Origin of the sequence: Arsenicicoccus cauae (assembly GCF_043162025.1) — a bacterium.
Classification (GTDB): domain Bacteria; phylum Actinomycetota; class Actinomycetes; order Actinomycetales; family Dermatophilaceae; genus Arsenicicoccus; species Arsenicicoccus cauae.
In genome coordinates, this window is sequence record NZ_CP171001.1 from 1,292,157 (window position 1) to 1,344,755 (window position 52,599).

A 52,599-nucleotide genomic window follows, 5' to 3' on the forward strand; every position below is an offset into this window, starting at 1 on the left:
GTGCGGCCGCGGGGCGTCACGAGCCCCAGGTCCTCGTAGTGCCGGATGGACCGCAGGCTCAGCCCCGTCAGGTCGGCGACGTCCCCGATGTGCAGAGGGCGGTCGGGGACGGGCCCGGACACGGGCGAGGTCAGCATCGAGGACTCCGGGGGCCTGGTGGGCAGGGTGGCTGGCTAGGCATCCTAGCCCGGTCAGGCCCAGACCCCCGACGATCCCCGGCGATGGCTGTCGACCAGGTGGGTGTCGATGATGCCGAGGGCCTCCATCAGGGCGTGCATCGTCGTCGGCCCCACGAATCGGAACCCGCGCGCCTTCAGCGCCCGCGACAGCGCCACCGACTCCGGGGACGTGGTCGGGATCTCGGCGAGGGTCCTCGGCGCGGGGGTCGCGGCGGGGCGGTGGGACCAGACGAGCTCGGGCAGCCCGCCCTCGCGGCGCAGGGCCACGGTCGCGCGGGCGTTGGTGATGGTCGCCTCGATCTTGCGGCGGTTGCGGACGATGCCGGCGTCGCCCATCAGCCGCTCGACGTCGCGCTCGCCGTAGGCCGCGACGACGTCGGGGTCGAAGTCCGCGAAGGCGGCGCGGAAGGCCGGTCGCTTGCGCAGGATCGTCGCCCAGGACAGGCCGGACTGCAAGGCCTCCAGGCTCAGCCGCTCGTAGACCCCGCGCTCGTCGCGGACCGGCATCCCCCACTCGGTGTCGTAGTAGTCGCGCAGGAGAGGGTCGGTCGCCGCCCACGGTGGGCGCGCCAGGCCGTCCTCGCCGATCACGATCTCGCTCAACGACTCTCCTCAGGTGCCGGTATGCCGATCCGCCGGCGTGACCGCGGCGGACTCCATTGCCAGCAGCCACCGCTTGGCCGCGGCTCCACCACGATAGGCGCCGGTCGTGCCGTCGCTGCGGACGACGCGGTGGCAGGGCACGAGGATGGGGACGGGGTTGGTGGCGCAGGCCGTCCCGACGGCCCGCACCGCGCGCGGGTTGCCGCAGGAGGTGGCGACGGCGGCGTAGGACTCCGTCCTCCCGTAAGGGATCTCGCGCAGGTGGTCCAGGACCTGTCGCCGAAATCCCTGGGCCAGCACCAGGTCCGTGGCCACGCGGATCTCGTCCCGGCGTCCGGCGAAGAACTCGTCGAGCTCGCGCGCAACGTCGTCGAGGGTGGATCCCGCGGGCAGGACACGGGGCGACAGGCGGCGGGCCAGGTCGGCGACGACCTCGTCGAACCCCTCGTGGGAGAACGCGACCCGGACCACCCCTCGGGGGGTGGCAGCCACGAGCAGGGGCCCGAGAGGTGAGTCCACGCTCCGGTGCCGCAGGTCGAGCTCGCCTGCGGCGAGGGCGCGTTCGGCGAGGCGGGCGCGCAGCGCAGCCAGGTGCGACGGGTCGACGTGGTCGAGGGCGGCGAGGTCAGTCATGCGGGTCCTCCTCGGCGAGCAGGGGATACGTGCGGCGGAGCGCAGCGATGCCGTCGGCGCAGGCCCGGCGCGCGGCGGCCGGTGTGCTGCCGAGGATCGCCGCGACCTCGGCGTGCGGCAGCCCGGCCAGGTGGTGGTAGGCGACGGCCTGCCGCTGTCGGTCGGTGAGCCCGGCCAGCGCGCGCCACAGGTCGGGGTCGTGGTCGTGCGGGTCGCCCTGGCGTGCAGGACGGTCTGGGAGGTGATCGGTCGGTGTGCTGCGAGCGTCCTTGCGCACCAGGTCGATGGCCTTGCGGTGCGCGATCGTGACCAGCCACGCCTCGACATTGGCGTCCGCGTCCAGCCGTGGCCAGGCGCGCAAGGCCGCGAGGAAGGTCTCGGACCAGGCGTCCTCGGCATCGACGGGCCCCACCACGGCGCGGCACACCCGCAGGACGGTGGCCCCGTGCGCGGTGACCACGTCCTCGAAGGGCTCGGTGCGCGGCATACGAGATCCGTTGCTGCTCAAAAGAGGCGACCGGTCACGTCGGCCGCCGGCTCCTCGTGCGCGAGGAGCCAGCGCTTGCGTTCCAGGCCCCCTGCGTAGCCGGTCAGGGAGCCGTCGGACCCGATGACGCGGTGGCAGGGGACGACGACGGAGATCGGGTTGGCGCCGTTGGCGTTGCCGACCGCCTGGGCCGCGCCCGGCTGGCCGAGGGCCCGCGCGAGCTGTCCGTAGGACCGCGTCTCGCCATACGGGATCTCGCGCAGCTGGGCCCACACGCGGTGCTGGAAGGCATCGCCTGGCGGCGCCAGCGGCAGGTCGAAGGTCGTGCGCCGGCCCGCGAAGTACTCGCCCAGCTGGGCGCTCACGCGCGCCAGCAGCGGGTCGTCGTCGACGCGAGCACCGTGGTCGGTGACGGCAGGCCGGCGTCCGTGCGCCTCGAAGTAGACCGCGATCAGCGCGTCCCCGTCGGCGACCGCGGTCAGCGGCCCGACGGGGCTGTCGATGATCGTGTGGCGACGCATCCTGCTCCTCGGGACTCGTGTGTCGCGCGGCTTCGTGCCCCGCCTCACACCGTAGACGCCGCAGCCTGCCGATGTGTGAGGTCCGGGTGCTAGACCGGCGCCAGGGGGTGTTGGGGCGGGTCGGGGAGGACGACCTCGATCGCCCGGCCGGTGCGCACGTCACCACCCCGCTCGATCACCGCCATCACTCCAGCCTGGCACAGGCCTACCGATAGGTCTGGGCGATGCCGTGCCAGGCCAGCTCGGCGAGCTGGTGCGTGAGCTCGGCCCGTGTCATCCGGGCGGCGGGGTCGGCGGCGAGCCAGTCGTCGGCGCACGCCTGCACCGAGCCGACGAGGGCCACAGCCCACACGTGGGCGATCGCCGGGGTGGTCGTGTCGTCGAGCAGACCGGCGATGGTGGCCGCCACCTGGCTGGTGATGCCGGGCACCGGGTCGTCGTCCAGGGGGCCCTCGACCAGCGGACGTCGTATGACGAAGCGGTACAGCTCGGGGTCGCGCTCCACCAGGCGCAGGTAGGCGTCGATGACGGACTCCAGCACCTCGCGCGGCGAGGCGTCGGCGTCGAGTGACGAGCGAACCCGGCCCACGATCTGCCCCTCTACCCGTTGCGCCACCGCTCGGTACAGGCCCGTCCGATCGTCGAAGTGCCGGTAGATCACGGTCTTGCTGGTCCCCGCCTGGGCCGCGACGTCGTCGAGACCGACCCCGGCGCCGTGCCTGCGGATGGCGCGGACGGTGTGGTCCACGAGCTCGACCCGACGCTGGCGACGGTGCTCGTCCCAGCGCGAGGCGCGCCCGTCGACTCGTCCGTCGGCGCGCCCGGCGTCGTCGTCCGAGGCGGGAGTGGCGCTCGTCATACGCCAGAAGTTATCAGGTGATCAAGGTATCGGATACTCAGGGTATCGGTTAGATTGGCGGGAGCGTCCGACCCGTCTCGCACAGGAGCACCCATGACGACCACCCGTCGCGTCGCCGTCCTCGGCGGCAATCGCATCCCCTTCGCCCGGTCCAACGGCGCCTACGCCAAGGCCTCCAACCAGGACATGCTCACCGCCGCGCTCGACGGGCTGGTCGCCCGCTACGGCCTCGCGGGGCAGCGGCTCGGCGAGGTCGCCGCCGGGGCCGTGATCAAGCACTCGCGCGACTTCAACCTCACCCGCGAGTCCGTGCTCGGCACCCGGCTGTCCGCGCAGACCCCGGCCTATGACCTGCAGCAGGCGTGCGGCACCGGCCTCGAGGCCGCGATCCTCGTCAGCAACAAGATCGCCCTCGGCCAGATCGACGTCGGCATCGCCGGTGGCGTCGACACCACCTCGGACGCCCCGATCGTCATCAGCGAGGGCCTGCGCCGCACCCTGCTCACGGCGATGCGAGCCAAGACCCCCCTGGCCCGCGCCAAGGCGGTCGCCGGCCTGCGACCCCAGCACCTCGCGCCCGTCGCCCCGCAGAACGACGAGCCACGCACCGGGCTCTCGATGGGCGAGCACATGGCCCAGACCGCCAAGCGCTGGGGCATCACCCGCGAGGCGCAGGACGAGCTGGCCGCCGCCTCGCATCGCAACCTCGCCGCCGCCTACGACCGTGGCTTCTTCGACGACCTGATGACGCCGTTCATGGGCCTCACCAGGGACAACAACCTGCGCCCCGACTCCACGGTCGACAAGCTCGCCACGCTCAAGCCCGTCTTCGGCAAGGGTGAGGGCGCCACGATGACCGCGGGCAACTCCACCCCGCTCACCGACGGCGCCTCGACCGTGCTCCTCGCGAGCGAGGAGTGGGCGCGCGAGCACCACCTCGAGCCTCTCGCCTGGTTCGTCGACGGCGAGACGGCGGCCGTCGACTACGTCCACGGCGACGAGGGCCTGCTGATGGCGCCGGCGTATGCCGTGCCCCGCCTGCTCGCGCGGAACGGCCTGAGCCTGCAGGACTTCGACTTCTACGAGATCCACGAGGCCTTCGCCTCGACGGTGCTGTCGACCCTCGCGGCGTGGGAGGACGAGGACTTCTGCCGCGAGCGGCTCGGCCTGGACGCCCCGCTCGGCTCGATCGACCGCGCCAAGCTCAACGTCAACGGCTCGTCCCTCGCGGCGGGCCACCCCTTCGCGGCCACCGGTGGCCGCATCCTCGCCAGCCTGGCCAAGATGCTGCACGAGCGGGGCTCGGGCCGCGGCCTGATCTCCATCTGCGCGGCCGGTGGCCAGGGCGTCGTCGCGATCGTGGAGGCCTGAGGTGACCGACCAGTACTCCGACTTCGTCAACACCCCCTTCGGCAAGAATGTCGCCCAGCGGCTGGGGCTGCCCGCCCCGGTGCGCCTGCGGCGCTACGAGCCGGGCCAGATCCTCTGCGAGTCACCGGTGCTCGTGGCCGGGACGGGCTCGTATGCCGCGAGCGTGCGCTCCCTGCTCACCAACGCCGCTGTCTCCGTGGTGGGCTCGCTCGACGAGCTGGGTGAGGGCCGCCTCGGTGGCATCGTGCTCGACCTGTCGGACGCGCGTCGGCCCTCCGACCTCGCGGCGCTGCCCGAGCTGGGGGCGCCGGCCGTCAAGCGGCTCGCCCGCAACGCGCGCGTCGTCGTCCTCGGCACCGACCCCACCCAGCTCACGGACCCCGTGCAGGTGGCGACCCAGCGCGCGCTCGACGGGTTCACCCGATCCCTGGGCAAGGAGCTCCGAGCGGGCGCGACGGCCAACCTCGTCCTCGGGCCGGTCCGCGAGGGCGGCACCCGCGAGGGCGTCTCGCAGCAGGCCGAGGCCAACGTCGGCGAGGCCGTGCGCTTCTTCCTCTCGGGCCGGTCGGCCTTCGTCGACGGCCAGCCGGTCCGGGTGAGCGACGCTGCGGCGCAGGCCAACCCGTCGGTCGACCGCCCCCTCGACGGCCGGGTCGCCGTCGTGACGGGCGCCGCTCGCGGGATCGGTGCGGCCATCGCCCGCACCCTGCACCGCGACGGCGCCACGGTCGTGTGCGTCGACGTGCCCGCGGCCGGCGAGGCCCTGGCGCGCGTGGCCAACGAGGTGGGCGGCACCGCGCTCCAGCTCGACGTCACCGCCGAGGACGCCGGCCGACGCATCCTCGACCACGCCCGCACGCGTCACGGCGGCCTCGACATCGTGGTGCACAACGCCGGCATCACCCGCGACAAGCTCTTCGTCAACATGGACGAGTCCCGTTGGGACAGCGTCATGGCCGTCAACCTCGCCTCGATCGTGCAGATGAACGAGACCCTCCTCGGCCCCGACGGTCTCGGCGAGGGCGGCCGCCTGGTGTGCCTGTCCAGCCAGTCGGGCTTCGCGGGCAACCGCGGCCAGACCAACTACTCGGCCACCAAGGCCGCGATCATCGGGCTCGTGGGCGCCCTCGCCCCGCAGCTCGCGGAGCGCGGCATCACCATCAACGGCGTCGCCCCCGGCCTGATCGAGACCGAGATGACCGGCAAGATGCCGTTCGCCACGCGTGAGGCGGCCCGGCGACTGTCCTCCCTGCAGCAGGGCGGTCTGCCGGTCGACGTCGCCGACACGATCGCCTGGCTCGTCCAGCCGGCCTCGGCGGGGGTCAACGGCCAGGTCATCCGGGTGTGCGGGCAGAACATGATCGGGGCGTGAGCGCAGGATGACGACCGACCAGCCCGCGCTCCCCAGCCGGGAGCTCGGCGAGATCCGCGAGATCCGCGAGTCCCCGTCACTGGTGGGCTCGCTTGTGCGCGGCGCCCTTACCGCCAAGGGCCGGGGCGGTGACCTGACCACCCGGCGCCTGCTGCGCCGCGGCGTGCAGGTCGACCGGGGTCACCTCGCGGACTACCAGCGCCTCGTCGGGGCGCCGGGAGGCGACGTCCTGCCGCACGCCTACCCGCACCTGCTGGGCTTCCCGCTCGCGGCCAAGATCATGTCCGACCGGGACTTCCCGCTACCCATGCCCGGTCTCGTGCACGTCGAGAACGCCACGACCGTGCACCGCACCCTGACCGCCGGTGAGGACTACGACGTCACCGTGTGGGCCGAGGCGCTGCGCCCTCACCCCAAGGGGCGACTCATCGACCTGGTCACGCTCCTGCAGGTCGACGGCGAGGCGGTGTGGGAGGAGACCAGCACCTATCTGCAGCGGGGTCGCGGCGACGACGGCGCCCCGCGCGGCGCGGACGCGCCCGGCATACCGGCGGGTGAGCCGTGCGCCCGGTGGCGGCTGGCCGACGACCTGGGCCGCCGCTATGCCTCCGTCTCGGGGGACGTCAACCCGATCCACCTGCACCCGCTGACCGCGCGGGCCATGGGGTTCCCGCGGGCCATCGCCCACGGCATGTGGACCGGCGCACGGACCCTCGCCGCACTGGGCCCCGCGAGCGCCGGCCCGAGCCGGTCGCACGTGTGGTTCCGCAAGCCCGTGCTGCTGCCCACCACCGTCGACCTCGTGGTGGACCGCTCCGGCGACGTCCAGGTCGCCGCGATGCGCTCGAGCAAGAGGCCCGAGACCGTCCACCTGGTCGCCACCCTCGAGGCCTGACCGGCGTCGCCCGGGGCCCCGCCCGGGCGCGTCAACGACCGCTGATGCGGGAGTACGGGATCCGCTTGATGTCCAGCACCTCGCCGACCGTGCCCCACTCGTCCCGGCCGAGCCGGGCGAGCGGCTTGAGGTCGCGGATCCGGGCGTGCGGGCCGTCGGGGCGGCTGAGGTCGAGGACGTCCTCGTCGACGGCGACGTGCTGCACCGCGCCGATCACCACTGTCGAGTCGCCGAGGGTGAGGGCGGCGTGCAGACGGCACTCGATGGCCACCGGGCTGGCGGCCAGCCGGGGCACGGCGACGGTGACGCTGGGCTCCCGCTCGAGCTGGAGCGCGTCGAGCTCGCTCACCTGTGGCGGGTAGTCCGTGCCCGACGCGTTGCCCACCTCGACGTGCCGCTCCCCGAGCAGGTGCACGACGAACTCTCCTGTCTCCCGGACGTTTCGCAGGGTGTCCTTGACCCCCACCGAGGTGAACTGGACCATTGGCGGGTCCACGCACGCCACGGTGTAGAACGAGTGCGGTGCGAGGTTGTCCACCCCCGCGGCGGACCGTGAGGTGACCCAGGCGATGGGCCGCGGGACGATCACCGACGTCAGCAGGCGATAGAGGGCCGGGTTGTCCGGGGCGTTCTCTCCGTGGACCGGGAAGTCGTGACGCATGCCGCCACCCTAGCTAGAGTCCCCGCCATGGAGACCCTCGACCACGACGGCGGACCGGTCGTCACCTCGACGCCCGAGCTCGTCCGTCGGCTGGCGGAGGCCATCGACGGCCCCACACGCCGCAAGGCGCGCGCCTTCGAGATCGTGCTCGTCGGGCTGACTGTCGTCGCGGCGGTGGTCGTGGCGTTGTCTGGCGGATCGATCTCGTGGTGGCTGGCCCTCGCGCCCGCCATCCTGGCGCTGGTCCTCGTGGGGGCCGACGTCGGTCGGCGCCGACGGGTCACCTCGGCCCTCGGTCGCCAGGAGCGCTTCGCCCTGCGGTATGACGCCCCCGCCCGCCTCGTGCGCTTCCCGCTCTCGGGGACGGAGCACCCGCTCGACCGTTTCCGTCGGGCGCGGGTCACCGACGACGGCGTGCTCGTCCTGGAGCGCCGCGACAACACCCGCACCCCGCTGCCCGTCGACGCGATCCCCGCCGACCAGCGCGACTCGCTCCTCGCCGACCTCGACGGCTGACGCCGCGCCGTCCCGAGCCGCGGGGTGTGATATTTCTGCTGGGGGACGCGGGGTGTGCGCGTGTGGGGTCGCTGGGTGTGACTTTTCTGCTGGGGGAGCGCGGGGTGTGCGCGTGTGGGGTCGCTGGGTGTGACATTTCTGCTGGGGGAGCGCGGGATGTGCGCGCGGGTCGGGTCAGGCGTCGCCGAGGTGCTTGAGGGCCTCGCGGACCGACAGGGGCGACAGGCGGGTGCGCCGGGTCGCGACATACGTCCGCACCCAGGTGGGGTCGACGCGGGCGTGCTGGCGCAACGCCCAACCGATCGCCTTGCGGATGAAGAACTCGCGGTCGCCGAGGTTGGCGTCCAGGCAGTCCTGCAGGAGCGCGACGTCGGTGCGGCTCTTGCTGTCGAGCTGGCCGATGATCGAGGCTCGGCGCAGCCACAAGTCGTCCGACCTCGACCAGTCGCGCAGCTGCGACGCGAATCCCGGCTCCGCGCGCAGGATCTCGCCGACGACCGGCGTGGTCGCGTCGACGACGTCCCACCACGCGCCGGTCGTGATCAGGTGCTCGAGCAGAGGTGCCAGCGCCGTGTCCCGCCAGTCGCGGTGGGCCCGGTGCCGGAGCAGCTCGATCGCGGTGTAGCGCTCCTCGCGGTGGGTCGCCTCGTCCCACAGCCGGCGGATGGTGGCCTCCCACTCCTCGCGGGTGGCCAGGCGGTGCGCCGCGAGGATCGGGCGGGTCACGAGCCGTCGCTGCGGTGTCGTCAGCCCGTGGAACGGCATGGCCGACCGCATGTAGCGCTGCTGCCCGGCGGCCCGCTCCGGGTCGGCGTGCGCGGCCAGGGCCGCCCGGACCTGCGCGACCAGGGTGTCGGCGTCGCTCACGCCGTCAGCGTAGCGATGCGTGACCGACCGCGGGTGCCGCGGCTCAGTGCGGGCCGCCGGGCCGCCACTGGTCGGGGTCGGGCACGCCCGCCGAGATGATCGAGCCGTCCGTGCGCAGGTCCCCGATCACCGGGTGCGAACCCTGCAGGCTGGCGCGGCGCTCGCCCTGCCCGTCGAGCGGGACGGTGACGGGTGAGCCGGCGGTCACGGCATACGAGACCCCACGGACCGACAGGTCGACCCGGGTGCCCTCCTCGACCTCGAAGGCGATCGACTCCTGCCGCACGGTGACGCGGATCCTGGTGCCGCGCAACCGGATCGGGAAGGTCAGCTGGGGCCAGGCGTCGGGCATGCGGGGGTCGAAGGACAGGGTGCCGTGGTAGTCGCGCATCCCCGCGAAGCCGTGGACCAGGGCGTTCCAGACGCCGCCCGCGGAGGCGATGTGCACGCCGTCGGAGGTGTTGCGGTGCAGGTCGGCGAGGTCGACGAAGAGCCCGGAGTAGAAGTACTTGAGCGCCATGTCGGCGTAGCCCACCTCGGCGGCGATGATCGACTGGACCACGGCCGACAGGGTGGAGTCGCCCGTCGTGATCGGGTCGTAGTAGTCGAAGTCGCGGCGCTTCTCCTCGAGGGAGAAGCGGTCGCCCTGCAGGAACAGCGCGAGCACCACGTCGGCCTGCTTGAGCACCTGGAAGCGGTAGATCACGAGCGGGTGGTAGTGCAGCAGCAGCGGTCGTTTCGTGGGGTCGGTGCGGGACAGGTCCCAGACCTCGCGGTCGATGAAGTGGTCGTCCTGCGGGTGGATGCCCAGCTCTTCGTCGTAGGGGATCTCCATGTGCTCGGCGCACGCGTCCCACTCGACGACCTCCTCGTCCTCGAGCCGCAGGCGTCGCACGAGCCGGGCGTAGCCGGAGGGGTCGGTCTCCCGCAGCTCGCGGACCGCGCGGGCGGCGCGCTCGAGGTTGTCGCGGGCCATGACATTGGTGAACAGGTTGTTGTTGACGACGGTGGTGTACTCGTCCGGGCCGGTGACCCCGTGGATCTGGAAGGTCCGGTCGCCGTTCTCGCGCCAGAAGCCCAGGTCGGCCCACATGCGCGCGGTCTCGACCAGCACGTCGATGCCGTCGCGGGCCATGAAGCCCACGTCGCCCGTGACGTCGTGGAACTTGCTGAACGCGAAGGCCACGTCGGCGTCGATGTGGTACTGCGCGGTGCCCGCGGCGTAGTAGGCCGAGGCCTCCTCGCCGTTGATCGTGCGCCAGGGAAAGAGGGCGCCGCGCTGCGACAGGTCGCGGGCGCGCTCACGGGCCTTCGGCAGCATCTGCACCCGGGCCCGCAGGGCATTGCGGGCCACCTCGGGGGAGGTGTAGGTGAGGAACGGGACGACGTAGACCTCGGTGTCCCAGAAGTAGTGCCCCTCGTAGCCGGAGCCGGTGACGCCCTTGGCCGCGATGCCCAGCTGGTCCGCGCGCGCCGACGCCTGGGCGAGCTGGAACAGGCTCCAGCGGATCGCCTGCTGCAGCGCGGGGTGGCCCTCGAGCTCGACGTCGGTGTTGGCCCAGTAGCGGTCCATCCACTCCCGTTGCTGCTCGACGTAGAAGTCGACGCCGTGCTCGCGGACGCGGTCCAGGGTGCGCCGGCACCGGTCGACGAGCTCGCGCACGGGGACGCCGCGCGACGTGTGATAGCTGACGGCCTTGGTGATCGTGACGGTCTGGCCCTGCTTGGCGTCGATGCGATAGATCTTGCGGCCGCGGTCCTGGTCGCTGTCGATGAGCTCCTCGTATGCCGCCTCTGTCTCGATGGTGTGGTCAGCGCCGACGGCGAGGGTCATGCCGGACTGCGCGGTGCGGTAGCCGAGGATCATGCGGCGGTCGCTGTGCCAGTGCGACTGCGGCTCGAGCACCCGCTGGCTGAAGGCCGCAGCCTTGCGGGGGTCGTGGCCCTCGCCCATGGCGGCCGCGCGCACGTGGTACTCGTCCTTGCCGTCCTGCCGGTTGATGATCTGGCTGGACACGACGATCGGGGCGTCGCCCTCGAGCAGGGTCACCTCGAGGGTCATCAGGGCGAGGTGACGCTCGGTGAAGCTCACCATCCGGGTCGAGCAGATCCGCACCCGCTTGCCGGACGCGGTCCGCACCTCGACGTCGCGGGTCTGCCTGCCGGACCGGAAGTCCAGGGCGCGCTCGTAGTGCACGAGGTCGGCGACGGACAGCAGGAGCGGCTCGTCGTCGATGTAGAGCTTCATCAGCTTGGAGTCGGGGACGTTGACGATGGTCTGCCCGACCTTGGCGAAGCCGAAGGCCTGCTCGGCGTGCCGGATGTCCCAGGTCTCGTGGAAGCCGTTGATGAAGGTGCCGTGCGTGTGCGCCTCGCGCCCCTCGGGCGGGTTGCCGCGCATGCCGAGGTAGCCGTTGCCCACGGCGAACAGCGTCTCGGTGGTGCCGAGGTCGTCGCCGGAGTACTCGGTCTCGACGAATCGCCACGGCTCGACGGGGAAGCGGGTGCGGTCCAGCGGGTCGGCCGTCAGGTGCAGCGGCGTCACGGCACCAGCTCCGCGAGGTCCGAGACCACGACGTCGGCCCCGGACGCGGTGAGGCGGTCCACGCCGGCGCCACGGTCGACGCCCACGACCAGCCCGAAGCCGCCCGCACGCCCCGCCGCGACGCCGGACTCGGCGTCCTCGAGGACGACCGCGCGCTCGCGGGGCACGCCGAGGCGCTCCGCGGCGTCGAGGAAGGTGTCGGGGGCGGGCTTGCCGGCGAGGCGGTCCTGCCGCGCGACGACGCCGTCCACGATCACGGGGAAGCGGTCGACCAGCCCGGCCGAGGTCAGCACGGGGCGGGCGTTCTGGGAGGAGGAGACGACCGCGACCTTGGTGCCGATGGCGGCGAGGTGGTCGAGCAGCTGCACCGAGCCGGCATACGGCTCGACGCCGTCGCGCTCGAGGACGGTGCGGAAGGCGTCGTTCTTGCCGTTGCCGAGGCCGCAGACGGTCTCGGTGCCGGGCGCGTCGGTGGGCTCGCCCTCGGGGAGCATGATGCCGCGCGAGGCGAGGAAGGTCCGCACGCCGTCGTAGCGAGGCTTGCCATCGACGTAGGCGAAGTAGTCCTCGTCGGTGTAGGGCTCGGCGATCCCGCGCGAGGTGAGGTAGGCGTTGAACATCTCGCTCCACGCCCGCATGTGCACGATCGCCGTCGGGGTGATCACGCCGTCGAGGTCGAAGAGCGCAGCGTCGTATCGGGTCCAGTCCACACCACGAGGGTACCGACGTTCCCGCCGCTCTTGAACGATCCAGCCGCGATTGCCCCGCACGAGCGCCGGGGGTCGCCCAGCGTGACGAGGGGTGGGCCGGGCAGAGTGGTCCCATGACGACGACCGAGCGCACTCCCGCGCAGTCCGTGGCAGGGATCGAGATGGGCGGCACCAAGGTGGTGTGCGCCATCGGTTCGGGCCCGCAGGACCTCCGCGAGCGGACGGTGATCCCCACGACGAGCCAGGACGAGACGCTCGGCGCCGTGAGCGACTGGCTGCAGGCGCGGCTCGACGAGGGGGAGGACCTGGCCGCGCTCGGGGTCGCGTCGTTCGGGCCGGTGTGCCTGGACGAGGCCGACCCGGCCTACGGCCGGATCACGACCACCCCCAAGCCGGGCTGGCGTGACACCGACGTGGTGGGTCGCCTGCGGGAGAGGTTCGGGCTGCCGGTGGGGTGGGACACCGACGTCAACGGCGCTGCGCTCGCCGAGCAGCGCTGGGGTGCGGGGCAGGGGGTCGGGTCGGTCGTCTACCTCACCGTCGGCACCGGGATCGGCGGCGGCGCGGTCCTCGACGGCCGACCGGTGCACGGCCTGCTCCACCCTGAGATGGGGCACGTCCTCGTCGAGCGTCACTCGGACGACGCCTACGACGGCCGCTGCCCCTACCACGGGCGGTGCGCGGAGGGTATGGCGAGCGGCCCGGCCTTCGCGGACCGCTACGGGACGCGCCTGGAGCTGCTGGACCCCGCCCGCCAGGCCGAGGCGGCGCGGCTCGCGGGCTACTACATCGGTCAGGTGACCGCGGCGCTGGTGCTGATCCTCTCGCCGCAGCGCATCGTCGTCGGCGGCGGCGTGCCGCACCTGCCGGGAGCGCTGGAGGCGACGCGCGCCGCCATGGTGGGCAGGCTCGGCGGCTACATCAGCCGGCACGAGATCACCGGCGGTGCAGGCGATTACGTCGTCGCACCGGGTCTGGGCGACGACGCCGGCGTCCTCGGCGCCATCGCCCTCGGGCTCGACGTCAGCGGCTGACGAACGGATCCACGATGGTCACGCCGCGGAGCGTCGACCCGGTGGCGAGGTCCTCCGTCCACAGCTCCGTGCAGCCCGCCTCGGCTGCCGCCTCGACCACCATGGCATCCCAGATGTTCAGCTGATGGTCCCTGGCGGTCGTCGCTGCCCGGACCACCAGGTCGGCGTCTGTGGTCACGCAGGGGAGCTGTGCCAGCCGTGCCACGACGACCTGCGCGTCGTCGAGACCGACCGGTGGACGGAACTTCCGGGTCAGCACCGAGTGGAGCTCCAAGAGGACCTGGGTGCTGACGGTGAACCGGTGACCTGGTCGCTGCAGGAGTCGGCCTGCCGCGATCTGCTTGGAGGGTTCGCCATCGTCGTAGAGGTAGGCGAGGACGTTGGTGTCGAGGAAGATCTCAGGCACGGTGCAGCTCGTCCCTGCTCCACGACCGAGGGCCGTTGTCGGCCCCCGCTCCGGACGCGCGGACCACGCTCAGGGTGTCGGTGAAGATCTCCGCCTGGGGCACGTCCCCGGCATACCTGCGCAACATCTCGGCGAGATAGCCGTTGACCGACTCGCCCCGCTCCAGGGCTCGTATGCGGGCGCGCCGCAGGGTCTCACCGTCCACGGTCACGGTAAGGTTCGCCATTTCATCAGTGTAACGCTGCATCAGTGCTGCACGGGTTTACGGCGTCACCCAGGATGACGTGGCACGATCTGCGTCGCTGTCGTCAACCGTGCCGAGGAGTCTCGTGAGCCCCCGCCTGCTGTACCGCCGTCTCGCCCGGGCCGAGGTGGTCACCTGGACCCTGCTGATCGCCGGCATGGTCCTCAAGTACGTCACGCGCACCACCGAGCTCGGGGTGCGGGTCGGTGGGCTGGTGCACGGTGTGGTCTTCCTCGCCTACGCGCTCGTGACGGTCGTGGTGGCGATCGACCGGCGCTGGTCTCTCGGCACGACCCTGGCCGGACTGGCGTCGGCCGTGGTGCCCTACGCCACCGTGCCGTTCGAGTCGTATGCCGAACGGCGCGGCCTGCTCGCCGACCGCTGGCGCCTGGCGGCCGGCGGCGACGCCCCGCGGACGCTGCCGCAGCGGCTCGTCGCCATGGGTCTGGCCCGCCCCCTCCTGGCCGTCCTCGTCGCGGCGCTCGTCGTCGCCGTCGTCACGGCCGTGCTGCTCTGGCTGGGACCGCCGGTCCCGCAGCGCTGACGGGTGACGGGCGCCGGGTCGGGGTCGTGGTGACCCTCGTGGTCAAGCCGCTGCGGGCAGTCTTCGGGCTGCTCGAGCGGGTGCTCCTCGGCCGGCTGCTCCTGTGGCTGACCGTGCCGGCGGCCCACTGGCGCTGCAGCACCGAGGTGCGGCAGCAGCGAGGGGCGACCTCACCGCAGCTGTGAGCGGAAGGCTCGGGCGTAGGCGGTCTGGCCGTCGATGGTCGGGTGCATGGACGAGCCGTCGATCGACACCGCGCCCGTGGTCGCCGAGACGGTGCCCTTGACGGGCGTGATCCACGACGTGGTGCTGCCGCACAGCGCGTGGTCGCCGTAGGCGGGGCGCACGTCGGCCACCCGCGCCGGACGACCACGCACCGAGCGCGGCGCGTCGAGGATCACCTGGTCGAGGCGGTTGACCGTCGCGGCGAACCACGCGGCGTCGGCCTTGGAGACATAGAGCGGGACGGTCTGGGTGGGCGCCTCGCGGACGGTCAGGCCGCCGACCCGGCACTCGCTCCCGGCAAAGGTCGAGGACACCAGCTGCGGGTAGGTGCCGAGCACGACCTGGGCGTGCGGGGAGCGGGCCCTGATGTCGGCGATGATCTGGCGCAGCGGCGTGATCGGCAGGCCGCCCGGGGTGGTGGCGGTGCCGCGCCCGGCCAGGGCGTCGATGCGGGCGGCCACCGCACCGGTCAGCGCGGCGTTGGTGGAGCAGTCCGTGCGGGTGGCGCGCTGGCGGTCGCCATACAGGCACGCCGCCAGGACCGAGCCGAAGCCCACGTCGTTGCCCCCGATGGTCAAGGTGACGACGTCGGTGCGCCGGTCGACCCGGCTGAGCTGGGCGGGCTCCAGGGCGTCGACGGTGACGCGGTTGCCGTTGTGGTCGGGGGCGTAGAGGTCCTGGGTGACGGCCCCCGAGCAGGCCCCGTGGTCGACGGTCGTGGCATGCAGGGAGTCTGCCAGCTGCTGGGGATAGGCCCGCAGGGAGCGGTGGCAGCGGTTGATGGCGGTGTCCGAGCCGGGGAGGTAGGGCGTGACCGACTCGCCGGAGGAGTAGGAGTCGCCGAGGGCGACGTAGTCGCGCGGGCGCTGGGCCTGGGCGGGGGCGGCCGCGAGGAGGACGAAGGTGCCGGCGAGGGTCGAGCCGACCGCGGTCGCGGCAACGAGGGTCGCGAGCCGGGCAGGGCGGGTCGTCCGGCCGGCGGCGGGGGTGCGGTGCTGACCCATGGGTGCTCCTCGGGTGCGGTCTGGGGCGTGGTTGACGGTGACGATAGCGGGCCGTGGTCGAGGATGGGCCCTTCGACTGGGATGATGTGCGCATGGGCGATCCCCGACTGATGAGCATGCAGCAGCGCTACGAGACCTGGGCGGACCACGCGAGCGTCGTGCTGCTGGAGACGGCGGCCGTCCATCAGACCGCCATCACCCATGCCGACCTGGCCGCTCGCGTCCAGGAGCGCTCGGGCGTCCGCACCGAGGTGCCGTTCCGCAGCTGGTTGGGCAAGGTCCTCACGATCGTGGGTCGGCGCACCCGCGAGGCCGGCGAGCCCGAGCTCGTGTCCTTGGTCGTGCAGGCGGACGGGGCGGTGGGTCCGATGTACGACGCGGTCCTGGTCGCCTGCGGGGACGCGGCACCTGGACCGGGGCTGCGCGAGCAGGCCGCCGCCGAGGCGCGGCTGGAGTGCAACCGCCGCTATGCGCCCGCGGTGACCGAGGACGCCCAGCCGCTGCTGCGCCCAATCACCACGGTCGACACGTCGCCGGAGCGCGCGTCGCAGACCGCGCGGACCAACCCGGCCAGGCAGACCGCGCGGCCCTCGCGGGCCCCGCGAGTCCCCAAGGAGCCCAAGGCCTCTCGCGCCTCCCGTTCGGCCAAGGCCGAGGAGCCGGCGCCGGTGATCTGCCCGCGCTGCTTCCTGCAGCTGCCGTTGAGCGGGATCTGCCCCAACTGCGACTGACCACCCTCACACCCGGCCCCCGCTCCTCCTCCGGGGGGAGGGGATGGCGTCCCGATCTCCGCCCGACCGGCCGCGGACAGGCTCGGGGTCAACCGGGCCACCGTCGAGAGCCACCTGCGACTCCTTGGAGAACCTCTTCCTCGTGGTCCGCCTGCCGGCGTGGGGCAAGAACCTGCGCTCCCGCGTCAGCGCAAGGGCCCAAGGTGCACGTCGTCGATTCTGGTCTGGCTGCGCGGCTGCTACGGCTGACACCTGACAAGCTCACCGCCCTGGACCCGACAGCGCTGGCCGACTTCGGGCGCCCGCTTCACCGCCGGCATCATCCTCACCACAGGAACCCGCTCCTACACGTGCACCGCGCAACCACGAACGCGCAGTGACATGACGCTGACCGGTCGATAGACGTCGCAGATCACTGGAGATGGGTCCAGGTCGGGACCAGCAACCCTCAGCGCTGAGGGTCAGGGCGCCGAGCCGCCGTCACGGGGTCGCGGTCGCGGCCCCGGCTGGCGGCCCAGCCGAGCCCGACGACCGCGAGCAGGGCGATGAGGGGCCCGAAGACCCGGGCGAAGCCCGACGGCTCGTGCTCGCGCGAGATGTCATCAGTCATCCCACCACCGTAGCCGCGCCCTGGTCGCCACCGTCCTGGACGCCGCCACCGTGCGCGCCATGACCCTGATCCCCGCCGCGCCATTCTCGGTGGCGGATATGGGGTTTCCCGTCCGGGCGGACGTTCCCGTCGGCTGAGGTCGGTCAGCGGCGGCGGTTGGTGCGGGCGGTGGCTCGGGCGGTCCACGGGTCCTCGGGCCAGGGGTGCCGCGGGTAGCGGCCGCGCATCTCCGCTCGCACCTGCTGGTAGGGGCCGCTCCAGAAGGACGCCAGGTCGTCGGTGATCGCCAGCGGGCGCTGCGCCGGCGAGAGCAGGTGGAAGGTGATCGGGACCCAGCCGTCCGCCACCGTCGGCGTCGCAGCCCAGCCGAAGCACTCCTGCAGCTTGACCCGCACGGTCGGTCGGGCATCGGGGTCGTCGTGCGGGGGATAGGTGATGCGCACGTGCGAGCCGCTCGCGACGGCCAACCGCTCGGGAGCGAGCTGATCGAGCCGCGATGCCTCGGGCCAGGGCAGCAGGCGGCGCAGCGGCTCGGTCAGGTCGATGCGCCCTGCCGCGGACCCCCCTGCGAGAGCGTCGATCTCGGGACCGAGCCACTCGTCGAGCCGATCGAGCAGGGCCTCGTCGGACACGTCCGGCCAGGGGTCGCCGAGATGAGTGTGCAGCAGTGCCAGGCGATCTCGCAGCGTGCGCGCGGCGTCTGACCAGGTGAGGACCCCAAGACCCCGATCGCGCAACGCTTCTCGCACGGCGGCGTGCGCGGCCGTGCCGGAGGCGGCCACGGGGGTCGACGTCAGCTCGATAGCGCCGAGCGCCCGCACCCGACGTGCGCGGACGCGCCCCTCCACGAGCTCGGCGCGCACCTCGTCGACGAGCAGGTGGGCCGCCACGAGCTCGGCGCCCTCCTGGTCCAGGGGTGCGGCCAGCCGGATCACCGCGCCCGTCCCCGCCGCCGTCCTGCCCGTCGCCCGCGTCACGTCGGCGATCGCGAGCCACTCCTGATGTGCGAGCGGACTGCCCTGCGGCAGAGCCGCTCTCGTGCCGCCGGCCAGCAGATAGGTGTCACCCGAGCGGCGGGCGACCCACTCGGGGTGGGCCATCCCGACGACGAGCCCCTCGACCATCGCGTCGTATGCCGCCGCGCCCGCCCCCACCGCGAGGGACTCCAGGCGGCGGGACTCCCGACGCCATCGGTCGGAGGCCGGGTGCCCCGAGCGCAGCTCGCGCAGCAGGCCCGTGAGATCGCCGGTGGGAGAACGCAGGTCGTCGGCGAGCGCGGCCACCACCTCGGCGGCGCGGCGCGGGCCGACGAGCTCGGACCCGTCGAGCAGACCTCGGGCCAGCCTGGCACCCACCGGGATCCGCGCGAGCCGTCGCCCCTCCGCCGTCACGACGCCCTCGTCGTCGACCGCGCCCAGCCGCCGCAGGGTCGTCTCCGCGTCGCGGAGCGCCACGACAGGGGGAACGGTGGGCAGGCCAAGGCCCTGCCCCCGCGGCGTGCCCCAGCAGGCCAGCAAGAGAGCGCCGTCCGTGAGGTCGCTCGTGGCGATCGCGGGGGTCACGTGCTCGGGCATCCCGGCATACGTGCTCTCGTCGTAGCACCGGACCACCTCACCCGGCCCGAGGCGGGCCGCCCGCCCGGCCCGCTGGTCGGCGGAGGCACGCGAGCAGGTGACGGTGACCAGGCCCGACATGCCGCGGGCGGCGTCCCGGCGCGGCTCCCGGGCGAGGCCCGCGTCGACGACCAGGCGCACGCCCGGGACGGTGAGCGAGGACTCGGCCAAGGACGTGGACACCACGATGCGGGCAGGGTCGCCCGACCGACGGCCGCCCACGGCGCGGTCCTGCTCCCGAGGCCCGACCTGCCCGTGGAGCTCGAGGACCTCGGTCCCGTCCGGTCCCGCCAGCGCCCGCAGCCGCGTCGCGACCTGGCCGACCTCCCAGGCGCCCGGCACGAACACCAGGGCGTCGACCGACGGATCCTCAGCCACGGCGGCGCGATGAGCCTCGGCGGCCACGGTCGCCACGTGGGCGAGGAAATCACGGGACACGCCTCGGGCGTCGGTGCGAGGGCCCGCGCCCGGGCGCCACGCCACGGCGAGGGGGTGCAGTGCCGACGGGCAGTCGACGACCGGGGCAGGCGCGCCGTCGGGACCGATCAGCCGGGCGAAGGCGGCCGCGTCGACGGTGGCCGACATCGCCACCAGCAGCAGGTCCTCGCGCAGCGTACGCAGGTCGGTGAGCAGCCCCACGAGCAGGTCGGTCTCCAGGCCCCGCTCGTGCACCTCGTCCAGCAGGACCGCCCCGACCCCCTCGAGGGAGGCGTCGGCGAGCAGGCGGCGCAGCAGGATGCCGGGCGTCACGACCTCGATCAGGGCCGTCGGCTCCAGCCGACGCTCCCCGCGCACCGTCCAGCCGATCAGCTCGCCGACGCGCGAGTCCGTCAGGGCGGCAAGACGACTCGCGGCGGCCCGGGCCGCCACCCGTCGAGGCTGGACCACGACCACGCGCCCAGCACCGCTCCCGCGAGCCGCCAGCGACCGGGCCACCACGGGTGGCACCAGCGTCGTCTTGCCTGTCCCCGGGGGCGCCTGGACGACGGCGACGCCGTCGGCGAGCGCCTGCTGCAGGGCCGGCACCGAGCGGGCGAAGGGCAACCCGGCGCCGATCCGGCCGAGATCCAGGCGGTCGGCCGAGGCGCTCATGCCCCGAGGGTAGCCCCGGCTGTCAGAGTGCTCTCAGCGTGTGCAACATAAACCACGAAATATCCCGTGATCATCGGTCTCATGCTGTTCTGCGTGCGCTCGCTCATGCCGGGCCACGAGTGGAACGACCGCTGGATCAGGTGGGGCTTCTAGGGCCTGAACGGCGGTCTGCTCACCAGGGCCCTCGTCTCGCTGCTGCCCCTCGGTCTCGCGCAGGCCTGGACGTCACGCCCAGGCGCGCTCGCCTAACGGGGTGTTGGTGGCGGGAACCCGCTCGGCCTTGGGCACCGGGCCGGGCGCGGTGCCCGCCCCCCACGGCGACCCACCGAGCGACTCGCGGCCGCTGGGCTCGAGCAGACCGGCGAGGTCGGGCCCGAGCGGGACGACCTTGGTGGGGTTGATGTCGGTGTGCACCACGTAGTAGTGCTCCTTGATCTGCGGGAAGTCCGTCGTGTCGCCGAAGCCCGGCGTCTGGAACAGGTCGCGCAGGTAGGCGTGCAGCACCGGCATCTCCGACAGCTTCTGCCGGTTGCACTTGAAGTGGCCGTGGTAGACGGCGTCGAAGCGGACGAGGGTCGTGAACAGGCGCACGTCGGCCTCGGTGATGTGATCGCCCACGAGGTAGCGACGGTCCGCCAGGTAGTCCTCCAGCCAGTCGAGCGCGGCCCACAGCCGCTCGTAGGCGGCGTCGTAGGACTGCTGGTCGGCGGCGAACCCGCAGCGGTAGACGCCGTTGTTGACCTCGGTGTAGATGCGCCGCATGATCGGCTCCATCTCGTCCCGCAGGGCCTCGGGCCACAGGTCGGGGGCGCCCTCGCGGTGGTGCTCGCGCCACTCGGTCGACAGGTCGAGGGTGATCTGCGGGAAGTCGTTGGTCACCAGCTGACCGGTCGGGACGTCGACGATCGCCGGGACGGTGACGCCCTTGGGGTAGTCGGGGATGCGGGCGTCGTAGGCCTCGCGCAGCAGGTGGATCCCGAGCACCGGGTCACGGCCGTCGGGGTCGAGGTCGAAGCGCCACGACTCCTCCCCGTGGGTGGGGGAGACGAGGCCGAGGGAGATGACGTCCTCGAGCCCCAGCAGTCGGCGCACGATGACGCCGCGGTGCGCCCAGGGGCAGGCGCGCGCGGCGACCAGGCGGTAGCGGCCGGGCTCGACGGGCCAGCGCATGGCGCCGACCCGATCGCCCGTCGGAGCGCCGGCGGGGGCGTCCGCCACGATCCGGTCGTTGACGTAGGACTCGTCCCGCTCGAAGGCGCCGGCGGTGGAGGCGTTGCGTGCGTCAGGCATGGTGACACCATGCCCCACATCGAGGATCGGTAGCCAGGTCAGGGACCATGCTCACGCCACCTGAAAGGACCGCTTGGACAGGCCGGTCCAGTAGCCGTCGATGACGCCGTGCACGGGGGCGGCGGGGTCGGTTGACGCGCCGAGGGTGACGAACAACGGCGTGAAGTGCTCGACGGTCGGGTGGGCGAAACCCACACCGGGGGCGCGCCCGGCGAACCGCGCCAGCTCCTCTACGTCGCCGCGCGCGAGCGCCTCGCCGGCCCACGCGTCGAACTCCGAGGACCAGTCGGGGACGAGGTCGGGGCGGGACCACTGGATGAACGGGAGCCCGTGGGTCATGAAGCCGGACCCGATCACCAGCACTCCCTCGTCGCGCAGCGGTCGCAGGGCGGCACCGAGGCGCAGCAGCCGCTCGGGGTCTGCGGTCGGCAGGCTGAGCTGGAGCACGGGGACGTCCGCCTCGGGGTACATCGCCTTGAGGGGGACCCAGGCGCCGTGGTCGAGACCGCGGTCGGTCTGCTCGTGGACGTGCACCCCGTCGGGCATGACCTCGCGCACGCGTCGGGCGAGCCAGGCGGCGTCGGGGACGTCATACCGCAGCTGCTCGTAGAGGGGGTCGAATCCCCAGAAGTCGTAGACCAGCTCGCGCGGGTGGGGGTTCGTGATGGCGATGGCGTCGGACTCCCAGTGGGCGCTGACCACCAGGATGGCGCGGGGCCGGGGCAGGTCGTGCGCCCAGGCGTGCAGCTGGGTCATCCACCCCTGGTCGGCGAGCAGCGGGGGAGCGCCGTGAGAGAGGTAGATCGCGGGCAGGGCTCCGTCCTCCGGCGTCCAGGCGCGGTGCGGTGCTGCGGCCGCGGCGAGGCGCAGGTGGCCGGCGAGGGGGTGAGACGCCGGGACGAGCGCGTCGGCTGCGGCGGTGGTGGTGGTCATGGGTCGGGCTCCTGGCGGGAGGGCTCACAAGATAGTTGAGGATTCAACGATATCAGACGTGCGCCGCAGGGTGAAGAGGTATGGCGGCATCCCCCGCAGGTCCATCACCCCCACGAGCGTGTCCGCGTCGACGCCGCGGAAGCTGTCCACGATCGGCTGATGGTCGTAGACGAGGGATGCCGTCACGACGCCTCGGTGCTCGAGCATCCGCAGCCGGCCCCGCGGCCGACGGGTCCGCAGCGCAGGGCTGACGACGCGAAAGGCCTTGGCCGTCATACGGCCTCGCAGCAGGGGTGGCACCTGCAGGCCGACCGCTAGCGGCAGGCGACCCGGGTCCACCTCGTAGCGCCGGCCACCCTGGGTGCGGAACACCAAGGGGTGCGCGTCCTCGGGTCCGGCGAACCACTTGCCCCACCAGCCGTATGCCGTCAGCGCGCCGCCGAGCGGATGCCCCGTCGGGATCTCGGCGCCGCGCCACCATCCGCGCAGCTGCGCCACCGGCACGGGCGCCATCCGGTCGTAGGCCGCCAGCGCCGTCCCCAGGTCGGTGCCGCGCTCCAGCTGGTCGATCGACTCCATGGGACCACTGTGCCCGCCCGAGCCCGCCGGTGGTCACTGAGCCGACCTGGTGCTGCGGATCGCCCACGCCGTGAGCGCGGCGGGGAGCGCTGCAGGGAGGGAGGCGGGGAGCGCGTCGGTGTGGACGTCGGGGACGGTGACGGCGGGGGTGCTCGTGACTCCACGGTGCGCCGCGGTCCTGCCGAGGGACCGTCGCGGGTCTGTCACCGGGTCTGTGACCGGGCTGGGCGTCCGTCGGAGCCCGGCGACCGCGGGGGGTCGCCGGGCTCCTGGGATGGCGCGGCCGAGGGGGGGGACGGGCCGCGCGGGTTCGCGGGTCAGGCTGACGCGGCAGCGCTGGGGGCGGAGGTCGCCCCGGCGCCGGGTGCCTGCTGGCCCTGCTGGCCCTGCTGGCCCTCGGGGGTGCCGCCCCGGCCGCCCGGAGCGCCGGGCCCGCCGGTGCGGACCTCGACGGTCGCCAGGTCCTTGGACACCTCGACCATGACGGGCTGGCCGGCCTTGGTGCCGTGGACGTCGTAGGAGCCGTCCGGGTCCTTCTGCACGTCGCTGACCGTGACGGCAGAGTCCTTGGCCGTGACCGCGGCCTTGACCTTGGACAGCTCGTCCCCGGTCACGGCGGTGTGCTGGTGCTGGGCCTGCCCGCCGTGCCGGCCGCGCCCGCCACCGGTGTCCACGGTGACGGTCTGGTAGTCCGCCGACACATCGACGCGGACCTGCTGCCCCGTCTTGGTCCCGAGCACGTCGAAGGAGCCGTCCGGGTCCTTCTGCACCGTGGTGACGGTGATGGTGGAGTCCTTGGCCGTGACGGCGGCCTTGACCTTGGCGGTCTGGTCGGCCGTGGCCGCGGTGTGCTCGTGCGGGGCGCGCTGGCCACCCTGGCCGGGTGCGCCATAGCCCTGCTGGCCGCCTGGCGCCGACTGGGCGTAGCCGGTGGACGCCTGTGGCGACCCGCCGGTGGCGGCGTTGGCGGCAGCGGCCCCGCCGGCGATCATCAGCCCGGCAGCGGCCACCGCGGCGGCGGTGAGGGTGCGGTTGTTGGGGGACATCGTTGCTCCTGGTGGATCGTGATCAGGTCGGGTGCTGGTGCACCTGAGGGGTCCTTCACTCGCACCTCCACGGTCGCGGCCGGGGCTGTCGTGACGCTGTCAACGCCGTGGGGGTCACCTAGGAGCAGCGCGCCCTCCCTGTGCATCCTGCTCAGACGGCGTAGCCCGCGGGCGAGGCGGCGCTGGCGCCGGGGGTCGGCGCCTGGCCGGGCCCACGGTCCCGGCCGCCGTGCCCGCCGTGGCGGCCGTGTCCGCCCGGCCCGCCGGTGCGCACCTCGACGGTCGCGAGGTCCTTGGACACCTCGACCATGACGTGCTGTCCGGCCTTGGTCCCCATCGCGTCGTAGGACCCGTCGGGGTCCTTGCGCACCTGCTCGACGGTGAGGGTCGCGTCCTTGGCCTTGACGGCGGCCCTGACCTTGGCGGCCTCGTCGCCGGTCACGGTGGTGTGGTCGTGGCCGCCGTGCCTGCGGCCGTCGCCATACCCGGGCTGTGCGCCATACCCGGGCTGTGCGCCATACCCCGTGGCTGCGGGGGTGGTCGAGGTGGCTGCCTGGGCGGCGGCCGCACCCCCCGCGATCATGAGGCCGGCAGCGACGACGGCGCCGGCGGTGAGGATGCGGTTGTTGTCGGACATCGGAACTCCCTGTCGACTCCCTGTCACTGAGCTGGTCGCGACCGAGCCTGGCGTCGTGGGCTGTCGGGAATCTGTCGCGCAGGTATGAGTTGCCTAGGAATCTGCACCCTCGGCGTAGGAACGCAGGACGCGCAGCGCGCTCGCGCCGTAGCCACCGCCGAAGAGGATGGCGTGCACCAGCAGCGGGGGCAGCTGGTACCACGGCACGCGCTCGCGCCACCCGTCGGCAAGGGGGTAGGTCTCGTCGTAGGCGCGGTAGCACTCCTCCCCGAACCCGCCGAACAGCTGCATCATCGCCAGGTCGACCTCACGGTGGCCCCAGTACGCGGCCGGGTCGATCAGCCAGCTGCGACCGCCCTGGTCCACCAAGCGGTTTCTGCCCCACAGGTCGCCGTGCAGCAGCGCCGGCGGCTCGGGTGGACCGCACAGCTCCTCGGCCCTGCCGGCGAGCTGGTCGACCAGCCGCAGCGCCACGGGGTCGACGCGGCCCTCCCTCACCGCGCGCTCGGTGAGGGGACGCAGCCGTCGCTCAACGTAGAAGTCGCGCCACGAGTCGGTCGGAGTCAGGTCCACCTGCGCCGAGCCCAGGTAGCCGGCCAGCGCACCGTCGATGGCCCCGAACGTCGGGTGGGTCGCCCGGTGCAACCCGGCCAGCCCCCGGCCGAGGGACTCCTCCGTATGCCGCCCCGGCCGCCCCTCCTCGATCCACTCCAGGACCAGGCCGCTGGCGTCGGCGCGGACCACCTCGGGGATCCCGATCTGCTCGGGGGCGTGCTCGCGCAGGATCGCCAACCCGGCGGCCTCCCGCTCGAAGAGGTCCGGCGTCGGACGCTCCTTGGTCTTGAGGAAGAAGGGGCCGTCGGGGGTGTCGAGGCGGTACGCCAGGGCGATGTCGCCACCGCTGAGGGCAGTGGCGCGGCATACCTCCAGGCCGGAGACGAGCGACTCGGGCAGGTGAGGGGACATGACCTCCTTCCTACCCGCCCGGCCGCCCGCTCAGGCCAGGGAGAGAAAGAGCTTCTCCATCGCCTCGAGGTCGGCCTCGCGCTCGGGGTTGTCCGACGTCATGCACTGCTGCAGCCCGGTCGAGATCAGCGCGAAGCCCGCCCGGTCGAGCGCCTTGCTGCACGCCGACAGCTGCATGACGACGTCGCGGCAGTCCCGCTCCTCCTCGATCATGCGGATGACCGCGCTCAGCTGCCCCTGGGCGCGGCGGAGCCGCTTGAGGACGGGGTCGAGATCTTCGGCGGGGAGCTGCATCGGTCAGCGCCCCAGGAGGCGACCGAGGAGACCGCCCCGCTGGGCCGGCTGGTCCGGGTGGCCGGGGCACCACTGGCCCGCGGGGACGGAGCGGCGCACCTGGTCGACGTGCTGGCCGCAGCCGGCCCAGGTGGTCTTGCCGCAGGTCGTGCAGGTGACGGGGCGACACATGTCGGTCTCCTTCAGGGGTGGGGTGTGACGTGCTTCAATACACAGTATATACCCCCTGGGGTATGCTGGACTCATGAACATCGTGATCATCGGAGGCGTGGCCGGCGGGATGTCGGCGGCCGCGAGACTGCGCCGCCTGGACGAGTCGGCCACCATCACCGTCGTCGAGCGCAGCGGGCACGTGTCCTTCGCCAACTGTGGGCTCCCCTATCACGTCGGCGGGGTCATCCCCGAGCGCTCGGCGCTGCTCCTGCAGACGCCCGAGGCGCTGCGGGCGCGCTTCGAGCTGGACGTGCGGGTGCAGACCGAGGCGGTGCGGATCGACCGTGACCGCCGGGTCGTCGTCGTGCGCTCGCTCATGGGCGGATCGGAGAGCGAGCTGCCGTATGACGCCCTCGTGCTCGCCCCCGGCGCCCGACCCGTCCGGCCTGCGATCCCCGGCATCGAGCGCGCCCTCGCGCTGCGCAGCGTGGAGGACACCGACGCGATGGTGGCCGCCGTGGGAGGGGCACGCACCGCCGTCGTCGTGGGCGGGGGGTTCATCGGCGTCGAGACCGCCGAGAACCTCCTGCACCGCGGCCTCGCCGTGACCTTGGTCGAGGCGACCCCGCAGGTCATGGCGCCCCTCGACCCGGAGATGGGTGCCCCGGTCCACGCCGCCCTGCGCGAGGCCGGGATCGACCTGCGCCTGTCGGCCTCGGTCACCGCCATCGGCGAGCGGGACGTCGAGCTGTCCACGGGGGAGCGGGTCCCCGCCGACCTCGTGGTCGCGGCGATCGGGGTCCGTCCCGACACGGGCCTCGCGCAGGCTGCCGGCCTCGAGATCGGCGCGCGCGGCGGGATCGTCGTCGACGACCACCTGCGTACGAGCGACCCCGCGATCTACGCCGTCGGCGACGCGGTGGAGAAGGCCGACGCCCTTGACGGCTCCCTGGTGCTGGTGCCCCTCGCCAACACCGCCAACCTGCAGGGCCGGCGCGTGGCCGACCTGATCGCGGGTCGCGACGTCCGCGACCGGCCGGTCCTCGGCACCGCCATCGTCGGGGTGCTCGGGCTGCAGGTGGCGACCGTGGGGTGGAACGAGAAGCGCCTGGTCGCCGCCGGCCGCGCCCACCGGGTCATCCACACCCACCCCCTCTCGCACGCCGGTTACTACCCCGGGGCGCAGGGGCTTGCGCTCAAGCTGCTCGTGGACCCCGGCACCGACGCGATCCTCGGGGCCCAGGCCGTGGGCCGGGACGGCGCCGACAAGCGCATCGACGTGATCGCGACGGCCATGCGAGGCGGCCTGACCGCGAGCGACCTGGCCGAGCTCGAGCTGGCCTACGCCCCGCAGTTCGGGTCCGCGAAGGACCCCGTCAACATGCTCGGCTTCGTCGACGAGAACCTCGCGAGCGGCCTGACCGACAGCATCCAGTGGCACGAGGTCGAGAACGCCCAGCGGGACGGGGTGACCGTGGTGGACGTGCGCACGCCGGAGGAGTTCGCGGCGGGCGCCATACCGGGGGCCGTCAACGTCCCGGTCGACGAGGTCAGGGACCGCCTCGACGAGGTGCCCGAGGGAGACCTCGTCGTCCACTGCGCGGTGGGTGTCCGGGCACACCTGGCGACCAGGATCCTGCAGGCGTCCGGCCGGTCCGTCCGCAACCTGGACGGCGGCTACCGGACCTGGGTGGCCGGGATGGCCTCTCGGTCGTGACCGCTGGGCGGTAGAGACGCGGCCGCCCGCGATGGGCGAGCCTGCCGGGGTGGCTCCTGCGCCAGGTGGAGATCGTCGCGGTCGCCGCCTTCCTTGCGGCGACCTGCTGGACCAGGGCGTGGAGGCGGAGAGGGACCGGGTGGGGGAGATCTTCACTCGGCTGGGGTCGGTCGCGGCCGCCGGCGCCGGCCTCCTGTCGTCCGCCCTCACCGTCCTGCTGATCACGGTGTTCCACCGCCGGTGGCGTGGCCCTCGGTCTGGACGGCGTCTTCTTGGCCGTGCCCTTCGCCGGGGTGGTCGTCGCCCTGCGCCGGGGGTGGCGCCAGGGCAAGGACCGTGGCGACTCGCGCGCCGGGGGAGCGACCCGGTTGGACCCCGACGACGTGACTCCCTGACGTCACGGCCCCACCAAAGGCGTTGAGGGCGGAGGTCCGGGGTGGGAGAGTGGGCGGACGCCCAGCGAGAGGAGACGACGATGTCTGCCAAGGACAAGCCGCACCACGCCCCCGTCCCGGACGAGGTCAAGCAAAGGATGCGAGCGGCCCTCGACGCCAAGCGGTCTCACGCGGGACGGGACGTCTCGGCCGACGACAATGACCGGTCCAAGGTCTCCGGGCAGGGGCACGGTCGTGAGGCCTCTCAGCAGATGTTCCGCCGCAAGGCCGGCAGCTGATCGGCCGACCTCAGGACGTGCCGGAGCGATCAGCACCCTCGGTGGTCAGTCGTGCGACGTGGAGGGTGAGGTAGACGACCTCGTCCTGCGTGACGGACCGGCCGAGGCGCAGCTCCAGGACGGTCCGGCACCGCTGCGCGCACGCGTAGGCCTCGGGGTAGGACGACCGGATGGCCTCGCGCAGCGGGCCGGCCTCGTCGGTCAGCTGCCGGTCGCCCTTGACGCGCACGAGGAAGTAGCGCAGGTGCGTGATGAAGCGCGCTCTCGATCACCTCGAAGAGCTGCTTGATGATCCCCGTCATCGCATAGGTCTCCGACAGGTCGCCGCCCATCATCGCGGCGTTGACCAGGTGCATCGCGATGGCGACGGCCTCGTCCTGCGGGAGCGGCTCCGGGAGCCGGCCGTTGACGTGCTCGAGCACGCGGCGGGCGCGCTCGAGCTCGCGGGGATAGAGGTGCTCCACCTCGGCGCGCAGGGGCATCTCGAGCTCGATGCCCTGGTGCACCCGCTTGATGGCAAAGCTGAGGTGGTCGGCGACCGCGACGAGGGTCGTCGCGGTGACCGGCACCCCGACGAGGTCCAGGGCCTCCTCGGCCAGGGCGATGTGCTCCGGCGGTATGGCGGCGACCAGCCCGCCCAGCGTGTCGGGGTCTCGACCGTCGGTCGGCTCGAAGACGCGGACGACCTTGAGCGGGTCGACCTCCTCGCCGGCGCGCCGCTGGAAGCCGAGGCCACGTCCGGTGAGCACGACCTCGGTGCCGTCCCCCCGCCGTGCCAGGACGACGTTGTTGTTGAAGACCCTCCTGATCTGCACGGGGCACCTCCCGTCCGGGCCGACCTCATGCCACGCGTCCGACGGGGGGCTGGACGAGGAACCCGGCCTGGACGAGCGCTCGGTCCCGGGCCAGGCGCCGGGCCCTCTCGGCAGCGCACGTGTCGGGGTCCTCGTGCTCGTGCGGGCGGCTCATGAGCAGCTGCCCGAGGTAGGTCTTGATGCGCAGGGAGCCGTCCGGGCGGAGCTCGTGCTGCCAGCGCTCCGATGTCTTGAGCTGGTGGTGGTGGCGGCACAGGGCCACGAGGTTGTCGGGGCTGGTGGGCCCGGCGGGCCACGGCGTGCTGTGGTCGAGGTCGCACAGCTCGGACCGTCTGTCGCACCCGGGGACGCGGCAGGTGAGGTCACGGGCCTGCACGTCGGCCCGCATGCTCTCGGTGGGCCCGTAGGTGTGGGTGGTCCGCTCGAGCAGCGTGCCGGTGACGGGGTCGTGGACGATGCGGTGCCAGACGCTGTCGGTGCGCAGCGCGATCTCGCGGGCGAGGTCCGCGCTGAGCCAACCGTGACCGACGAGCTCGGCCGGGTCGTCGCGCAGCCCGAGCAGGGTGGTCAGGTTGACCCGGACGTCGATGCGGGCGGCGGGAGTCGGCAGGGAGGCGAGGAGTGTCGCGGTCGCGACCAGCCAGGGGTCTGGGTGCTGCGGCAGCGTCGGTGGTGGGTCGGTGCGGAGGGGCTCGTGCAGCGGCAGGTCCGCGAATGGCGAGGCGGCGTGCCTGGCGCTCTCGGCCGCATGTCGCTCCGCCCTGCGCGCTCCTCGGCCACGCACCCCCGGCCCGAAGGGTCCCAGCACCTCGCCGGTCCTCGGGTCGAGCAGCAGGCCGTCAAGGCCGATCAGCCGGCGGCGGCGAGCGTGCGTGAATGGCGCTGGCGTGCCGAGGGGCTCGGGCCGAACGAACGACCCCGCCGGGCGGAGCTCCTCGCCGCCGTCGACCGTCCCGTCGCCCGTGCCGTGGTTGACCGTGCCGTGGAGGAGCAGGGCGAAGGCGATGTCCGACCGGAGCTGGGCGAGCGTCCGGGACTCGCCGCGGCTCTTGGCCGCTCGCGCCATCGCATCGATCCGGTCCCGCGCTGCCGCGGCCTGCTCGGCCGTGCCGGTGGCGCACAGCTCGCCCGTGCCATGGCTCGTGGTGGTGGCGTGCACGTCGCGTCGGGCCAGGTGGTCGGCGCGGGCCTGGTCGTCGAGCCCCAGACGGGCCTCCTCCTTGACCACCTCCGCGCGGATGCGCTGGCGGAAGAGGCGCTGACCGACGACGGCGTCCGGCGACCGGTCGTCGGGGGCGTACCCGCGCTTGGGGCGCAGCACCCGCACGACGACCTCTGCGGCGACCTCGTCGGGCAGGCGATCGGTGTCGTCGCGCAGCGTCGTGGCGCGCTCGAGCGTGCAGGTGCCCCCGGCCATCGCCTCCACCAGCGGATCGCGCACCGCTGCCGCTCCCGACGCGAGGCGCGCCCGCCGCTGGACGGCGCCCACGCCGAGACCGGTGGCGGCGACGATCTCGTCGGTGGTCAGCCCGCGGGCGTCGGCGCGCAGCGACTCGGGCCCCGGGTGTCGTCCGTGCTCGGCCTCGGACCGACGCAGGTCGTCGACGACGGCGTCGACCAGGTCGGCGTGGGCCGTCACCGCGAGGGCCTCCAGGCAGGCGGTCGCGCGATGGACGGCCACGACCACGGCGAGCGAGCGCCGCGCCCGCTCCAGGTCCGAGCTGCCGGCGTCCCCCTCGTGACCCGCGCCACCGGCGCAGGGTGTGTCGGTGGCAAGCGCCAGGATGGGCTCGAGCGCCTCGCGGAGGTGCTCCGCGACGACCTCGGACAGGGACCTCGACACCATCGGGACCACCTCCTCGACCTCGTCCCGGGATACCTCCAGACTACCGCAGGGCCTGTCTCCAAGGGAAGGGGTCATTTACATATTTCTGCAGGTCAGAGGCTGTTTTGGGACGCCGCGAGGGCGCCACGAGCCATGCCCGCGCGCCCCCCGGCATACCGTCAGGCCAGGGAGCCGCCGTTGGTCGCGATGACCTCGCGATACCACCCGAAGGACTTCTTGCGGTGGCGCTCCAACGTCCCCGTCCCGTCGTCGTCGCGGTCGACGTAGATGAAGCCGTACCGCTTGGACGGCTGGGCCGTCGAGGCGCTCACCAGGTCGATGGGACCCCAGGAGGTGTAGCCCAGCAGGTTGACGCCGTCCTGCAGCGCCTCGCCGACCTGGACGAGGTGGTCGTTCATGTAGGCGATGCGGTAGTCGTCCTCGACGGTCTTGACGCCGTCGACCTCGACCAGCTGGTCCTTGGCGCCGAGCCCGTTCTCGACGATGAACAACGGCTTCTGCCATCGCTGCCAGTAGTCGTTGAGGACGATCCGCAGGCCGACCGGGTCGATCTGCCAGCCCCACTCGGACGCCTCGAGGGTGGGGTTGGGGACGCCGCCCATGATGTTGCCCTCGCCCTTGTCCTGCTTGGCCGGGTCCGCGGTCTGGCAGACGCTCATGTAGTAGCTGAACGACACGAAGTCGACCGTGTTGGTGAGGTCCTCGCGGTCCTCGTCCGTGATCTCCAGCTCGATGCCGGCCTCCCGGAAGCGACGCAGGGGGGGCAGCTCGTTGACGCGAAATGCTCCTCGAGGACGACCGCGATGCCGTCGTCGTCGTTGGAGGCCGTGACCCGGTCGGCGCCGTCCTTGACGTGGTCGAGCGCGTTGCCCATCGCGACGCCGGTCCCGGCGGCGCGGAGCATCGGCAGGTCGTTCTCGTTGTCCCCGAAGGCAGCCGCCTCGGCGGGGTCGAGGTCGCGGGCCGCGCAGTAGTCGAGCAGCCCCGACCCCTTGTCGACGCCGGGTGGCGTGATCTCGAGGTAGAAGGGGGCGGACAGCGCCAGCTCGGCCTGGCCGTGCAGCTCGCGCCGGAAGGTCTCGACGTGCCGGGCGAGCAGGGCGGGCTCGGCGCAGACCAGGACCTTGTGGAGGGGCTCGCCCAGGTCCTCGAAGCGCGGCGTGATGGCCAGCTCCATGCCGTTGGCGGGTGCCTCGGCGGAGACGTTGTAGCCGTCCTCGCGGGTCGCGTGCACCACGTGGCCGAGCGGCGTCATCGCCGCGAGGCCCAGCTCCTCGACCAGGTCGAGCACCCGCGCGACGAGGGCCGGGTCGAGCGTGCGGTGGCAGATGATCTCCTCCGTCTCGGCGTCCACCACGGCCGCACCGTTGCACGAGGCCAGCACCAGCCGTTCCAGGCCCAGGCCGAGCGTCTCGGCGAGGTGGCGCAGGCCGTGCTCGGGCCGCCCCGAGGCGAGCATGAGGACCGCGCCCTGGTCGCGAGCGGTGCGGAGGGCGTCACGCGTGCGGGGGGAGACGGTCTTGTCGGACCGCAGCAGGGTCCCGTCGATGTCGACGGCGATCAGGCGAAACATTTGTCTCCTCAGCGGATCCCGGGGGCAGGGCGGCCATTCTCGAGATAGGTCGCGTGCTCGGCGTCGAGGCCGACGGCGACGCGGCGGCGCACGGGCTTGCGGAGCAGCTGCAGCGCCTCGTCGACCGGCGCGAAGCGGTGCTCGCTGATCTCCTCCTCCTGCAGGCGGATGCGCCTCGCGGCACGCGTCGTGACCGTGCCGCAGTGAAAGAGCAGGCGCAGCCCGAGCTTGGCGCCGTTCTTGCCGGGGCGGGTGTCGACGACGACGAGGCGCCCCGCGTCGACCTCGAGCCCCGTCTCCTCCCGCACCTCGCGGCGGCACGCGTCCCACGGGGACTCCCCGTCGGCCTCCATGACGCCCCCGGGGATGGTCCACCCGGACTTGTAGGTCGGCTTGAGGATCAGCAGGCGGCCCTGCTCGTCGAGGAGGATGGCGCCCGCCGACACGGGCAGCTCGGGCGGGGTCCACGCGCTCATGGGCGCCAGCATGTCAGACCGTCGTCCGCTCACGGGCCGGCAGCTCACGGAGCCGGACGAGGGGGCTCGCGACGACCAGCCAGCACGCCACCACGTGCAGGCCGGCCATCGCGGGGATCGTGGGGCGCACGACGAGGGTGCTGCCGAGCCAGCCGGCCAGCACCCCCGCGAGCGGCATGCGAGCCGGACGGCGGTGTGGAGGCGACCGGTGCCGACGCGGCTGGCCAGGGGGACGGCGATCACGGAGCCGATGACCCCGCCGATCGCGCCGGTCGTGAAGTACCAGCCGACCATGTCGGTGGTGAGCCCCAGGTCCCGCACCAGGTAGAGGACGAGGAGGGCGCCATACCCGGTCAGCCCGAGGTTGGACAGACCTCCGATGACGACCAGCCACGGCAGGGAGCGGTCGCGGACGACGAACGCCAACCCCCAGCCTATGTGGAGGACGACCGCGTCGACCTTGGCCACGGCACATCCCCGCGCCTCCGCGGACAGCCACGAGCAGTGGGCTGAATGACGTCGAGCGGCAGGCGTCCCGGGTCCGGGCAGCCCAGTCCCTGCAGGAGCAGCAGCACGTCGACGCCGGCCAGGTCGCGCAGCGCCTCCCAGGTCATCGACTTGGTGAGCGCCTCGTCGTCGTGTCGCCGTACGGACGGTCCCAGGACACCTGCGCGATGGCGAGCTCCAGGTCGACCGCCTGCTGAGCCACGCCCGGGGCGAGACCGCAGGCCGCCATGAGATCGTCGAGAGGCAGCAGGCCATGTCACCCCGGGGGAGGGGTGCGGTATCCCGGCCGGCCGGCGGTCGCCGCCGCGCGCAGGGCGCCGCGACCGAGCGCTCCGGCCGCGCGGCTGAGCATGCCCGGTTGGTCGCCGGTGACCCGCGGCGGCATCACGACGACCGGGCAGGCCGCGGCATAGACCAGGCGCTGCGCGAACGCGGTGCCCGTGGCGGGCAGCCCGCGAGGGGCGTCGACCACGAGCAGGTCGGCATCCTGGGCGGCCTCGAGCAGGGCCTTGCGCTTGCCGCCCCGCACCAGCTGCAGCCGAGCGCCGTGGTCCCGCCCGAGCGTGGCCTCGACGTCGGCCTCGAGCGAGCGCAACGCCTCACGCTCGACGTCCTCGGCGACCGAGACGCGGCCGGGCGAGATGCCGGAGGGTGTGGCCTGCGGGCTGGGGACCTTCCAGGCGCGTATGGCGACCAGCTCGCCCCCGTGGGTCTCCGCCTGGTCGCGGGCCCAGGCCAGGGCGGCCGGCGAGCCGGAGGTGGCGCTGACGCCGACGACGACGGTGTACGGACGTTCGGTCATCTAGGCCTCCTCACACCGGGAGCTTGGTGGTCTCGTTGCCCTGCTCGTCATAGCTCGTGAGCGGGGGCGCGATCTCCTCGAGCGACTTGCCCTCGGCGTCGACGCCCCACTTCGCCGCCACGAAGGCGCCGAAGAGCATGATCACCGACGCGATGACATAGCCCCAGAACATCGGGCCGCGGTCCTTGCCCTCACCGATCAGCCAGCCGTAGAAGACGGGGCCGATCGAGCCGAAGACCTGGGCGATCGCGAAGAAGTAGGAGATGGCCTGGCCGCGGACCTCCAGCGGGAAGATCTCGGAGACCGTCAGGTAGCCGGCCGAGGCGCCCGCGGAGGCGAAGAAGAAGGCCACACACCAGAAGGCGGTGTGCACCCAGGCGTTGATCATGTTGGCCTGGAACATCCACGCCGAGACCAGCAGGACGACGGCGGCGAAGGAGTAGCAGCCCGCAATCATCTTGCGGCGCCCGACGGTGTCGAACAACGGTCCCAGCAGCAACGGACCGAGGAGGTTGCCGACGGCGAAGGGGAAGAAGTAGATCGCCGCGCTCGCCGCAGTGAGCCCGTAGAAGTTCTGCAGCACGAGGGAGTAGGTGAAGAAGATCGCGTTGTAGAGGAAGGACTGCGTGATCATCAGCGTGGCCCCGAGGAAGGTGCGCGAGGGGTACATCGTGAAGAAGACGTAGCGCAGCTGTTTGGGGCTCAGGCCCTCGCGGGGCTTGATCCACATGGCCTGGTCCTCCGACAGCTCGGGCAGCGCCTTGCCCTGGGCCTGCGCGTCCTGCTCGATGCCGGAGACGATGCCCTCGGCCTCCTCGCCGCGGCCGTGGGTGAGCATCCAGCGAGGGCTCTCCGGGATGTGGCGGCGCAGGTAGATGATGCCGAGGCCGAGGATCGGGCCGAGCAGGAAGGCGATGCGCCAGCCGAGGTTGTCGTCGAAGCGGCCCTCCGCCAGGAAGTACGCGCTCGCGGCGGCGCCGAGACCGGCACCGAGCCAGTAGGTGCCGTTGATGGCCAGGTCCACGCGGCCGCGGTACCTGCCGGGGATGAGCTCGTCGACGGCGGAGTTGACCGCGGAGTACTCGCCGCCGATGCCCGCCCCGGAGATGAACCGGCACGCGAGGAAGATCCACATGTTGGGGGAGATGGCGGCCAGCGCCGAGCCGGCCAGGTAGACGAACAGCGTCAGGACGAACAGCTTCTTGCGGCCGAGGGAGTCGGTCAGCCGGCCGAAGGTCAGCGCGCCGATCACCTCGCCGAGCAGGTAGACGGTGCCGGCCAGGCCGACCTGCGCCGAGCTCATGCCGAGCGACTTCTCGAAGCCGCCTGCGGCGACGATCTGGACCTCGAGACCGTCGAGGATCCAGGCCGTGCCGAGGCCGAAGATGACCATCCAGTGGAAGCGTGACCAGGGCATCTTGTCCATGCGCGCCGGGATCATGCTGCGGACCGGCTTGTCCTCGGTGGATGCAGCAGCCGTCATGGGTGCCTCCTTCCGTTGAGCTCACAGAGGGTTCACAGGTCGACGTGCATCGGCCCGTCCGGCAACCTACGCCCCCCGCGCGGTTCGCGCAGGAGTTGTCGGTGGAAGGATCCACGACACCGACGCGATCCGACCGGCTCAGCGGGCGACCGACCGCTGGTAGGCGCGGATCGACAGCGGCACGAACACCAGCAGCAGACCCACGATCCAGGCGAGGGTGTAGATCTCGGCGTGCTGCAGCGCCCAGGTGTACTCGATCTGCTCGCGCAGCTGCTGCGCGCCCGCGCCATCGCCCGCCCCGCCGCCGGGGGCCAGGGCGAAGAGGTTGCCGAAGTTGTCGCGCGCGGCGTGCGTGATGGTGGAGACGGGGTTCCACCCGGCGATGGTGCGCAGCACGGCGGGCATGTTCTCGCTGGGCACGAAGGTGTTGGCGATGAAGGTCAGCGGGAAGATGATCATGAAGGTCGCGTTGTTGAAGATCTCCGGCGCACGCACCTTGAGCCCGATATAGGCCATGACCCAGCTCACGGCGTAGGCGAAGCCGAGCATCAGGGCGTAGGCCAGGACGGCCTTGAGCAGCCCGTCGCGGATCCGCCACCCGATGGCGAGGCCGGTCAGCGTCATGATGACGAGCACGATCACGTTGTTGAGCAGGTCGCTGAAGGTGCGGCCGGTGAGCACGGCGCCGGGGTGCATGGGCAGGGTGCGGAAGCGGTCGATGACGCCCTTCTGCATGTCCTCGGCCATGCCGGACCCGGTGATGGTGGCGCCGAAGATGATGGTCTGGGCGAAGATCCCGGCCATCAGGAACTCGCGGTAGCCCTGGCCGTTGCCGGACCCCGCGAGCGACCCGAAGACATAGCCGAACAGCAGGATGAACATGATCGGCTGCAGCGTCGTGAAGACGATCAGGTCGGGAACGCGCTTGATCTTGATCAGGTTTCGTCGGGCGATGGTGCTGGCGTCGGCGAGGAGCGTGCTCATCGGGTGGTCTCCTGCGGCGTCTGGTCGGGCTCATCGTCGGTGTCCTGGGTGGGGCGGCCCGTCAGGGACAGGAAGGCGTCGTCGAGGGTGGGACGGCGGACCCCGATGTCCTGCACGGTGATTCCCCGGTCGGCGAGGAGGCGGACCGCGTCGACGAGGGTGCGGGTCCCGCCTGCGGCGGGCAGCGTGAGCTCGCGGGTGTGCTCCTCCACCTCGACCTGGCCCTCACCGAGGCCTTCGAGGGCCTCGCGAGCGAGCCGTATGTCGGAGGAGTCGGCCACCGTCACGTGCAGGCGCCCACCGCCGACCTGGTCCTTGAGCTGGTCGGCGGTGCCCTCGGCGATCACGCGCCCGTGGTCGACGACGAGGATGTTGTCGGCGAGGCGGTCGGCCTCCTCGAGGTACTGCGTCGTGAGGAGCACGGTCGTGCCCTCGCGGACGAGGTCGCCGATGACGTCCCACATGTCGCCGCGGCTGCGGGGGTCCAGGCCGGTGGTGGGCTCGTCGAGGAAGATCACCGGTGGCCGCGCCACCAGGGCGCCTGCCAGGTCGAGGCGGCGGCGCATACCCCCGGAGTAGGTCTTGGCGGGGCGGTCGGCCGCGTCCTCGAGGCGGAAGTCCCGCAGCAGCTGGCGCGCCCGCTGCCGGGAGTCCTTGGCAGAGAGGTGGTAGAGGCGGCCCACCATCTCGAGGTTCTCGTAGCCCGTGAGGTACTCGTCGACGGCGGCATACTGCCCGCTCACGCCGATGAGCCTGCGCACCGCCTGGGGGTCGTGGACGACGTCGGCGCCGGCGACGGTCGCCCGCCCGGAGTCGGGTCGGATGAGGGTGGTGAGCATGCGGACCGTGGTGGTCTTGCCGGCGCCGTTGGGGCCGAGAACGCCGAGGACGCTGCCCTCGGGCACTGTGAGCGAGATGCCGTCGGCCGCCCTGACGATCGATCCGGTGCGCCCCCTGCCGCTCCGGTAGTGCTTGACGAGGTGGTCAGCGATCACCGCTGGGGTGGATGACATGAGGCGAGCATGGCAGAGGTGTGGGTGCCATCCCAGGCCTCTGCGGTCAGGAGCTGTCCGCTGGTTGCTTTCGCTGCTGGTCGGTCGTTCGCTCGTGGTCGAGCTGCCAGGCGGCGAGTGCGGTGCGTCCTGCCGACCGGCGGAGTCGGGGTCGGCGGGGGCTAACCTCGACGCATGCACGACCACGTCCACGGCCACGACACCTCCAACCGCACGCGGCTGGCGATCGCGCTGGGCATCACCGCGGCCATCCTCGTGGCGGAGGTCGTGGGAGCCGTGGTGACCGGGAGCCTGGCCCTGCTCGTGGACGCCGCCCACATGCTCACCGACACCATCGGCCTCGCGGTGGCTCTCGTGGCCGCGGCCCTGATGGCGCGACCGCCGTCGGCCCGCCGCACATGGGGGTGGCAGCGGGCCGAGGTCCTCGCGGCCGGTGGCCAGGCAACGATCCTGCTGGCCGTCGGGGTGTATGCCGCCGTCGAGGGGGTGCAGCGACTCCTCGCCCCGCCCGAGATCCGGCCCTCCGCCCTGGTCCTGGTCGGCGTGGTCGGCCTGCTCGGCAACCTCGTGTGCCTGCTGGTGCTCAGCGGCAGCCGAGGCAGCAACCTCAACATGCGCGCGGCCTTCCTCGAGGTCGTCAACGACGCGCTCGGCTCTGTCGCGGTCATCGTGTCGGCGATCGTGATCGCGACGACCGGCTGGGCGCGCGCCGACGCGGTGGCCGGCCTGCTGGTGGCGGCCCTGATCGTGCCCCGCGCGCTCGTGCTGCTGCGCGAGTCCGGGTCGATCCTGCTCGAGAGCGTCCCGTCCGGTCTCGACCTCGCCGAGGTGCGCCGCCACATCCTCGAGGTGGACCACGTCGTCGACGTGCACGACCTGCACGCGTCCGTCGTCGCCACCGGCCTGCCCGTCCTGTCCGCCCACGTCGTGCTCGCCGACGAGTGCTTCTCCGACGGGCACGCGCTGCGGATCCTCGACCACCTGCAGGAGTGCGTGGCCGGGCACTTCGCGGTCAGCGTGGAGCACTCGACCTTCCAGCTCGAGGCGGTGTCCCATCGCGACCACGAGGCGCACGTCCACGCCTGATCCGTCGCGCCCGGTGCCGCGAGTGGCGGCAGTGGGTCGGGATCAGCAGCAGCGGGCGTCGCCGGTGGTGGTGCCCAGGAAAGCGCGTGCCACGTCCAGGACCTCGGGCACGACGGCGTAGTGCGCCCAGCGACCGCGCTGCTCGCGCGTGATGATCCCCGCGCTGACGAGCCTCTTGAGGTGGTGGCTCAGGGTGGGCTGGCTGATCCCCAGCTCGTCCGGCAGGTGGCAGGCGCACACCGTGCCGCCCTGCGCCGAGGCCAGGTAGCCCACGAGCCGCACGCGGGTCGGGTCGCCCAGCGCCTTGAAGATCTCGGCGAGGCAGACGGCGCGATCCGCGGGCATCAGGGGGGTGCTGCCCGCGGCGCAGCAGTCCGTCGAGGCGGTGGCCAGGGTCGTCATACGTCGAGGGTAGTCCTCATATTGACAACTATCAATGCGAGTGCCAGGCTCCGTATCGACGGACGTCGATGAGAGGAAGCCATGACCACCACCGACCGCGCGCCCGAGTCCTCGGTCGCGGCGCGCCTGTCCACGCTCGACCGCTACCTGCCCGCGTGGATCGGCGCCGCCATGGTGGGGGGCCTGCTCCTCGGTCGCCTCGTCCCGGGCCTGGGTGACGCACTCGCCGCCGTCGAGATCGACGGGGTCTCGCTCCCCATCGCCATCGGCCTGCTCGTGATGATGTACCCCGTGCTCGCCAAGGTGCGCTACGACCGGCTGGACACCGTCACCTCCGACCACCGGATGCTCGGCTCCAGCCTCGTCCTCAACTGGATCGTCGGGCCCGCGCTGATGTTCGCGCTCGCGTGGACCTTCCTCCCGGACCTGCCGGAGTACCGCACCGGCCTGATCATCGTCGGGCTCGCCCGCTGCATCGCCATGGTGATCATCTGGAACGACCTGGCCTGCGGCGACCGCGAGGCCGCCGCCGTCCTCGTGGCCCTCAACTCGATCTTCCAGGTCATCGCGTTCGCCGCCCTCGGCTGGTTCTACCTGTCGGTGCTGCCCGGCTGGCTCGGGCTCGAGCAGTCCGCCCTGGACGTCTCCCCGTGGGAGATCGCCAGGAGCGTCCTGATCTTCCTCGGGATCCCGCTGCTGGCCGGCTACCTGTCCCGCCGCCTCGGCGAGAAGCGTTGGGGCCGTGCGTCCTACGAGCGCTCCTTCCTCCCGCGGGTCGGGCCGTGGGCGCTCTACGGGCTGCTGTTCACCATCGTCATCCTGTTCGCTCTGCAGGGGGAGCAGATCACCGGCCGGCCGATGGACGTCGCACGGATCGCGCTGCCGCTGCTCGTCTACTTCGCGCTGATGTGGGGCGTCTCCTACGTCCTCGGGCGCGCGCTCTCGATGAGCTACGAGCGCACCACGACCCTGGCCTTCACCGCCGCGGGCAACAACTTCGAGCTGGCCATCGCCGTGGCCATCGCGACCTTCGGGGTGACCTCCGGGCAGGCGCTCGCCGGCGTCGTCGGCCCGCTCATCGAGGTGCCCGTCCTCGTCGGCCTGGTCTACGTGAGCCTGTGGCTGCGCCGCCGCTTCCCGCACGCTGTTGACACCCCCGCTGACACCTCTCGTTGACCGAGGAGCCCCGATGAGCGACCGCCGACCGTCCGTCATGTTCGTGTGCGTCCACAATGCCGGCCGCTCCCAGATGGGCGCGGCCTACACCCACCACCTGTCCGGCGGGGCCGTCGAGGTGCGATCGGGGGGCTCGGCCCCCGCCGACGCCGTCAACCCCGCCGTGCGCGAGGCGATGCTCGAGGAGGGCATCGACATCTCCGCCGAGAGGCCCAAGATCCTCACTCCCGAGGCGGTGCAGGCCTCTGACGTCGTGATCACGATGGGCTGCGGGGACGCCTGCCCCTACTACCCCGGGACGCGCTACGAGGACTGGGAGCTCGCCGACCCCGCCGGTCAGGGCGTCGAGGCCGTGCGACCCATCCGGAACGACATACGGCGCCGGGTGACCGAGCTCCTCGGCGAGCTGGGGGTTGAGGTGCAGCCGCTCGGGCACTGACAACGCCCCTCGTGCCGGCCGAGGTCGCCTAGGGTTCGGTGCATGAACGCTGGTCGACTCCCTGCAGGGGCAGGGTTGCTCGCACGGTCGGCGCTCGCGGCACTGATGATCGCGGCGGTCTCGGCCTGCGGGGTGCAGGTCCCCACCGATCCCGGACGCACCCTGGACCGGGTCCGGTCCGAGCGGGTGCTGCGCGTCGGGGTGACCCATGCGCCGCCGCGCGTCGTCGTCACCGGCCCCGAGGAGACCCCGAGCGGGCCCGAGCCCGAGCTCGCCCAGCGGTATGCCGAGCATCTCGGCGCCCGCGTCGAGTGGACCACCGACAGCGAGGCCGCCCTCGTCGAGGACCTGTCCGACGGAGAGGTCGACCTCGTGGTGGCCGGGCTCGACGCCACCAGCCCCTGGGCCGCCGAGGTCGGACTGACCCGGCCCTATGCCGAGTCCACGGACCCCGGCGGCCAGACCCGGCAGCACGTCCTGGCCGTCCCGGCGGGGGAGAACGCCCTCCTGTCCGACCTCGAGCGCTGGCTCGACAGCTCGGCGGGAGGGGCGTCGTGAGCCGCTCGTCGACGACGAGGTTCGGCGGGACGACGCTGCCGGAGGAGCAGCGCGACGCCCTGCACCGCGCGACCCGCCTCGAGTGGATCACCATCACCTACATGGTGACCTGCGTGGCCGCCGTCTACCTCGTCATGGGTTCGTCCCAGGCGATGAAGGCCGCCTGGATCGAGGACCTGCTCGCGTTCGTGCCGCCCATCGCCTTCCTGATCGCTCGGAAGCAGGTCGGCAAGAGCCCCTCGCCCGAGTATCCCTACGGACGCCACCGCGCCGTCGCCAGCGGCCACCTCGCCGCCTCGGTGGCGCTGCTGCTGGTCGGCGCGATGCTGCTGTGGGACTCCGTCACCGGGCTGGTCAAGGCGGAGCACCCGCCGATCGGCACCCTCCAGCTGCTCGGGCACACCGTCTGGGCGGGCTGGGTGATGATCGCGGTCATGGCCTACACCCTCGTCGGGCCGATCATCATCGCGCGACGCAAGATGCCGCTGGCCGAGGCCCTGCACGACCGCATCCTCTACGCCGACGCGGACATGCAGAAGGCGGACTGGATGACCGCGGCCGGGTCGATCGCCGGCATCATCGGCATCGGTCTGGGCTGGTGGTGGGCGGACGCGGCGGTGGCCAGCGGCATCGCCGTGTCCATCGTCAAGGACGGCTGGACCAACCTGCGGTATGCCGGGCGCAACCTCATGGACGGCCGGGCCAGGACCTACGACTCGGCCCACACCCACCCCCTGGTCGCGGAGGTGGACAAGGTCCTGCGCGGATGCGGCTGGGTCGCGGACGCCCGCAGCCGGGCCCGCGACATGGGCCACGTGCTGCACGTCGAGTCCTTCGTCGTGCCACGGGGATCCGCGGCGCTGACGGCGGACGTCGAGGCGGCGGCGGCCGCCATACGAGCCCTGGACTGGAAGCTGGACGACGTGGTGATCATGCCGGTGTCCCGGCTCGGGGACCTGCCCGACCCGATGAAGGACCGCGCATGAGCATGGACGTGCGGATCGGGACGTCGGGCTGGACCTACAAGCACTGGCGCGGCACCTTCTACCCCGACGGCCTGCGCATCGCGGACCAGCTCGACTACTACGCCGAGCGGTTCGACACCGTCGAGCTCAACGGGTCGCACTACCGCTGGCCGGCCGACACCACCGTCGAGGGCTGGCGCGACCGCCTCCCGCAGGGCTTCGAGATGACGGTCAAGGCGTCGCGCTACCTGTCCCACTACCGCAAGCTCAAGGACCCGGCCGACTGGGTGGAGCGGATCACCCACACCCACGACCTGCTCGGCGACAAGGCGGGCCCGCTCGTCGTGCAGCTCCCCGCCGACCTGCACCGCGACGACGACCGCCTGTCGACCTTTCTCGGGATGCTGCCCGAGCGGGTGCGGGTCGCGGTCGAGCCGCAGCACGAGTCCTGGCTCGACGACGGGGTGTTCGACCTGCTCGACCGGCACGGCGCGGGCTTCGTGGTGTCCGTGGTCGCCGGGCGCGAGCCCGTGCTGCGGGCGTCCGGTCGCCTGGCCTACGTGCGGTTCCACAACAGCGACCCCGAGTGGCGGTATGGCGGGTCCTTCGACGACGAGGCCCTCACGCGGTGGGTGGGGCACCTGCGGGGTCTCACGGCGGGCGGCCGACCTGCCTACTGCTACTTCAACAACGACAACTACGGGTATGCCGCGTTCAACGGCCTCCGCCTCAAGGAGCTGGTCGCCGCCCAGACCTGACGCCCGCGGCCCAGCCGCCCCTGGCATCGGGTGAGTCGGCGGGAGGCGGGAGCAGGAGGCGGGGTGGCGTCAGGCCAGCGCCAGCCAGGCGGCCAGACCGACGCCGGCCACCGCGACGAGCCACCGCATGACCCGCTCGGGGATCAGCCGCTGCGCGGCGGGCCCGAGGTTGCCACCCAGCAGGCAGCCGAGGCCGAGCGCGAGCGCCGCCCACCAGCTCACCGGCCCGAACGCGATGAACAGCACCGCCGCCACGACGTTGGTGGCCGCCAGCAGCACGGACTTCAGGATCATCGACCGGCCGAACGCGTCGCTGGAGGCGAGCAGCGCGACCGCGAGGTAGATCGTGCCCGCGCCGGCGCCGAAGTACCCGCCATACGTGCTCACCGCGAGGACCCCGGCGAGGTAGACCCAGCGGGGCGCGGACCGGTCGCCCTGCAGGGACCGCAGCCGCGGGGAGACGAGGACCATGAGCGAGGCCACGAGGAGCAGCCACGGCACGACGAGCGTGAAGGACCCCTCCCCGCCGAGCAGCAGGACCGCGGCGCCGATCCCGCCGCCGAGGGCCGCGAGGGCGAGCTGGGGGAGCAGGTCGCGTCGGCCGCCGGCGAGCAGGGTCGGCATCGCGCGGGTGGCCGCACCGACGCCGATCCCGATCAGGCCGAGCGTCTGGCTGACGTTGGCGGCGACGGGCGACAGCCCGGCCGCGAGCATGGCGGGATAGGACACGAGCGAGGCCATCCCGGCCAGGTAGCCCACGAAACCCGTTGCCAACCCTGCCAGCACGAGCAGGACGAAGGCGGTCAGCTCCATGCGGTGACCGGGCGGGCGGGCCCAGACGCGGCCAGGTGGAGCGCGCGGATGCCGACCTCAGCCATGTGCTGGATGGTAGCTGCTGCGTGGGTCGGGCGGCTCGGTCGGTCGTCGACACCTACGCTGACGGCATGGACGACGGCGTCACCCCGCTGGTGCGGACGCTCCTGGCGCTCGAGGCGATCCAGGACCGGCCGGGGGTGACGGCTGCCCAGCTGGCCGACCGCCTCGGCGTCACCGAGCGGGCGGTGCGGCGCTATGTCCTGACGCTGCGCGAGGCGGGTGTGCCGGTCGAGTCCTCCCGGGGGCCGTATGGCGGCTACCGGTTGGGGCGCGGCGCCCGGCTCCCTCCCGTCGTGTTCACCGAGGACGAGGCGATCGCCCTGGTCACGGCGGTGCTGTCGGCCACGGCCGGCCAACGGCAGGGGACCGACATCCGGCGCGAGGCCCTCGACAAGGTCATCCGCGCGCTCCCCGCCAGGACTCGGCAGCAGGCCGCGGTCGTGCGCGACACCGCCAGCGGGGCCGGCCGCCCCGACCCGCTGCCGGAGCCCACGGTCACCAGCGCCCTGGTCGCGGCCATCGCGGACGGTCGTCGGGTGCAGCTCGACTACCGCAGCGAGTCGGGGAGAGCGCACGCGTGGCTCGTCGACCCGTGGGCGCTGGTGGTGCGTCACGGCCGGTGGTATCTCCTCGGGCACGCCCACCACGCCCAGGCGACACGGACGCTGCGCGTCGACCGGGTGGTGGCGGCGACCCCGACGTCCGAGCGTTGCTCCGTGCCCGCCGACCTCGACCCCGTGGCCGCCCTCGAGGAGGCGCTCGGAGCCGGGTGGGAGCTCGAGACGCACGTGCGGTTCGACGCGCCCCTCGCGGAGGTCTCGCGGTGGGTCGGCGCCGTCTCCGGGACGCTCACGCAGGTCGAGGGCGGGTGCGAGCTGCGAGGATCGACCAACGACGCGGAGATGTATGTCGTCGAGCGTCTCGCCCGGGTCCCGCACCCGTGGCGCATCGTCGGTGGTCCCGAGCTGCGGCAGGCGGCCCGTGACGTCGCCGCCCGCCTCGCCGCTGCCGCGGACTGACGTCACGGGGGGCTCAGGTCGTATGCCGGGAGCCGGGGAGGTCGGCATACCGCTCCGTCAGGACCCCGGCTGCGCGCTCGCCTGCGCGGCAGGTCGACATCGGGACCTGTCCGAACACCTTGCGCGGCAAGGGATCTCGAGCGAGCGCGGCCGTGCGCGCGTCGTCCCAGTCCACCAGGACGTGCCAGGCGTCGCCCTCGTGGACGACCTCGCGCACCGAGCCGACCGCGCACAGCTCCTGCCGCCGCGACAGGTAGGCCCAGATCGTGTCGCCCGTCCGCATCGTCCGGTAGCCCGAGCGCAGGCACCAGCGGTCGATCGGCTGGGAGCGCGCGATGGCCTCCCAGACGGGGGTGGCGTCGGACCGGGTGCGCCAGTCCGCGGGTTGGTGCTCGGCGTGCGCCGCCGGGTCGATCGGGAGCAGCCAGTGCGTCGGCGCACCGGCCGAGGTGGCGGGAGCCGCTGCGGGCCAGGCCGGTCCGCGACGCAGGCGCACGGGACCCCGGGCCACCCGCACGTCGACGGGCTCGCCGTGCTGCACCACCTCGACGAGGCCCCTCCCGGCCAGCCGGGCCGCGGCCTCGCGAGTCGGCGTCATCAGGTCGCGCCAGTGATCGCCACCGAGCGCCCGCGCCACCTCAGAGGGGCAGATCGTGACGTCCGCGCCACGCCGGCCCAGCAGGTCCAGGATGCCCGCCCGCAGCGCGGCGTCGTCGGATGCAGGTGCGACCATGACGGCACTCTAGGTCGTGCGCCCCCGGACCAGCAGCGGCTGCGACATCAGCAGCCCGACGAGCAGGACCGCCCCGAAGCCCAGGGCGTAGGCCACGGCCACGGCGGACTGCGCTGCTGCGGTCGAGCTCATCGCCGCCGAGCGTAGCTGCCCGCCTGCCTACCCCGTCCTGGACCTCGCGGGATGCCATCCTGAAGGCGTGCGTCCACGAGGCTATGTCGGTGTCGTCGGCCCGGGCTCGGCGACGGCGGAGCAGGTGCAGCAGGCGGTCACGGTGGGCCGGCTGCTCGCCGAGCAGGGCCTGGTCGTCGTGACCGGAGGGCTCGGCGGGGTGATGGCCGGTGCCGCCCGCGGCTGCACCGAGGCAGGGGGCACGAGCCTGGGCCTGCTGCCCGGCGACGACCGCGCCGCCGCCAACCCGCACCTGTCGGTCACCGTGCCCACGGGCCTGGGGGAGATGCGCAACGCCCTGCTCGTGCGGGCCTGCGACGCGGTGATCGCGGTGGGCAACAGCTGGGGGACGGTCAGCGAGATCGCGCTCGCGGCCCGGACCGGGGTGCCGGTGGTGCTGCTCGGTGGGTTGCGGCTCTTCGACGAGGTGCCGGTGGCCGACCACGACGTGCGGGCACCCCGCCACGCGGCCTCGCCCGAGGATGCCGTGGCGGCGGTCCTGACGGATCTCGGCCTCGAGCGGTCACCGGCGCGTGAGGGCGGCGAATCGGCATACGACGGCTGGGTCCTCGGCGTCGACGGCGCGCGCGGCGGGTGGACCGGCGCGCTCCTGCCGAGCGCGGGGAGGGGCACGGTCCGGCTCGTCGCCGGGCCGGACCTGGACACCCTCGTGTCGCGCGCACGGGCCGGGGGCGAGGTCCGGCTCGTCGCGGTCGACACCCCCGTCGGGCTGCCGGACACGGGTCGGCGGCAGGCCGACGTGCTGGTGCGACGGCGGCTGGGGCGGCGGGGCAGCTCGGTCTTTGCGACTCCCGTGCGCGACGCGCTCGCGGCCGAGTCGTATGCCGAGGCCCGCCGGATCAGCGTCGCCCGCACGGGCGGGACCAGCCTGGCGGCGCAGAGCTATGCGCTGCGGCGGGCCATCCTCGACGTCGACGGGTACGTGCGCTCAAAGGACCCGGAGCGGGTGCCGGTCGTGGAGGTGCACCCGGAGCTGTGCTTCGCGGTCATGGCGGGTGCGCCGCTGGACTCGAGCAAAAAGACGGCCGAGGGTGTCCACGAGCGCGAGGGGCTGCTGCTCGCGCAGGGCGTGCGGCTGCCGAGCGGCGTGGCCCTGGACCGCCGCGGCGCCGACGACCTGCTCGACGCGGCGGCGGCGGCCTGGAGCGCGGCGCGGGTCGTGCGGGGAGAGGCCGTGCGGCACCCCGAGCTGCCGGAGCGCTTCAGCGACGGGATCGACGCGGCGATCTGGGTCTGACGGTCTGCGGCTGACCTCACTCGCGTCCGGCGCTGATCCAGTCAGGCCCGGCGAAGTCGAGGTTGCGGGTGCCGTGGGCGAGGTCCGCCGCCCGGGCGAGGCGCGACCGCTGGTCGCCGGTCAGGACCAGGGCGGTGCTCGCCGCGTTCTCGGCGACCCGGGCGGCGCTGCGCGTCCCGGGGATGGGCACGACTGGCAGCCCGAAGGTCTCGCCCTGGGCTTGGAGTCAGGCCAGCGGCGGGTGTGGCGTCGAGCTCCTCAGTGAGCAGTTGGGGATCAACCCTGAGACGTTGCGGAACTGGGTGACCCAGGCCGAGGTCGATGCTGGTGACCGGCCGGGCACGACCACGGCCGAGGCGGCGCGGATCACCGAGCTGGAGCGTGAGGTTCCGGCTGGTCCGTCCATGACCGAAGGATGACCTACGACATGTTGAGCGAGATCGCGACACATCGATGACACGTCCAGTGAGACTGCGGCACCTTCAGTGAGATCCGACAGACAACCCCAGGTGGCGCACCCTGCCTTGATGATGTCGGCCCGGGAATGAAACCACGACGCTCAAGGTTGAGCGGGACAGACTCAAGTTCACTGACACGAGCTTGCACAGGATCGCAGGCGGTCATACCTTGAGTGCTGACGACTCAACATCCCCTAGTCATCAAGGAGAAGCCCCAACATGGCACGTGCAGTCGGTATCGACCTCGGCACCACCAACTCCGCCGTCGCCGTCCTCGAGGGCGGCGAGCCGGAGATCATCGCCAACGCCGAGGGTGGTCGCACGACCCCGTCGGTCGTGGCCTTCAGCAAGAACGGCGAGGTGCTCGTCGGCGAGATCGCCAAGCGCCAGGCCGTCACCAACGTCGACCGCACCATCCGCTCGGTCAAGCGCCACATGGGCACCGACTGGAAGCAGGAGATCGACGGCAAGGACTACACCGCGCAGGAGATCAGCGCCCGCACGCTGATGAAGCTCAAGCGCGACGCCGAGTCCTACCTCGGCGAGCCCGTCACCGACGCGGTCATCACCGTCCCGGCGTACTTCGACGACGCCGAGCGCCAGGCCACCAAGGAGGCCGGCGAGATCGCGGGCCTCAACGTCCTGCGCATCGTCAACGAGCCCACCGCCGCGGCGCTCGCCTACGGCCTGGACAAGGGCAAGGAGGACGAGCTCATCCTCGTCTTCGACCTCGGTGGCGGCACCTTCGACGTGTCCCTCCTCGAGGTCGGCAAGGACGCCGAGGACGGCTTCGCGACCATCCAGGTCCGCGCCACCAACGGCGACAACCGCCTCGGCGGCGACGACTGGGACGACCGGATCGTCAAGCACCTGCTCACCCAGGTCAAGAACACCACCGGCGTCGACCTGTCGGGCGACAAGATCGCCATGCAGCGTCTCAAGGACGCCGCGGAGCAGGCCAAGAAGGAGCTGTCCACCGCGACCAGCACCAACATCAACCTGCAGTACCTCTCCATGAGCGAGAACGGCCCCATCCACCTCGACGAGACGCTCACGCGCACCCAGTTCGAGCAGATGACCGCCGACCTGCTCGAGCGGACCAAGGAGCCCTTCCACAACGTCGTCAAGGACGCGGGCGTCAAGGTCAGCGACATCGCGCACGTCGTCCTGGTCGGCGGCTCGACCCGTATGCCGGCCGTGTCCAACCTCGTCAAGGAGCTCACCGGGAAGGAGCCCAACAAGGGCGTCAACCCGGACGAGGTCGTGGCCATGGGCGCGGCGCTGCAGGCCGGTGTCCTCAAGGGTGAGCGCAAGGACGTCCTACTCATCGACGTCACCCCGCTGTCCCTCGGCATCGAGACCAAGGGTGGGCTGTTCACCAAGCTCATCGAGCGCAACACCGCCATCCCGACCAAGCGGTCCGAGGTCTTCACGACCGCCGACGACAACCAGCCGTCCGTGCTGATCCAGGTCTTCCAGGGCGAGCGCGAGCTGGCCCAGCAGAACAAGGGCCTCGGCACCTTCGAGCTCACCGGCATCGCCCCGGCTCCCCGTGGCATGCCCAAGATCGAGGTGACCTTCGACATCGACGCCAACGGCATCGTGCACGTGTCCGCCAAGGACCAGGGCACGGGCAAGGAGCAGTCGATGACGATCTCCGGCGGCAGCGCGCTGTCCAAGGAGGAGATCGACCGCATGGTCAAGGATGCCGAGGCGCACGCCGAGGAGGACAAGAAGCGCCGCGAGGAGGCCGAGGCTCGCAACAACGCCGAGCAGCTCGTCTACTCCACCGAGAAGTTCCTCGCGGACAACACGGACAAGCTTCCTGAGGACGGCCGCAAGCCCGTCGACGAGGCCCTCAAGGACCTCAAGGACGCGCTGGCCGCCGAGAGCACCTCGTCCGAGGACATCTCCACCAAGGCGACCAGGCTGTCCGAGGAGTCCCAGAAGCTCGGCTCCGCGCTCTACGCCCAGCAGGCGGACGAGAGCGGTGCGGGTGCCGGGGCGGCCGGAGCCGGCGATGCCGGGGCCAAGGCCGATGACGACGTCATCGACGCCGAGGTCGTGGACGACGACACGGACAAGAAGTGACCGACGAGACCACCGGCCGCGTGGGTTCCCCCGACGAGGGTGAGCCCAGCGGCCCGGTGATCCGGGACAAGCGACGCATCGACCCCTCCACGGGCGAGGTGCGCCAGCCGGCTCCCGAGCCCACCGAACCCACCGCGAGCGACGACAGGGAGACCCCGATGTCCGACCCGTCAGACCAGCACAAGCCCGGTGACCAGCAGGACGGTATGCCGCAGGACCCCTTCTCCGCCGAGGAGTCGGCGGTCCACGACGCCCAGGTCAGCGCGGCGGAGGCGGACGCCGCGGCCGAGCGGGCCGAGGCGGACGGCGAGCACCCGGACACGGTGCTCGCGGCCGAGCGGCTCGCCGACCTGCAACGTCTGCAGGCCGAGTACGTCAACTACAAGCGGCGGGTCGATCGCGACAAGGCCCTGCTCAAGGACCTCGGCGCGTCCTCGGTCATCGAGGCGCTCATGCCGGTCCTCGACGAGATCGCGCTGGCCCGCCAGCACGGCGACCTCGGCGAGGGCACGCCCTTCGCATCGATCGCCGACAAGCTGCAGCAGGCCCTCGGCCGGTTCGGCCTGGAGGCCTACGGCAAGGCGGGCGACGAGTTCGACCCGGCCCTGCACGAGGCCCTGATGCACGTCGAGGCGGAGCTCCCCGAGGGGGCCACCACCACGACGGTCGTCCAGGTCCTGCAGCCCGGCTACCGGCAGGGTGACCGCGTCCTGCGCGCCGCGCGCGTCTCGGTCGCCGACCCGCAGTAGCACCGTCCCCCACCGGCCCGCCAGCAGGCCCGCCAGACCGCCCGCCGCTGGCGGGCCGGCCGGGGACCACCCCCTTTGCGCAGCACCTTTGACCCATGGAAGGAGTCGCCGATGGCCAGCCAGGACTGGTTCGAGAAGGACTTCTACGCCACGCTCGGCGTGGACGAGGACGCCGACGCGGCGACCGTCAAGCGCGAGTACCGCAAGCTCGCCCGCAAGCTGCACCCGGACCAGAACCCCGGCGACACGGCCGCCGAGCAGCGGTTCAAGGAGATCGGCGAGGCCTACGCCGTCCTGTCCGACGCCGAGCAGCGCAAGCAGTACGACGCGATCCGTCAGATGGCCCACGGTGGCGCCCGGTTCGCGCCCGGGGCCGGCGGCAACGGCGGCTTCGAGGACGTCTTCAGCAACCTGTTCACGGGCGGTGGCGGCGGCCCCGGCATGCGGTTCACCACGAGCGGCGGGCCCGGCGGCGCCCAGCCGGACATGGAGGACCTCCTGCGGATGTTCGGCGGAGGAGGGGGGCAGAGCCCCTTCGGCCAGGGATACGGCGCGTATGGCGCCCCCACCGGACCGCGGCCCGGCGCCGACGTCGAGGCCACGGTGACCATCGGCTTCCCCGAGGCGGTGCGCGGCGACACCGTCACGCTGACCGCGGCCGACGGCGAGCGCATCACCACGCGGGTCCCCGCGGGTGTCAAGGACGGTCAGCGCATCCGGCTGCGCGGCAAGGGTGGCTTCGGCGACCCGCAGGCCCCGCGTGGAGACCTCTTCCTCAACGTCACCGTCACGCCCCACGAGGTGTTCGGGCGGGACGGCAACAACCTCACCGTCGACGTCCCCGTGACCTTCGCCGAGGCCGCGCTCGGCGCCACCATCAAGGTCCCGACCCTCGGCGGCGACCTGGTCGGCGTCAAGATCGCCGCCGGCACCCAGAGCGGCCAGCGGCTGCGCGTCAAGGGCCGCGGCATCGCCACCAAGACCTCGACGGGCGACCTGATCGCCACCGTCCACGTGGTCGTGCCCCAGCACCTGACCGACGAGATGCGCGCCGCCATCGAGGTGCTGGCCGCCGCGGATGCCGAGACCGACGTCCGCGCCGACCTGCGGGCTCGAGCGGCGAGGGCGTGACCTCGTGGCCGCTCCCGAGCGACGCGAGTTCGTCCCCGACGACGACACCCCGACCTTCGTGATCTCGGTGGCGGCGCAGCTCGCCGGCCTGCACGCGCAGACGCTGCGTCAGTACGACCGGCTCGGGCTGGTCGTGCCGCAGCGGTCCGGGGGCGGCGGCCGTCGCTACTCGGCGCGCGACGTGGCCCAGCTGCGCGAGGTGCAGCGGCTCTCCCAGGAGGAGGGCGTGAGCCTTTCCGGCATACGGCGGATCCTGGAGCTGGAGGACCACGTGAGCGCGCTCGAGGCGCGGCTCGCCGAGGCGCTGTCGGAGGTCGAGCAGCTGCGCCCGCAGGCGCGCTACGGCCAGCGGGTGTTCGCGGCCGGGCGTCGCGGCGACGTGGTGGCCATGCCGCCCGGTCAGCGCCCGAGCGCCGTCCGCTCCACGAGCCAGGCCCTGGTCGTCTGGCGTCCCGACACGACCCGCTGAGCGGGACGCGTCCCGGGGGCGACGGCCCTACTGCGCGGGCGCCGCGATCTCCCGGCTGCTCAGGGCGGTCTGCATGATGCCCAGGATGTTCTCCGGCTGGCGCGCGTCGTAGGCCTGCCCGTCCGGCACGGCCTTGGCGATGCGCTGCAGCGCCGCGAGGTCGGCGTCCTCGCTGATCGCGATGAGCACGAGCCGCACCGGCCGCGAGCTGTCCTTGCCGACCTGCCGCAGGTTGGCGACGAGCTGCGCCTCGCTCATGGAGCCGGGGTCCTCGTTCTTGCCGTCCGTCAGCAGCACGAGCGCGTTGGCGTAGTCCGGCTGGTAGGTGCGTTGCAGCTGCTGGTAGCCGGCCCAGATCGTGTCGTGGACCGCCGTCCCGTTGGCGCGCTGCCACTGCAGGCTCATGGCGGACCGCGCGAGTGCCTGGCGCTGGGTGACGGGGCCGACCTTGTCGTCGACGCGCCGGATCGGGACGCGCTCGACCCAGTCCCTGGGCTGCGAGCCGTGGGCGAGGTCGAAGGTCCACAGCCCGATCTCGCTGCTCGGCGGGAACTTCTCGAGCGCCTTGAGCGCCGCGCCGGACGCGAGCTGGAGGCGGTTCATGCCGGGGATGGCCGACTTCTTCATCGACTCGGAGGTGTCGATGACCGCCAGCATGCGGGTCTGCCGGGACATGGTCACCCAGGTGCGCAGCGCGGTGTCCGCGTCGGTGGCGCGGGGTGTCGCGATGACCTTGGGCAAGGTGGCGGGC

General features: G+C 72.6%; 62 protein-coding genes and 2 pseudogenes (2 of these 64 running past the window's edge). 24 read left to right on the plus strand and 40 right to left on the minus strand.

Annotated elements, in window-relative coordinates; translation table 11 throughout:
- The 6 genes from ACF3NS_RS05985 to ACF3NS_RS06010 form a co-directional block, all read right to left on the minus strand.
- On the minus strand, positions 1 to 137 hold the 5' portion of the coding sequence (locus tag ACF3NS_RS05985; protein ID WP_154593793.1) for a MerR family transcriptional regulator. Its footprint begins 277 nt before the window's first position; only the first 137 of its 414 coding nucleotides appear in the window; its start codon is at positions 135 to 137; the stop codon falls past the left edge of the window.
- Positions 138 to 191: 54 nt separating this feature from the next.
- Complete coding sequence (locus ACF3NS_RS05990; RefSeq protein ID WP_392468518.1) at positions 192 to 782, minus strand: DNA-3-methyladenine glycosylase I; 591 nt, start codon at positions 780 to 782, stop codon at positions 192 to 194.
- Between the two features lie 9 nt (positions 783 to 791).
- Complete coding sequence (locus tag ACF3NS_RS05995; RefSeq protein WP_154593791.1) at positions 792 to 1,415, minus strand: methylated-DNA--[protein]-cysteine S-methyltransferase; 624 nt, start codon at positions 1,413 to 1,415, stop codon at positions 792 to 794.
- Entirely contained in the window at positions 1,408 to 1,902 is a 495-nt protein-coding gene (locus ACF3NS_RS06000; RefSeq protein WP_392468521.1) for an RNA polymerase sigma factor, read from the minus strand. The genes ACF3NS_RS05995 and ACF3NS_RS06000 overlap by 8 nt, the downstream gene beginning before the upstream one ends.
- Positions 1,903 to 1,919: 17 nt before the next feature.
- The gene (locus ACF3NS_RS06005; protein ID WP_392468524.1) at positions 1,920 to 2,423 is read right to left on the minus strand and encodes a methylated-DNA--[protein]-cysteine S-methyltransferase; all 504 of its coding nucleotides are present in this window, start codon (positions 2,421 to 2,423) and stop codon (positions 1,920 to 1,922) included.
- A gap of 205 nt (positions 2,424 to 2,628) precedes the next feature.
- Complete coding sequence (locus ACF3NS_RS06010) at positions 2,629 to 3,282, minus strand: TetR/AcrR family transcriptional regulator (protein WP_154593788.1); 654 nt, start codon at positions 3,280 to 3,282, stop codon at positions 2,629 to 2,631.
- A 93-nt stretch (positions 3,283 to 3,375) separates the two neighbouring features.
- On the opposite strand from ACF3NS_RS06010, the gene ACF3NS_RS06015 reads away from it, so the two are divergent.
- The 3 genes from ACF3NS_RS06015 to ACF3NS_RS06025 are packed head-to-tail and all read left to right on the plus strand — an operon-like array spanning position 3,376 to position 6,920.
- Entirely contained in the window at positions 3,376 to 4,653 is a 1,278-nt protein-coding gene (locus ACF3NS_RS06015; protein ID WP_288797491.1) for an acetyl-CoA C-acetyltransferase, read from the plus strand.
- 1 nt (position 4,654) lies between these two features.
- On the plus strand, positions 4,655 to 6,025 hold the full coding sequence (locus tag ACF3NS_RS06020) for a 3-oxoacyl-ACP reductase (protein ID WP_392468526.1): 1,371 nt from the start codon (positions 4,655 to 4,657) through the stop codon (positions 6,023 to 6,025).
- A 7-nt stretch (positions 6,026 to 6,032) separates the two neighbouring features.
- Positions 6,033 to 6,920: a MaoC family dehydratase gene (locus tag ACF3NS_RS06025; protein ID WP_392468529.1), complete on the plus strand. Its 888-nt coding sequence runs from the start codon at positions 6,033 to 6,035 to the stop codon at positions 6,918 to 6,920.
- A gap of 31 nt (positions 6,921 to 6,951) precedes the next feature.
- Here ACF3NS_RS06025 and ACF3NS_RS06030 read toward each other — a convergent pair whose 3' ends face one another.
- The gene (locus ACF3NS_RS06030) at positions 6,952 to 7,581 is read right to left on the minus strand and encodes a flavin reductase family protein (protein ID WP_392468531.1); all 630 of its coding nucleotides are present in this window, start codon (positions 7,579 to 7,581) and stop codon (positions 6,952 to 6,954) included.
- Positions 7,582 to 7,608: 27 nt separating this feature from the next.
- Here ACF3NS_RS06030 and ACF3NS_RS06035 point away from each other — a divergent pair, with 27 nt between their 5' ends.
- The gene (locus tag ACF3NS_RS06035; protein WP_154593784.1) at positions 7,609 to 8,097 is read left to right on the plus strand and encodes a hypothetical protein; all 489 of its coding nucleotides are present in this window, start codon (positions 7,609 to 7,611) and stop codon (positions 8,095 to 8,097) included.
- A 174-nt stretch (positions 8,098 to 8,271) separates the two neighbouring features.
- On the opposite strand, the gene ACF3NS_RS06040 is transcribed toward ACF3NS_RS06035, so the two are convergent.
- The 3 genes from ACF3NS_RS06040 to ACF3NS_RS06050 are packed head-to-tail and all read right to left on the minus strand — an operon-like array spanning position 8,272 to position 12,219.
- The gene (locus ACF3NS_RS06040; protein WP_392468534.1) at positions 8,272 to 8,964 is read right to left on the minus strand and encodes a DNA alkylation repair protein; all 693 of its coding nucleotides are present in this window, start codon (positions 8,962 to 8,964) and stop codon (positions 8,272 to 8,274) included.
- 43 nt (positions 8,965 to 9,007) lie between these two features.
- Positions 9,008 to 11,509 carry a glycoside hydrolase family 65 protein gene (locus ACF3NS_RS06045; RefSeq protein WP_392468537.1) on the minus strand — a complete coding sequence of 834 codons (2,502 nt, stop codon included), beginning with the start codon at positions 11,507 to 11,509 and terminating at the stop codon, positions 9,008 to 9,010.
- The gene (locus tag ACF3NS_RS06050) at positions 11,506 to 12,219 is read right to left on the minus strand and encodes an HAD family hydrolase (RefSeq protein ID WP_392468539.1); all 714 of its coding nucleotides are present in this window, start codon (positions 12,217 to 12,219) and stop codon (positions 11,506 to 11,508) included. Before ACF3NS_RS06050 ends, ACF3NS_RS06045 begins: the two co-directional genes overlap by 4 nt.
- A 113-nt stretch (positions 12,220 to 12,332) precedes the next feature.
- On the opposite strand from ACF3NS_RS06050, the gene ACF3NS_RS06055 reads away from it, so the two are divergent.
- On the plus strand, positions 12,333 to 13,253 hold the full coding sequence (locus tag ACF3NS_RS06055; RefSeq protein ID WP_392468541.1) for an ROK family protein: 921 nt from the start codon (positions 12,333 to 12,335) through the stop codon (positions 13,251 to 13,253).
- On the opposite strand, the gene ACF3NS_RS06060 is transcribed toward ACF3NS_RS06055, so the two are convergent.
- Both ACF3NS_RS06060 and ACF3NS_RS06065 read right to left on the minus strand, forming a co-directional pair.
- Positions 13,243 to 13,659: a PIN domain-containing protein gene (locus ACF3NS_RS06060; RefSeq protein WP_392468543.1), complete on the minus strand. Its 417-nt coding sequence runs from the start codon at positions 13,657 to 13,659 to the stop codon at positions 13,243 to 13,245. The genes ACF3NS_RS06055 and ACF3NS_RS06060 overlap by 11 nt on opposite strands.
- Positions 13,652 to 13,885, minus strand: coding sequence for a hypothetical protein (locus tag ACF3NS_RS06065; protein WP_154593780.1), 234 nt, complete (start codon positions 13,883 to 13,885; stop codon positions 13,652 to 13,654). Before ACF3NS_RS06065 ends, ACF3NS_RS06060 begins: the two co-directional genes overlap by 8 nt.
- A 103-nt stretch (positions 13,886 to 13,988) precedes the next feature.
- Here ACF3NS_RS06065 and ACF3NS_RS06070 point away from each other — a divergent pair, with 103 nt between their 5' ends.
- Together ACF3NS_RS06070 and ACF3NS_RS06075 are read left to right on the plus strand one after the other, a co-directional pair.
- Positions 13,989 to 14,447, plus strand: coding sequence for a DUF3817 domain-containing protein (locus ACF3NS_RS06070; protein WP_392468545.1), 459 nt, complete (start codon positions 13,989 to 13,991; stop codon positions 14,445 to 14,447).
- Positions 14,448 to 14,473: 26 nt separating this feature from the next.
- Positions 14,474 to 14,632, plus strand: a complete 159-nt coding sequence (locus ACF3NS_RS06075) for a hypothetical protein (protein WP_392468548.1) — start codon at positions 14,474 to 14,476, stop codon at positions 14,630 to 14,632.
- Here ACF3NS_RS06075 and ACF3NS_RS06080 read toward each other — a convergent pair.
- Positions 14,618 to 15,676 carry an SGNH/GDSL hydrolase family protein gene (locus ACF3NS_RS06080; RefSeq protein WP_392468551.1) on the minus strand — a complete coding sequence of 353 codons (1,059 nt, stop codon included), beginning with the start codon at positions 15,674 to 15,676 and terminating at the stop codon, positions 14,618 to 14,620. The genes ACF3NS_RS06075 and ACF3NS_RS06080 overlap by 15 nt on opposite strands.
- A gap of 92 nt (positions 15,677 to 15,768) precedes the next feature.
- Between ACF3NS_RS06080 and ACF3NS_RS06085 the strand changes: the two genes are divergently transcribed.
- Positions 15,769 to 16,407 carry a hypothetical protein gene (locus ACF3NS_RS06085; RefSeq protein WP_289033625.1) on the plus strand — a complete coding sequence of 213 codons (639 nt, stop codon included), beginning with the start codon at positions 15,769 to 15,771 and terminating at the stop codon, positions 16,405 to 16,407.
- A gap of 448 nt (positions 16,408 to 16,855) precedes the next feature.
- Here the strand turns inward: ACF3NS_RS06085 and ACF3NS_RS06090 are convergent, their stop codons facing one another.
- The 10 genes from ACF3NS_RS06090 to ACF3NS_RS06135 all read right to left on the minus strand — a co-directional run bounded on the left by ACF3NS_RS06090 (position 16,856) and on the right by ACF3NS_RS06135 (position 25,638).
- On the minus strand, positions 16,856 to 17,017 hold the full coding sequence (locus ACF3NS_RS06090; RefSeq protein ID WP_154593777.1) for a hypothetical protein: 162 nt from the start codon (positions 17,015 to 17,017) through the stop codon (positions 16,856 to 16,858).
- A gap of 143 nt (positions 17,018 to 17,160) precedes the next feature.
- The gene (hrpB, locus tag ACF3NS_RS06095; RefSeq protein ID WP_392468554.1) at positions 17,161 to 19,722 is read right to left on the minus strand and encodes an ATP-dependent helicase HrpB; all 2,562 of its coding nucleotides are present in this window, start codon (positions 19,720 to 19,722) and stop codon (positions 17,161 to 17,163) included.
- Between the two features lie 225 nt (positions 19,723 to 19,947).
- Positions 19,948 to 21,012 carry a glutathione S-transferase family protein gene (locus ACF3NS_RS06100; RefSeq protein WP_392468556.1) on the minus strand — a complete coding sequence of 355 codons (1,065 nt, stop codon included), beginning with the start codon at positions 21,010 to 21,012 and terminating at the stop codon, positions 19,948 to 19,950.
- Positions 21,013 to 21,063: 51 nt separating this feature from the next.
- Positions 21,064 to 21,945: a dioxygenase gene (locus ACF3NS_RS06105; protein WP_392468558.1), complete on the minus strand. Its 882-nt coding sequence runs from the start codon at positions 21,943 to 21,945 to the stop codon at positions 21,064 to 21,066.
- A gap of 24 nt (positions 21,946 to 21,969) precedes the next feature.
- Complete coding sequence (locus tag ACF3NS_RS06110; RefSeq protein WP_154593773.1) at positions 21,970 to 22,524, minus strand: DUF4334 domain-containing protein; 555 nt, start codon at positions 22,522 to 22,524, stop codon at positions 21,970 to 21,972.
- Between the two features lie 317 nt (positions 22,525 to 22,841).
- Positions 22,842 to 23,570 carry a hypothetical protein gene (locus ACF3NS_RS06115; protein ID WP_392468561.1) on the minus strand — a complete coding sequence of 243 codons (729 nt, stop codon included), beginning with the start codon at positions 23,568 to 23,570 and terminating at the stop codon, positions 22,842 to 22,844.
- Positions 23,571 to 23,721: 151 nt separating this feature from the next.
- Positions 23,722 to 24,207: a hypothetical protein gene (locus tag ACF3NS_RS06120; protein ID WP_154593771.1), complete on the minus strand. Its 486-nt coding sequence runs from the start codon at positions 24,205 to 24,207 to the stop codon at positions 23,722 to 23,724.
- Positions 24,208 to 24,300: 93 nt separating this feature from the next.
- The gene (locus ACF3NS_RS06125; protein ID WP_392468564.1) at positions 24,301 to 25,173 is read right to left on the minus strand and encodes a fructosamine kinase family protein; all 873 of its coding nucleotides are present in this window, start codon (positions 25,171 to 25,173) and stop codon (positions 24,301 to 24,303) included.
- 30 nt (positions 25,174 to 25,203) lie between these two features.
- Positions 25,204 to 25,467: a metal-sensitive transcriptional regulator gene (locus ACF3NS_RS06130; protein ID WP_392468567.1), complete on the minus strand. Its 264-nt coding sequence runs from the start codon at positions 25,465 to 25,467 to the stop codon at positions 25,204 to 25,206.
- A 3-nt stretch (positions 25,468 to 25,470) separates the two neighbouring features.
- On the minus strand, positions 25,471 to 25,638 hold the full coding sequence (locus ACF3NS_RS06135) for a hypothetical protein (RefSeq protein WP_195849212.1): 168 nt from the start codon (positions 25,636 to 25,638) through the stop codon (positions 25,471 to 25,473).
- 73 nt (positions 25,639 to 25,711) lie between these two features.
- Here ACF3NS_RS06135 and ACF3NS_RS06140 point away from each other — a divergent pair, with 73 nt between their 5' ends.
- From ACF3NS_RS06140 to ACF3NS_RS06150, 3 genes are all read left to right on the plus strand, one after another.
- Positions 25,712 to 27,337 carry an FAD-dependent oxidoreductase gene (locus ACF3NS_RS06140; protein ID WP_392468570.1) on the plus strand — a complete coding sequence of 542 codons (1,626 nt, stop codon included), beginning with the start codon at positions 25,712 to 25,714 and terminating at the stop codon, positions 27,335 to 27,337.
- A 245-nt stretch (positions 27,338 to 27,582) separates the two neighbouring features.
- Entirely contained in the window at positions 27,583 to 27,732 is a 150-nt protein-coding gene (locus ACF3NS_RS06145; protein ID WP_392468573.1) for a hypothetical protein, read from the plus strand.
- Between the two features lie 80 nt (positions 27,733 to 27,812).
- Positions 27,813 to 28,010: a DUF5302 family protein gene (locus ACF3NS_RS06150; protein ID WP_154593766.1), complete on the plus strand. Its 198-nt coding sequence runs from the start codon at positions 27,813 to 27,815 to the stop codon at positions 28,008 to 28,010.
- A gap of 10 nt (positions 28,011 to 28,020) precedes the next feature.
- Here the strand turns inward: ACF3NS_RS06150 and ACF3NS_RS06155 are convergent, their stop codons facing one another.
- The 11 genes and pseudogenes from ACF3NS_RS06155 to ACF3NS_RS06205 all read right to left on the minus strand — a co-directional run bounded on the left by ACF3NS_RS06155 (position 28,021) and on the right by ACF3NS_RS06205 (position 37,509).
- Entirely contained in the window at positions 28,021 to 28,239 is a 219-nt protein-coding gene (locus tag ACF3NS_RS06155; RefSeq protein ID WP_392468577.1) for a PRD domain-containing protein, read from the minus strand.
- A gap of 169 nt (positions 28,240 to 28,408) precedes the next feature.
- Positions 28,409 to 28,825 (minus strand): annotated as a pseudogene (locus ACF3NS_RS06160) (CAT RNA binding domain-containing protein); the annotation flags it as partial.
- A 25-nt stretch (positions 28,826 to 28,850) separates the two neighbouring features.
- Positions 28,851 to 30,671, minus strand: a complete 1,821-nt coding sequence (locus ACF3NS_RS06165; protein WP_392468580.1) for an HNH endonuclease signature motif containing protein — start codon at positions 30,669 to 30,671, stop codon at positions 28,851 to 28,853.
- A 158-nt stretch (positions 30,672 to 30,829) separates the two neighbouring features.
- Positions 30,830 to 31,429: pseudogene (locus tag ACF3NS_RS06170) on the minus strand (family 1 glycosylhydrolase); the annotation flags it as partial.
- Positions 31,327 to 32,244 carry a Cof-type HAD-IIB family hydrolase gene (locus ACF3NS_RS06175; protein WP_392468582.1) on the minus strand — a complete coding sequence of 306 codons (918 nt, stop codon included), beginning with the start codon at positions 32,242 to 32,244 and terminating at the stop codon, positions 31,327 to 31,329. The pseudogene ACF3NS_RS06170 and the gene ACF3NS_RS06175, both read right to left, overlap by 103 nt.
- An 8-nt stretch (positions 32,245 to 32,252) precedes the next feature.
- Positions 32,253 to 32,720, minus strand: coding sequence for an NUDIX domain-containing protein (locus ACF3NS_RS06180; protein ID WP_392468585.1), 468 nt, complete (start codon positions 32,718 to 32,720; stop codon positions 32,253 to 32,255).
- Positions 32,721 to 32,733: 13 nt separating this feature from the next.
- Positions 32,734 to 32,898 (minus strand): hypothetical protein, encoded by a 165-nt coding sequence (locus ACF3NS_RS06185; RefSeq protein WP_392468586.1) that lies wholly within the window; start codon positions 32,896 to 32,898, stop codon positions 32,734 to 32,736.
- Between the two features lie 585 nt (positions 32,899 to 33,483).
- Positions 33,484 to 34,029: a universal stress protein gene (locus ACF3NS_RS06190; RefSeq protein ID WP_392468588.1), complete on the minus strand. Its 546-nt coding sequence runs from the start codon at positions 34,027 to 34,029 to the stop codon at positions 33,484 to 33,486.
- Positions 34,030 to 34,039: 10 nt separating this feature from the next.
- Entirely contained in the window at positions 34,040 to 35,512 is a 1,473-nt protein-coding gene (locus tag ACF3NS_RS06195) for an MFS transporter (RefSeq protein ID WP_392468591.1), read from the minus strand.
- Between the two features lie 138 nt (positions 35,513 to 35,650).
- Entirely contained in the window at positions 35,651 to 36,496 is an 846-nt protein-coding gene (locus ACF3NS_RS06200) for an ABC transporter permease (RefSeq protein ID WP_392468593.1), read from the minus strand.
- Positions 36,493 to 37,509 (minus strand): ATP-binding cassette domain-containing protein, encoded by a 1,017-nt coding sequence (locus tag ACF3NS_RS06205; protein ID WP_392468595.1) that lies wholly within the window; start codon positions 37,507 to 37,509, stop codon positions 36,493 to 36,495. The genes ACF3NS_RS06200 and ACF3NS_RS06205 overlap by 4 nt, the downstream gene beginning before the upstream one ends.
- 174 nt (positions 37,510 to 37,683) lie before the next feature.
- On the opposite strand from ACF3NS_RS06205, the gene ACF3NS_RS06210 reads away from it, so the two are divergent.
- Entirely contained in the window at positions 37,684 to 38,595 is a 912-nt protein-coding gene (locus ACF3NS_RS06210; RefSeq protein ID WP_392468598.1) for a cation diffusion facilitator family transporter, read from the plus strand.
- A 42-nt stretch (positions 38,596 to 38,637) separates the two neighbouring features.
- Here the strand turns inward: ACF3NS_RS06210 and ACF3NS_RS06215 are convergent, their stop codons facing one another.
- Positions 38,638 to 38,997, minus strand: coding sequence for a helix-turn-helix transcriptional regulator (locus ACF3NS_RS06215; RefSeq protein ID WP_288800250.1), 360 nt, complete (start codon positions 38,995 to 38,997; stop codon positions 38,638 to 38,640).
- Between the two features lie 81 nt (positions 38,998 to 39,078).
- Between ACF3NS_RS06215 and arsB the strand changes: the two genes are divergently transcribed.
- The 5 genes from arsB to ACF3NS_RS06240 are packed head-to-tail and all read left to right on the plus strand — an operon-like array spanning position 39,079 to position 42,893.
- Positions 39,079 to 40,173 carry an ACR3 family arsenite efflux transporter gene (arsB, locus tag ACF3NS_RS06220; protein WP_154593751.1) on the plus strand — a complete coding sequence of 365 codons (1,095 nt, stop codon included), beginning with the start codon at positions 39,079 to 39,081 and terminating at the stop codon, positions 40,171 to 40,173.
- Between the two features lie 13 nt (positions 40,174 to 40,186).
- Complete coding sequence (locus tag ACF3NS_RS06225; RefSeq protein ID WP_392468601.1) at positions 40,187 to 40,612, plus strand: arsenate reductase ArsC; 426 nt, start codon at positions 40,187 to 40,189, stop codon at positions 40,610 to 40,612.
- Between the two features lie 42 nt (positions 40,613 to 40,654).
- The gene (locus ACF3NS_RS06230; RefSeq protein ID WP_392468604.1) at positions 40,655 to 41,170 is read left to right on the plus strand and encodes a transporter substrate-binding domain-containing protein; all 516 of its coding nucleotides are present in this window, start codon (positions 40,655 to 40,657) and stop codon (positions 41,168 to 41,170) included.
- A complete protein-coding gene (locus ACF3NS_RS06235) occupies positions 41,167 to 42,156 on the plus strand; it encodes a cation transporter (RefSeq protein WP_392468606.1) in 990 nt (329 codons plus the stop codon). The genes ACF3NS_RS06230 and ACF3NS_RS06235 overlap by 4 nt, the downstream gene beginning before the upstream one ends.
- Positions 42,153 to 42,893: a DUF72 domain-containing protein gene (locus ACF3NS_RS06240; protein ID WP_230082903.1), complete on the plus strand. Its 741-nt coding sequence runs from the start codon at positions 42,153 to 42,155 to the stop codon at positions 42,891 to 42,893. Before ACF3NS_RS06235 ends, ACF3NS_RS06240 begins: the two co-directional genes overlap by 4 nt.
- Positions 42,894 to 42,962: 69 nt before the next feature.
- On the opposite strand, the gene ACF3NS_RS06245 is transcribed toward ACF3NS_RS06240, so the two are convergent.
- Positions 42,963 to 43,706 carry a TSUP family transporter gene (locus tag ACF3NS_RS06245; protein ID WP_392468608.1) on the minus strand — a complete coding sequence of 248 codons (744 nt, stop codon included), beginning with the start codon at positions 43,704 to 43,706 and terminating at the stop codon, positions 42,963 to 42,965.
- Positions 43,707 to 43,837: 131 nt separating this feature from the next.
- Here ACF3NS_RS06245 and ACF3NS_RS06250 point away from each other — a divergent pair, with 131 nt between their 5' ends.
- Positions 43,838 to 44,788 carry a helix-turn-helix transcriptional regulator gene (locus ACF3NS_RS06250; protein WP_392468611.1) on the plus strand — a complete coding sequence of 317 codons (951 nt, stop codon included), beginning with the start codon at positions 43,838 to 43,840 and terminating at the stop codon, positions 44,786 to 44,788.
- A gap of 13 nt (positions 44,789 to 44,801) precedes the next feature.
- On the opposite strand, the gene ACF3NS_RS06255 is transcribed toward ACF3NS_RS06250, so the two are convergent.
- Both ACF3NS_RS06255 and ACF3NS_RS06260 read right to left on the minus strand, forming a co-directional pair.
- Positions 44,802 to 45,521, minus strand: a complete 720-nt coding sequence (locus ACF3NS_RS06255) for a DUF3253 domain-containing protein (RefSeq protein ID WP_392468614.1) — start codon at positions 45,519 to 45,521, stop codon at positions 44,802 to 44,804.
- A 9-nt stretch (positions 45,522 to 45,530) separates the two neighbouring features.
- Positions 45,531 to 45,653 (minus strand): hypothetical protein, encoded by a 123-nt coding sequence (locus ACF3NS_RS06260; protein WP_392468615.1) that lies wholly within the window; start codon positions 45,651 to 45,653, stop codon positions 45,531 to 45,533.
- Positions 45,654 to 45,720: 67 nt separating this feature from the next.
- Between ACF3NS_RS06260 and ACF3NS_RS06265 the strand changes: the two genes are divergently transcribed.
- Positions 45,721 to 46,950 (plus strand): TIGR00725 family protein, encoded by a 1,230-nt coding sequence (locus ACF3NS_RS06265; RefSeq protein WP_392468617.1) that lies wholly within the window; start codon positions 45,721 to 45,723, stop codon positions 46,948 to 46,950.
- A 16-nt stretch (positions 46,951 to 46,966) separates the two neighbouring features.
- Here the strand turns inward: ACF3NS_RS06265 and ACF3NS_RS06270 are convergent, their stop codons facing one another.
- Positions 46,967 to 47,140: a hypothetical protein gene (locus ACF3NS_RS06270; RefSeq protein ID WP_195849210.1), complete on the minus strand. Its 174-nt coding sequence runs from the start codon at positions 47,138 to 47,140 to the stop codon at positions 46,967 to 46,969.
- On the opposite strand from ACF3NS_RS06270, the gene ACF3NS_RS06275 reads away from it, so the two are divergent.
- From ACF3NS_RS06275 to ACF3NS_RS06295, 5 genes are all read left to right on the plus strand, one after another.
- Positions 47,133 to 47,369, plus strand: a complete 237-nt coding sequence (locus tag ACF3NS_RS06275; RefSeq protein WP_392468620.1) for a transposase — start codon at positions 47,133 to 47,135, stop codon at positions 47,367 to 47,369. The two genes, ACF3NS_RS06270 and ACF3NS_RS06275, sit on opposite strands and share 8 nt — an antisense overlap.
- 258 nt (positions 47,370 to 47,627) lie before the next feature.
- Complete coding sequence (dnaK, locus tag ACF3NS_RS06280) at positions 47,628 to 49,499, plus strand: molecular chaperone DnaK (protein ID WP_392468623.1); 1,872 nt, start codon at positions 47,628 to 47,630, stop codon at positions 49,497 to 49,499.
- The gene (locus ACF3NS_RS06285; RefSeq protein WP_392468625.1) at positions 49,496 to 50,248 is read left to right on the plus strand and encodes a nucleotide exchange factor GrpE; all 753 of its coding nucleotides are present in this window, start codon (positions 49,496 to 49,498) and stop codon (positions 50,246 to 50,248) included. The genes dnaK and ACF3NS_RS06285 overlap by 4 nt, the downstream gene beginning before the upstream one ends.
- Before the next feature lie 111 nt (positions 50,249 to 50,359).
- Positions 50,360 to 51,379, plus strand: a complete 1,020-nt coding sequence (locus tag ACF3NS_RS06290) for a DnaJ C-terminal domain-containing protein (RefSeq protein WP_288798641.1) — start codon at positions 50,360 to 50,362, stop codon at positions 51,377 to 51,379.
- 4 nt (positions 51,380 to 51,383) lie between these two features.
- Complete coding sequence (locus ACF3NS_RS06295) at positions 51,384 to 51,848, plus strand: heat shock protein transcriptional repressor HspR (RefSeq protein ID WP_311966613.1); 465 nt, start codon at positions 51,384 to 51,386, stop codon at positions 51,846 to 51,848.
- Positions 51,849 to 51,875: 27 nt separating this feature from the next.
- Here ACF3NS_RS06295 and ACF3NS_RS06300 read toward each other — a convergent pair whose 3' ends face one another.
- Positions 51,876 to 52,599: the 3' portion of a VWA domain-containing protein gene (locus ACF3NS_RS06300; protein ID WP_392468627.1), read on the minus strand. 185 nt of this gene lie beyond the right edge of the window; 724 of the gene's 909 nt are visible here — the last part of the coding sequence; the start codon falls outside the window, past its right edge — the gene reads right to left on this strand; the stop codon is at positions 51,876 to 51,878.

Coding starts and splice junctions, on each gene's coding strand:
- ACF3NS_RS06165 (WP_392468580.1), bottom strand. CDS start 30,671: ATGGTGTCGAGGTCCCTGTCCGAGGTCGTCGCGGAGCACCTCCGCGAG.
- ACF3NS_RS06190 (WP_392468588.1), bottom strand. CDS start 34,029: ATGACCGAACGTCCGTACACCGTCGTCGTCGGCGTCAGCGCCACCTCC.
- ACF3NS_RS06090 (WP_154593777.1), bottom strand. CDS start 17,017: ATGACTGATGACATCTCGCGCGAGCACGAGCCGTCGGGCTTCGCCCGG.
- ACF3NS_RS06110 (WP_154593773.1), bottom strand. CDS start 22,524: ATGGAGTCGATCGACCAGCTGGAGCGCGGCACCGACCTGGGGACGGCG.
- ACF3NS_RS06245 (WP_392468608.1), bottom strand. CDS start 43,706: ATGGAGCTGACCGCCTTCGTCCTGCTCGTGCTGGCAGGGTTGGCAACG.
- ACF3NS_RS06180 (WP_392468585.1), bottom strand. CDS start 32,720: ATGAGCGCGTGGACCCCGCCCGAGCTGCCCGTGTCGGCGGGCGCCATC.
- ACF3NS_RS06005 (WP_392468524.1), bottom strand. CDS start 2,423: ATGCGTCGCCACACGATCATCGACAGCCCCGTCGGGCCGCTGACCGCG.
- ACF3NS_RS06100 (WP_392468556.1), bottom strand. CDS start 21,012: ATGCCTGACGCACGCAACGCCTCCACCGCCGGCGCCTTCGAGCGGGAC.
- ACF3NS_RS06255 (WP_392468614.1), bottom strand. CDS start 45,521: ATGGTCGCACCTGCATCCGACGACGCCGCGCTGCGGGCGGGCATCCTG.
- ACF3NS_RS06080 (WP_392468551.1), bottom strand. CDS start 15,676: ATGGGTCAGCACCGCACCCCCGCCGCCGGCCGGACGACCCGCCCTGCC.
- ACF3NS_RS06230 (WP_392468604.1), top strand. CDS start 40,655: ATGAACGCTGGTCGACTCCCTGCAGGGGCAGGGTTGCTCGCACGGTCG.
- ACF3NS_RS06205 (WP_392468595.1), bottom strand. CDS start 37,509: ATGTCATCCACCCCAGCGGTGATCGCTGACCACCTCGTCAAGCACTAC.
- ACF3NS_RS06290 (WP_288798641.1), top strand. CDS start 50,360: ATGGCCAGCCAGGACTGGTTCGAGAAGGACTTCTACGCCACGCTCGGC.
- ACF3NS_RS05995 (WP_154593791.1), bottom strand. CDS start 1,415: ATGACTGACCTCGCCGCCCTCGACCACGTCGACCCGTCGCACCTGGCT.
- ACF3NS_RS06185 (WP_392468586.1), bottom strand. CDS start 32,898: ATGCCGCTCGCGGGGGTGCTGGCCGGCTGGCTCGGCAGCACCCTCGTC.
- ACF3NS_RS06150 (WP_154593766.1), top strand. CDS start 27,813: ATGTCTGCCAAGGACAAGCCGCACCACGCCCCCGTCCCGGACGAGGTC.
- ACF3NS_RS06195 (WP_392468591.1), bottom strand. CDS start 35,512: ATGACGGCTGCTGCATCCACCGAGGACAAGCCGGTCCGCAGCATGATC.
- ACF3NS_RS06010 (WP_154593788.1), bottom strand. CDS start 3,282: ATGACGAGCGCCACTCCCGCCTCGGACGACGACGCCGGGCGCGCCGAC.
- ACF3NS_RS06130 (WP_392468567.1), bottom strand. CDS start 25,467: ATGCAGCTCCCCGCCGAAGATCTCGACCCCGTCCTCAAGCGGCTCCGC.
- ACF3NS_RS06135 (WP_195849212.1), bottom strand. CDS start 25,638: ATGTGTCGCCCCGTCACCTGCACGACCTGCGGCAAGACCACCTGGGCC.
- ACF3NS_RS06015 (WP_288797491.1), top strand. CDS start 3,376: ATGACGACCACCCGTCGCGTCGCCGTCCTCGGCGGCAATCGCATCCCC.
- ACF3NS_RS06030 (WP_392468531.1), bottom strand. CDS start 7,581: ATGCGTCACGACTTCCCGGTCCACGGAGAGAACGCCCCGGACAACCCG.
- ACF3NS_RS06250 (WP_392468611.1), top strand. CDS start 43,838: ATGGACGACGGCGTCACCCCGCTGGTGCGGACGCTCCTGGCGCTCGAG.
- ACF3NS_RS06055 (WP_392468541.1), top strand. CDS start 12,333: ATGACGACGACCGAGCGCACTCCCGCGCAGTCCGTGGCAGGGATCGAG.
- ACF3NS_RS06025 (WP_392468529.1), top strand. CDS start 6,033: ATGACGACCGACCAGCCCGCGCTCCCCAGCCGGGAGCTCGGCGAGATC.
- arsB (WP_154593751.1), top strand. CDS start 39,079: ATGACCACCACCGACCGCGCGCCCGAGTCCTCGGTCGCGGCGCGCCTG.
- ACF3NS_RS06000 (WP_392468521.1), bottom strand. CDS start 1,902: ATGCCGCGCACCGAGCCCTTCGAGGACGTGGTCACCGCGCACGGGGCC.
- hrpB (WP_392468554.1), bottom strand. CDS start 19,722: ATGAGCGCCTCGGCCGACCGCCTGGATCTCGGCCGGATCGGCGCCGGG.
- ACF3NS_RS06115 (WP_392468561.1), bottom strand. CDS start 23,570: ATGTCCCCCAACAACCGCACCCTCACCGCCGCCGCGGTGGCCGCTGCC.
- ACF3NS_RS06085 (WP_289033625.1), top strand. CDS start 15,769: ATGGGCGATCCCCGACTGATGAGCATGCAGCAGCGCTACGAGACCTGG.
- ACF3NS_RS06105 (WP_392468558.1), bottom strand. CDS start 21,945: ATGACCACCACCACCGCCGCAGCCGACGCGCTCGTCCCGGCGTCTCAC.
- ACF3NS_RS06125 (WP_392468564.1), bottom strand. CDS start 25,173: ATGTCCCCTCACCTGCCCGAGTCGCTCGTCTCCGGCCTGGAGGTATGC.
- ACF3NS_RS06200 (WP_392468593.1), bottom strand. CDS start 36,496: ATGAGCACGCTCCTCGCCGACGCCAGCACCATCGCCCGACGAAACCTG.
- ACF3NS_RS06175 (WP_392468582.1), bottom strand. CDS start 32,244: ATGTTTCGCCTGATCGCCGTCGACATCGACGGGACCCTGCTGCGGTCC.
- ACF3NS_RS06140 (WP_392468570.1), top strand. CDS start 25,712: ATGAACATCGTGATCATCGGAGGCGTGGCCGGCGGGATGTCGGCGGCC.
- ACF3NS_RS06275 (WP_392468620.1), top strand. CDS start 47,133: ATGGGCACGACTGGCAGCCCGAAGGTCTCGCCCTGGGCTTGGAGTCAG.
- ACF3NS_RS06210 (WP_392468598.1), top strand. CDS start 37,684: ATGCACGACCACGTCCACGGCCACGACACCTCCAACCGCACGCGGCTG.
- ACF3NS_RS06215 (WP_288800250.1), bottom strand. CDS start 38,997: ATGACGACCCTGGCCACCGCCTCGACGGACTGCTGCGCCGCGGGCAGC.
- ACF3NS_RS06240 (WP_230082903.1), top strand. CDS start 42,153: ATGAGCATGGACGTGCGGATCGGGACGTCGGGCTGGACCTACAAGCAC.
- dnaK (WP_392468623.1), top strand. CDS start 47,628: ATGGCACGTGCAGTCGGTATCGACCTCGGCACCACCAACTCCGCCGTC.
- ACF3NS_RS06035 (WP_154593784.1), top strand. CDS start 7,609: ATGGAGACCCTCGACCACGACGGCGGACCGGTCGTCACCTCGACGCCC.
- ACF3NS_RS06120 (WP_154593771.1), bottom strand. CDS start 24,207: ATGTCCGACAACAACCGCATCCTCACCGCCGGCGCCGTCGTCGCTGCC.
- ACF3NS_RS06065 (WP_154593780.1), bottom strand. CDS start 13,885: ATGGCGAACCTTACCGTGACCGTGGACGGTGAGACCCTGCGGCGCGCC.
- ACF3NS_RS06260 (WP_392468615.1), bottom strand. CDS start 45,653: ATGAGCTCGACCGCAGCAGCGCAGTCCGCCGTGGCCGTGGCCTACGCC.
- ACF3NS_RS06225 (WP_392468601.1), top strand. CDS start 40,187: ATGAGCGACCGCCGACCGTCCGTCATGTTCGTGTGCGTCCACAATGCC.